The sequence below is a fragment of the Tessaracoccus terricola genome (assembly GCF_054776555.1).
On the sequence record NZ_BAAHBS010000005.1, the window covers coordinates 729,633 to 787,303 of the forward strand.

The 57,671-nt window shown below is 69.1% G+C and carries 46 protein-coding genes (2 of these 46 cut by a window edge); 24 read left to right on the forward strand and 22 right to left on the reverse strand.

What is annotated here, in order from left to right; all coding sequences use genetic code 11:
* Positions 1 to 154 carry the beginning of a LacI family DNA-binding transcriptional regulator gene (locus ACYU7G_RS13350; protein WP_461108607.1) on the reverse strand. The gene continues 872 nt to the left of window position 1, outside the view, so only the first 154 of its 1,026 coding nucleotides appear in the window; its start codon is at positions 152 to 154; its stop codon lies off the left edge, out of view.
* A 329-nt stretch (positions 155 to 483) separates the two neighbouring features.
* Here ACYU7G_RS13350 and arfA (ACYU7G_RS13355) point away from each other — a divergent pair, with 329 nt between their 5' ends.
* From arfA (ACYU7G_RS13355) to ACYU7G_RS13390, 8 genes are all read left to right on the forward strand, one after another.
* Positions 484 to 1,995 carry an arabinosylfuranosidase ArfA gene (gene arfA, locus ACYU7G_RS13355; RefSeq protein WP_461108609.1) on the forward strand — a complete coding sequence of 504 codons (1,512 nt, stop codon included), beginning with the start codon at positions 484 to 486 and terminating at the stop codon, positions 1,993 to 1,995.
* Between the two features lie 46 nt (positions 1,996 to 2,041).
* Positions 2,042 to 3,001, forward strand: coding sequence for a sugar phosphate isomerase/epimerase family protein (locus tag ACYU7G_RS13360; RefSeq protein WP_461108611.1), 960 nt, complete (start codon positions 2,042 to 2,044; stop codon positions 2,999 to 3,001).
* On the forward strand, positions 3,001 to 3,903 hold the full coding sequence (locus tag ACYU7G_RS13365) for an NAD(P)-dependent oxidoreductase (RefSeq protein ID WP_461108613.1): 903 nt from the start codon (positions 3,001 to 3,003) through the stop codon (positions 3,901 to 3,903). Before ACYU7G_RS13360 ends, ACYU7G_RS13365 begins: the two co-directional genes overlap by 1 nt.
* On the forward strand, positions 3,900 to 5,909 hold the full coding sequence (locus ACYU7G_RS13370) for a right-handed parallel beta-helix repeat-containing protein (protein WP_461108615.1): 2,010 nt from the start codon (positions 3,900 to 3,902) through the stop codon (positions 5,907 to 5,909). The genes ACYU7G_RS13365 and ACYU7G_RS13370 overlap by 4 nt, the downstream gene beginning before the upstream one ends.
* Complete coding sequence (locus tag ACYU7G_RS13375) at positions 5,906 to 7,654, forward strand: dihydroxyacetone kinase family protein (protein ID WP_461108617.1); 1,749 nt, start codon at positions 5,906 to 5,908, stop codon at positions 7,652 to 7,654. Before ACYU7G_RS13370 ends, ACYU7G_RS13375 begins: the two co-directional genes overlap by 4 nt.
* Positions 7,651 to 8,112 (forward strand): ribose-5-phosphate isomerase, encoded by a 462-nt coding sequence (locus tag ACYU7G_RS13380; RefSeq protein ID WP_461108619.1) that lies wholly within the window; start codon positions 7,651 to 7,653, stop codon positions 8,110 to 8,112. Before ACYU7G_RS13375 ends, ACYU7G_RS13380 begins: the two co-directional genes overlap by 4 nt.
* Before the next feature lie 366 nt (positions 8,113 to 8,478).
* A complete protein-coding gene (locus tag ACYU7G_RS13385) occupies positions 8,479 to 11,124 on the forward strand; it encodes an alpha/beta hydrolase-fold protein (protein ID WP_461108621.1) in 2,646 nt (881 codons plus the stop codon).
* Positions 11,125 to 11,223: 99 nt separating this feature from the next.
* The gene (locus ACYU7G_RS13390) at positions 11,224 to 12,360 is read left to right on the forward strand and encodes a COG1470 family protein (RefSeq protein WP_461108623.1); all 1,137 of its coding nucleotides are present in this window, start codon (positions 11,224 to 11,226) and stop codon (positions 12,358 to 12,360) included.
* 15 nt (positions 12,361 to 12,375) lie between these two features.
* Here the strand turns inward: ACYU7G_RS13390 and ACYU7G_RS13395 are convergent, their stop codons facing one another.
* The 9 genes from ACYU7G_RS13395 to ACYU7G_RS13435 all read right to left on the reverse strand — a co-directional run bounded on the left by ACYU7G_RS13395 (position 12,376) and on the right by ACYU7G_RS13435 (position 25,065).
* Positions 12,376 to 13,824 carry a vWA domain-containing protein gene (locus tag ACYU7G_RS13395; RefSeq protein WP_461108625.1) on the reverse strand — a complete coding sequence of 483 codons (1,449 nt, stop codon included), beginning with the start codon at positions 13,822 to 13,824 and terminating at the stop codon, positions 12,376 to 12,378.
* 98 nt (positions 13,825 to 13,922) lie between these two features.
* The gene (locus ACYU7G_RS13400) at positions 13,923 to 14,783 is read right to left on the reverse strand and encodes a DNA-formamidopyrimidine glycosylase family protein (RefSeq protein ID WP_461108627.1); all 861 of its coding nucleotides are present in this window, start codon (positions 14,781 to 14,783) and stop codon (positions 13,923 to 13,925) included.
* Complete coding sequence (locus ACYU7G_RS13405; RefSeq protein WP_461108629.1) at positions 14,776 to 19,368, reverse strand: ATP-dependent helicase; 4,593 nt, start codon at positions 19,366 to 19,368, stop codon at positions 14,776 to 14,778. The genes ACYU7G_RS13400 and ACYU7G_RS13405 overlap by 8 nt, the downstream gene beginning before the upstream one ends.
* A gap of 31 nt (positions 19,369 to 19,399) precedes the next feature.
* Positions 19,400 to 19,999, reverse strand: a complete 600-nt coding sequence (locus ACYU7G_RS13410; protein WP_461108631.1) for an anti-sigma factor — start codon at positions 19,997 to 19,999, stop codon at positions 19,400 to 19,402.
* Entirely contained in the window at positions 19,986 to 20,546 is a 561-nt protein-coding gene (locus tag ACYU7G_RS13415; protein WP_461108633.1) for an RNA polymerase sigma factor, read from the reverse strand. Before ACYU7G_RS13415 ends, ACYU7G_RS13410 begins: the two co-directional genes overlap by 14 nt.
* A gap of 25 nt (positions 20,547 to 20,571) precedes the next feature.
* On the reverse strand, positions 20,572 to 21,378 hold the full coding sequence (locus ACYU7G_RS13420) for a DUF4397 domain-containing protein (RefSeq protein WP_461108634.1): 807 nt from the start codon (positions 21,376 to 21,378) through the stop codon (positions 20,572 to 20,574).
* A 175-nt stretch (positions 21,379 to 21,553) separates the two neighbouring features.
* A complete protein-coding gene (gene gndA, locus ACYU7G_RS13425; RefSeq protein ID WP_461108636.1) occupies positions 21,554 to 23,002 on the reverse strand; it encodes an NADP-dependent phosphogluconate dehydrogenase in 1,449 nt (482 codons plus the stop codon).
* Positions 23,003 to 23,128: 126 nt separating this feature from the next.
* Positions 23,129 to 24,382: an MFS transporter gene (locus tag ACYU7G_RS13430; RefSeq protein WP_461108638.1), complete on the reverse strand. Its 1,254-nt coding sequence runs from the start codon at positions 24,380 to 24,382 to the stop codon at positions 23,129 to 23,131.
* Entirely contained in the window at positions 24,379 to 25,065 is a 687-nt protein-coding gene (locus ACYU7G_RS13435; protein WP_461108640.1) for an ArsR/SmtB family transcription factor, read from the reverse strand. Before ACYU7G_RS13435 ends, ACYU7G_RS13430 begins: the two co-directional genes overlap by 4 nt.
* A 196-nt stretch (positions 25,066 to 25,261) precedes the next feature.
* Between ACYU7G_RS13435 and ACYU7G_RS13440 the strand changes: the two genes are divergently transcribed.
* The 3 genes from ACYU7G_RS13440 (at position 25,262) to ACYU7G_RS13450 (ending at position 28,558) form a co-directional block, all read left to right on the forward strand.
* Positions 25,262 to 26,614, forward strand: coding sequence for an ABC transporter substrate-binding protein (locus ACYU7G_RS13440; RefSeq protein ID WP_461109593.1), 1,353 nt, complete (start codon positions 25,262 to 25,264; stop codon positions 26,612 to 26,614).
* Positions 26,615 to 26,685: 71 nt separating this feature from the next.
* Positions 26,686 to 27,645: a carbohydrate ABC transporter permease gene (locus tag ACYU7G_RS13445; RefSeq protein WP_461108642.1), complete on the forward strand. Its 960-nt coding sequence runs from the start codon at positions 26,686 to 26,688 to the stop codon at positions 27,643 to 27,645.
* Position 27,646: 1 nt separating this feature from the next.
* Positions 27,647 to 28,558 (forward strand): carbohydrate ABC transporter permease, encoded by a 912-nt coding sequence (locus ACYU7G_RS13450; RefSeq protein ID WP_461108644.1) that lies wholly within the window; start codon positions 27,647 to 27,649, stop codon positions 28,556 to 28,558.
* Between the two features lie 285 nt (positions 28,559 to 28,843).
* Here ACYU7G_RS13450 and ACYU7G_RS13455 read toward each other — a convergent pair whose 3' ends face one another.
* From ACYU7G_RS13455 to ACYU7G_RS13475, 5 genes are all read right to left on the reverse strand, one after another.
* Entirely contained in the window at positions 28,844 to 33,541 is a 4,698-nt protein-coding gene (locus ACYU7G_RS13455; RefSeq protein WP_461109595.1) for a beta-galactosidase, read from the reverse strand.
* A 174-nt stretch (positions 33,542 to 33,715) separates the two neighbouring features.
* Positions 33,716 to 34,975, reverse strand: coding sequence for a dihydroorotase (locus ACYU7G_RS13460; RefSeq protein ID WP_461108646.1), 1,260 nt, complete (start codon positions 34,973 to 34,975; stop codon positions 33,716 to 33,718).
* Between the two features lie 4 nt (positions 34,976 to 34,979).
* Entirely contained in the window at positions 34,980 to 35,915 is a 936-nt protein-coding gene (locus tag ACYU7G_RS13465; protein ID WP_461108648.1) for an aspartate carbamoyltransferase catalytic subunit, read from the reverse strand.
* Positions 35,912 to 36,457, reverse strand: coding sequence for a bifunctional pyr operon transcriptional regulator/uracil phosphoribosyltransferase PyrR (pyrR, locus tag ACYU7G_RS13470; protein WP_461108650.1), 546 nt, complete (start codon positions 36,455 to 36,457; stop codon positions 35,912 to 35,914). Before pyrR ends, ACYU7G_RS13465 begins: the two co-directional genes overlap by 4 nt.
* 10 nt (positions 36,458 to 36,467) lie before the next feature.
* The gene (locus ACYU7G_RS13475) at positions 36,468 to 36,698 is read right to left on the reverse strand and encodes a hypothetical protein (protein WP_461108652.1); all 231 of its coding nucleotides are present in this window, start codon (positions 36,696 to 36,698) and stop codon (positions 36,468 to 36,470) included.
* Positions 36,699 to 36,816: 118 nt separating this feature from the next.
* Between ACYU7G_RS13475 and ACYU7G_RS13480 the strand changes: the two genes are divergently transcribed.
* Positions 36,817 to 36,993, forward strand: a complete 177-nt coding sequence (locus tag ACYU7G_RS13480) for a hypothetical protein (RefSeq protein WP_461108654.1) — start codon at positions 36,817 to 36,819, stop codon at positions 36,991 to 36,993.
* A 25-nt stretch (positions 36,994 to 37,018) separates the two neighbouring features.
* Here the strand turns inward: ACYU7G_RS13480 and ACYU7G_RS13485 are convergent, their stop codons facing one another.
* The 3 genes from ACYU7G_RS13485 to ACYU7G_RS13495 are packed head-to-tail and all read right to left on the reverse strand — an operon-like array spanning position 37,019 to position 38,176.
* Positions 37,019 to 37,411 carry a type II toxin-antitoxin system VapC family toxin gene (locus tag ACYU7G_RS13485; RefSeq protein WP_461108656.1) on the reverse strand — a complete coding sequence of 131 codons (393 nt, stop codon included), beginning with the start codon at positions 37,409 to 37,411 and terminating at the stop codon, positions 37,019 to 37,021.
* Positions 37,408 to 37,635 carry a FitA-like ribbon-helix-helix domain-containing protein gene (locus ACYU7G_RS13490; RefSeq protein ID WP_461108658.1) on the reverse strand — a complete coding sequence of 76 codons (228 nt, stop codon included), beginning with the start codon at positions 37,633 to 37,635 and terminating at the stop codon, positions 37,408 to 37,410. Before ACYU7G_RS13490 ends, ACYU7G_RS13485 begins: the two co-directional genes overlap by 4 nt.
* A gap of 28 nt (positions 37,636 to 37,663) precedes the next feature.
* Positions 37,664 to 38,176, reverse strand: coding sequence for a mycothiol transferase (locus tag ACYU7G_RS13495; RefSeq protein ID WP_461108660.1), 513 nt, complete (start codon positions 38,174 to 38,176; stop codon positions 37,664 to 37,666).
* A 159-nt stretch (positions 38,177 to 38,335) separates the two neighbouring features.
* On the opposite strand from ACYU7G_RS13495, the gene ACYU7G_RS13500 reads away from it, so the two are divergent.
* The 3 genes from ACYU7G_RS13500 (at position 38,336) to ACYU7G_RS13510 (ending at position 41,398) form a co-directional block, all read left to right on the forward strand.
* On the forward strand, positions 38,336 to 38,884 hold the full coding sequence (locus tag ACYU7G_RS13500) for an RNA polymerase sigma factor (protein ID WP_461108662.1): 549 nt from the start codon (positions 38,336 to 38,338) through the stop codon (positions 38,882 to 38,884).
* Positions 38,877 to 40,889: a beta-propeller domain-containing protein gene (locus ACYU7G_RS13505; protein ID WP_461108664.1), complete on the forward strand. Its 2,013-nt coding sequence runs from the start codon at positions 38,877 to 38,879 to the stop codon at positions 40,887 to 40,889. Before ACYU7G_RS13500 ends, ACYU7G_RS13505 begins: the two co-directional genes overlap by 8 nt.
* Before the next feature lie 140 nt (positions 40,890 to 41,029).
* The gene (locus tag ACYU7G_RS13510) at positions 41,030 to 41,398 is read left to right on the forward strand and encodes a DUF5655 domain-containing protein (RefSeq protein ID WP_461108666.1); all 369 of its coding nucleotides are present in this window, start codon (positions 41,030 to 41,032) and stop codon (positions 41,396 to 41,398) included.
* 1,260 nt (positions 41,399 to 42,658) lie between these two features.
* Here the strand turns inward: ACYU7G_RS13510 and ACYU7G_RS13515 are convergent.
* Together ACYU7G_RS13515 and pepN are read right to left on the reverse strand one after the other, a co-directional pair.
* Positions 42,659 to 42,958 (reverse strand): ribbon-helix-helix protein, CopG family, encoded by a 300-nt coding sequence (locus ACYU7G_RS13515; RefSeq protein WP_461108668.1) that lies wholly within the window; start codon positions 42,956 to 42,958, stop codon positions 42,659 to 42,661.
* A 526-nt stretch (positions 42,959 to 43,484) separates the two neighbouring features.
* Positions 43,485 to 46,064, reverse strand: coding sequence for an aminopeptidase N (pepN, locus tag ACYU7G_RS13520; protein ID WP_461108670.1), 2,580 nt, complete (start codon positions 46,062 to 46,064; stop codon positions 43,485 to 43,487).
* 98 nt (positions 46,065 to 46,162) lie between these two features.
* Here pepN and ACYU7G_RS13525 point away from each other — a divergent pair, with 98 nt between their 5' ends.
* Both ACYU7G_RS13525 and ligA read left to right on the forward strand, forming a co-directional pair.
* Complete coding sequence (locus ACYU7G_RS13525) at positions 46,163 to 46,732, forward strand: hypothetical protein (protein WP_461108672.1); 570 nt, start codon at positions 46,163 to 46,165, stop codon at positions 46,730 to 46,732.
* Positions 46,733 to 46,771: 39 nt separating this feature from the next.
* A complete protein-coding gene (gene ligA, locus ACYU7G_RS13530) occupies positions 46,772 to 48,883 on the forward strand; it encodes an NAD-dependent DNA ligase LigA (protein WP_461108674.1) in 2,112 nt (703 codons plus the stop codon).
* 7 nt (positions 48,884 to 48,890) lie between these two features.
* Here ligA and ACYU7G_RS13535 read toward each other — a convergent pair whose 3' ends face one another.
* Positions 48,891 to 50,123 (reverse strand): GNAT family N-acetyltransferase, encoded by a 1,233-nt coding sequence (locus ACYU7G_RS13535; protein WP_461108676.1) that lies wholly within the window; start codon positions 50,121 to 50,123, stop codon positions 48,891 to 48,893.
* Positions 50,124 to 50,187: 64 nt separating this feature from the next.
* On the opposite strand from ACYU7G_RS13535, the gene ACYU7G_RS13540 reads away from it, so the two are divergent.
* Complete coding sequence (locus tag ACYU7G_RS13540) at positions 50,188 to 50,634, forward strand: ribose-5-phosphate isomerase (protein ID WP_461108678.1); 447 nt, start codon at positions 50,188 to 50,190, stop codon at positions 50,632 to 50,634.
* A 6-nt stretch (positions 50,635 to 50,640) separates the two neighbouring features.
* Here the strand turns inward: ACYU7G_RS13540 and ACYU7G_RS13545 are convergent, their stop codons facing one another.
* Entirely contained in the window at positions 50,641 to 51,645 is a 1,005-nt protein-coding gene (locus ACYU7G_RS13545) for a LacI family DNA-binding transcriptional regulator (RefSeq protein ID WP_461108680.1), read from the reverse strand.
* 154 nt (positions 51,646 to 51,799) lie between these two features.
* Here ACYU7G_RS13545 and arfA (ACYU7G_RS13550) point away from each other — a divergent pair, with 154 nt between their 5' ends.
* The 6 genes in view from arfA (ACYU7G_RS13550) to ACYU7G_RS13575 are tightly spaced (at most 26 nt apart) and all read left to right on the forward strand, a layout consistent with a single transcriptional unit that may run on beyond the window.
* The gene (arfA, locus tag ACYU7G_RS13550) at positions 51,800 to 53,314 is read left to right on the forward strand and encodes an arabinosylfuranosidase ArfA (protein WP_461108682.1); all 1,515 of its coding nucleotides are present in this window, start codon (positions 51,800 to 51,802) and stop codon (positions 53,312 to 53,314) included.
* The gene (locus tag ACYU7G_RS13555) at positions 53,307 to 54,650 is read left to right on the forward strand and encodes an extracellular solute-binding protein (RefSeq protein ID WP_461108684.1); all 1,344 of its coding nucleotides are present in this window, start codon (positions 53,307 to 53,309) and stop codon (positions 54,648 to 54,650) included. The genes arfA (ACYU7G_RS13550) and ACYU7G_RS13555 overlap by 8 nt, the downstream gene beginning before the upstream one ends.
* Positions 54,650 to 55,666: a carbohydrate ABC transporter permease gene (locus tag ACYU7G_RS13560; protein WP_461108686.1), complete on the forward strand. Its 1,017-nt coding sequence runs from the start codon at positions 54,650 to 54,652 to the stop codon at positions 55,664 to 55,666. Before ACYU7G_RS13555 ends, ACYU7G_RS13560 begins: the two co-directional genes overlap by 1 nt.
* On the forward strand, positions 55,663 to 56,493 hold the full coding sequence (locus tag ACYU7G_RS13565) for a carbohydrate ABC transporter permease (protein ID WP_461108688.1): 831 nt from the start codon (positions 55,663 to 55,665) through the stop codon (positions 56,491 to 56,493). Before ACYU7G_RS13560 ends, ACYU7G_RS13565 begins: the two co-directional genes overlap by 4 nt.
* 5 nt (positions 56,494 to 56,498) lie before the next feature.
* Positions 56,499 to 57,536, forward strand: coding sequence for a glycoside hydrolase family 43 protein (locus ACYU7G_RS13570; RefSeq protein WP_461108690.1), 1,038 nt, complete (start codon positions 56,499 to 56,501; stop codon positions 57,534 to 57,536).
* Positions 57,537 to 57,562: 26 nt separating this feature from the next.
* A protein-coding gene (locus ACYU7G_RS13575; RefSeq protein ID WP_461108692.1) for an Fpg/Nei family DNA glycosylase crosses the window boundary here: on the forward strand, positions 57,563 to 57,671 show its start. Its footprint extends 716 nt past the window's final position; only the first 109 of its 825 coding nucleotides appear in the window; its start codon is at positions 57,563 to 57,565; the stop codon falls past the right edge of the window.

Sequence of the window (57,671 nt, forward strand, 5' to 3'; positions counted from 1 at the left end):
CCGAGAGGTTCGGCCGGTAGTCGAGCTTCGTGATGGCGTCCAGCACGCGGTTGCGGGTGACGTCGCGAACGTGCGGGTAGTCATTGATCACGTTGGAAACGGTCTTGATGGAGACGCCGGCGAGCCGTGCCACGTCCTGCATGGTTGATCCCACTGGTCACCCCTTTCATAGGTATGGGCCCAGGCCTGCTCCGGTGCGGTGCTGTGAAACTAGCCCATCTGAACGTGCCACGCGAAGGGCCTCGCCGACGACAGAAACTCCCGCGATGGAACAAATCCATACTAGCCATGGCTCGAGGCAGTTCGGGTCAGGGGTGGGTGGTTGGGTCGAGACCGACGAAGGATTTCTCCCATGGCTTGACAAATAGGGGCACCGGGCCCAGAATTTATAACGTTGGAAATGCCGCCCCCGAGGTCGGGCCCCGCTGATTGCACTGATGCGATCTGACCCAGCCACGACTCCCGAAGCCCCGAAAGAGTTTGATGAACCAGGCACACCTCACCCTTGACCCCCACTTCACGATCGGGGCCGTCGACCGCCGACTCTTCGGCTCGTTCGTGGAACACCTCGGCCGCTGTGTGTACGACGGCATCTACGAGCCCGGCCACCCCTCGGCCGACGAGGACGGCTTCCGCGGCGACGTCGTCGAGCTCGTCCGGGAGCTCGGGGTCTCCACGATTCGTTACCCGGGAGGGAACTTCGTCTCCGGCTACAGGTGGGAGGACGGGGTGGGGCCGAAGGAGCAGCGCCCGCGTCGGCTGGACCTGGCCTGGCACTCCACGGAGACGAACCAGATCGGTCTCGACGAGTTCGCCAAGTGGTTGGAGCGCGTGGACAGCGAGATGATGTACGCGGTCAACCTCGGTACCCGAGGTGTCCTCGAGGCCCTGGATGTCCTGGAGTACGCCAACGTGCGCTCGGGGACGCACTGGTCCGACATGCGGGTGGCCAACGGGCATCCCGAGCCCCACAACGTCCGCATGTGGTGCCTCGGCAACGAGATGGACGGCCCGTGGCAGCTCGGTCACAGTACCGCCGAGGAGTACGCGTCCATGGTCACGAAGACGGCCCGCGCGATGCTCCAGGTGGACCCGAGCCTGGAACTCATCGCTTGCGGGAGCTCGAGTGCATCCATGCCCACCTTCGGGGAATGGGAGCGGGTGGTCCTTGAGCAGGCCTACGACGTCGTCGACTACATCTCGTGCCACGCCTACTACGAGCCGAAGGATGGCGACTACGACAGTTTCCTCGCATCGGCGGTGGGCATGGACCGATTCATCGAGGCGGTGGCGGCAACGGCCGACCACGTGCAGGCGGTCCGGGGCAGCGAGAAGAAGATGTTGATCTCCTTCGACGAGTGGAACGTCTGGTACCAGTCGCGGTACCGGAACGTGGACAAGATCACCGACGTCGAATCGTGGCCCGTCGCTCCCCGGCTCCTCGAGGACAGCTACACGGTGATGGACGCGGTGGTCTTCGGCAATCTCCTGATCTCACTGCTGCGCCACTGTGACCGGGTGAAGTCCGCGAGCCTCGCGCAACTGGTCAACGTCATCGCCCCGATCATGACCGAGCCCGGCGGACCGGCCTGGCGGCAGACCACCTTCTTCCCCTTCGCCATCACCTCGGAGCTCGCCACCGGTGAGGCGCTCGAACTCAAGCTCGAGAGCCCCAGCCAGGAGACCGCGGAGTACGGGGAGGTCCCGGTCGTCGACGCCGTCGCGACCCGCGACGCAGATGCTGGGCACACCGCTGTGTTCCTGGTGAACCGGAGCATGACCGAGGCAGTTGAACTGACCATCGACGCGGCGAGCCTGGGTGCGCGCTCCGTGGCCTCCGCGGTGACCTTGGCCGATGCCGACGTGCACGCGGCCAACACGCTGGCCGAGCCCGAACGTGTCTCCCCGGGGCCGAACGACAGTGTCTCGTTCGAGGACGGCGTGGTGCGGGTGACCCTGCCCCCGGTGTCCTGGACGGCGCTGAAGCTCCAGTAATAGGGCATCCCCAGCAGCCCCGCCACCGCCACCCCAGGAGACAAGAATGAACCAGCACCCGAAATACAACGTTGAAGAGTCCGGATTGTCGGCGCAGACATGGCCGATCGCAGCTGCCATGCTGCCGTTCCCGGAATCCCAGGAGAACCCGGCGGCGTGGCCCGGTCAACTGGCCGAGGTGGCAGCGGAGGGCTTCAGCGAGGTGGACCTGACCGACAACTGGGTGCGGATCGGAGACCTCCCGCAGCGTCGACTCGAGGAGCTCGTCGAGGCGCTGGAGGGGGCAGCCCTCCGTCCCGTCGCCGTGTCGGCCATCAGGCGCAGCGTCATCGACCCGACGGCCGGGGCCGAGAACCTCGCCTACTCGCACCGGGTGCTCGAGGCGTCCCGCGCGGTCGGGGCCGACGTCGTCTCCTTCGGACTGCACCGCCCACTCACGCCGGCCCAGCGCGACGCGTTCTGGTTCTGGACCGTGCCCGGTCCGGTGGACGAGACCGACAAGCGCACCCGGGCGACGGCCGTGGCCAGACTCCGTGAACTCGGAACTCACGCTGCCGAACTGGGACTCAAGATGTCGCTCGAGATGTACGAGGACACGCTGCTCGGGTCCTCGGAGTCCGCGGTACGCCTGGTCAACGACATCGGTCTGGACAACGTCGGACTCAACCCGGACCTCGGCAACCTGTTCCGGCTCCACCGCCCCGTCGAGGACTTCCTGGCCGCAGTCGAGCGCTGCCTGCCGCACTCGAACTACTGGCACGTGAAGAACTACTGGCGCAGCGAGGACGCGGCCGGAAACGTGGTGAGCATCCCCGCGCCGATGGTCTCGGGCAGCGCCAACTACCGACGCGCCATCCAGATCGCGATCGAGGCCGGGTTCACCGGGGCCTTCTGCGTCGAGCACTACGGCGGTGACGGTCTGAGCGTCTCCGCGGCCAACCGTGACTACATCCGACGGATGCTCGCCGTGGCGCTGGGCGAGACCGGGAAGCCGACGGTGGCGTGATGGGGACCGGGATTGCAGTGCTCGGGTTGGGAGCGATGGGCCTGCCCATGGCGGCCAGGCTCGCGGAGCGATGGGAGGTGCGGGGCTTCGACCCGGCCCCAGCTCGTCGAAAACTTGCGAAGGACGAACGGGTGATGGCTGCGGACTCCGTACGGGAGGCTGCCACCGCTGCCACCCACGTCGTCGTGGCGGTCCGGGACGGGGCGCAGCTGGAGCACGTCCTCTTCTCCGACGACGGCGCCGCCGCCCACCTCGAACCCGGCAGCGTGGTCATCGTCACCTCCACCGTCGGGGCCCGCTCGGTCACGACGGTGGACCAACGACTCAGGAGGCTCGGGGTGGGGTTGGTCGACGCCCCGGTCTCCGGAGGGACGCTGCGGGCGCGTGCCGGGGACCTGCTCATCACCGTCGGCGGCGAGTCGGAGCACCTGGAGGCGGCCCATGACCTGCTGGAACAGCTGGCCTCGAGCCTGGTGGTCGTCGGGGGAGTGGGGGACGGCCAGAACATGAAAACCGTCAACCAGCTGCTGTGCGGGATCCACACCGCCGCCGCGGCAGAGGCGCTGGCGCTGGCTGACGCGATGGGGCTGGACCTGGACCGCTGCGTGGAGGTCCTGGGACAGGGGGCAGCCGCCTCCTTCATGCTGGCCGACAGGGGACCGCGAATGGTCGACCAGCTCCGGGGGCGGGAGCCCGAGCTCCGGTCACGGACCGACGTCATCTCCAAGGACATGGGGATCGTGGGCGAACTGACCCGTACCCACCGCCTGCCGACGGGCGTCGCAACCGCCGCGGAGAACCTCTACCGAACGGCTCTGCGAGCCGGGCTGGACGCCCAGGACGACTCGGCCGTCGCAGCCCTGATCGCCGGCCGCACCCGAACCGAGGGGGAGGACACGTGAGGATCCACGTCGCCAAGCACGGCTCGGACACCGATGACGGCTCGGCCGACCATCCGGTGGCAACGGTGAACGAGGCCGCCCGCAGGGCACGGCCCGGTGACACCGTGGTGGTCCACGCCGGCAAGTACCGGGAGTGGGTCAGGCCGCCGCGCGGTGGCCTCGGGAACAACCGGCGCATCGTTTTCACCGCGGCGCAGGGGGAGCACGTCGTCTTGACCGGCTCCGAGGAAGTCCGCGACTGGGAGCACTTGGGGGCAGGCGTGTGGCGCGCCACCGTCGCCAACGAGGTGTTCGGTGACTTCAACCCGTACGTGGAGACCATCCAGGGCGATTGGTTGTTGCGCCCGAGCGCGGACGAAGCCCCGCTCCACCTGGGCGAGGTCTACCTCGACGGCGTGGCGCTCACGGAAGTCGAATCTGCCGAGGCGGTCTCCGAACCGGGAGTGCCTGCCGAACCGGTCGACGACTGGACCGGGCGGCCCCAGCCGAGCGGCCGGCCCGAGCAGCCGTTGCTCTGGCACGCCGAGGTCACGGCAGCCACCACCGTCCTCACGGCGAACTTCGGCGGCGCCGACCCCCGGTCGCGGCTGGTGGAGATCAACGTCAGGCGCTCGGTGTTCCAACCCGAGGCCAACCACGTCGACTACATCACGGTCCGGGGCTTCGAGATCTGTCACGCCGCCACGTCCTGGGCGCCGCCCACCGCGGACCAGCCCGGAATGGTGGGCCCGAACTGGGCCAAGGGCTGGATCATCGAGGACAACGTCCTGCATGACTCGAAATGCTCGGCCATCTCGCTCGGGAAGGAAGCTCGCACCGGCCACAACCTGGCCACGACGCGTAGGGACAAGCCCGGGTACCAGTACCAACTCGAGGCGGTGTTCACGGCCGAGGACATCGGGTGGACAAGGGACCGGGTGGGATCGCACGTCGTTCGTCGCAACACGATCCACGACTGCGGGCAGAACGGGATCGTGGGTCATCTCGGGTGCGTGTTCTCCACCATTTCGGACAACCACGTCTTCCGCATCGGGACCCGTCGACAGTTCTACGGACACGAGATCGCAGGCATAAAGCTGCACGCCCCGATCGACGTCGAGATCGTGGGCAACAACATCCACGACTGTTCCCTCGGGTTGTGGCTCGACTGGCAGACCCAAGGCACCCGCGTCACCCGGAACGTCCTCCACCGCAACAGCCGCGACGTCTTCATCGAGGTCAGCCATGGCCCGTACGTGGTGGACCACAACATCCTCGCCTCGGAGGTCTCGCTGGAGAACTTCTCCCAGGGTGGCGCCTACGTCAACAACCTCTTCCTCGGCTCGCTCCGCCTCGAAACGGTGCTCGACCGTGCGACCCCCTACCACCGGCCACACAGCACCAGAGTCTCCGGCTACGCGGTCATCGTCGGCGGGGACGACAGGATGATCGGCAACATCTTCGCCGGTGACCCGGGCAGCGAACCCTACCGCGTGGACCTGCCGGCCGAGGCCGTCGTCGGTCGGGGCACGGAGGTCTACGACGGGTACCCCGCCAGCTTCGAGGAGTACCTCCGGATCACCGGAGCCCGCCCCGGCGACCACCGACGCTTCGCCGGGGTCAAGCAGGGAGTCCACATCCGGGACAACACCTACCTCGGCGACGTCCGGGCCTTCGAAGCCGAGCCGGGCAGTACCCGAGTCGGGCACGGGAGCCTCAGTGTGGTCGCACGGCCCGACGGCAGCGTGCTGCTGGAAGCGGAACTTCCCGACGCCTTCGACCCCCGGGCACTCGGAGTGGTGACCGGCCGCCACCTGGGGAGGGTGCGCTTCGTCGACGCCGAGTTCGAGACGCCCGACGGCGCAGAACTGGTCCTGGACACCGACCTGACCGGCGCCCGCACCGCCGACGACGGGCGCCGTGCTGCCGGCCCCGTCGCGTCCCTGGCGCCCGGTCGGACGACGACCGTGGTCTGGCGGCCGGCAGGACCGATCCCGAACACCACCGAATCGAGGCCGAGGCCATGACCACCATCCACAATGATCCCGCCGACTTCACGGCCGAGGCCGTGGCCGGCTTCGTAGATCTCCACGCCGACCGCGTGCGACGGGTGCCGGGCGGGGTGGTGCGCACAGACATCTCCCCGACGCCCAAGGTCGCCGTGCTCGTCGGTGGAGGCTCGGGCCACTACCCGGCCTTCGCAGGGCTCGTCGGTCCGGGCTTCGCCGACGGCGCGGTCATCGGCAACCTGTTCACCTCGCCCTCCGCGGCTGACGCATCCTCGGTCGGCCGGGCGGCCGACACCGGCGCCGGCGTCATCTACACCTATGGCAACTACGCCGGTGACGTCATGAACTTCGGACTCGCGGGAGAACGCCTCCAGGCCGAGGGAATCGATGCGCGGCAGGTGGTGGTCACCGACGACGTCGCGAGCGCCGAACCGCACGAGAGGGACCAGCGTCGAGGCATCGCGGGAGACTTCATCGTGTTCAAGGTGATGGGGGCGGCCGCCGAGCGGGGCTGGGACATCGATGCGGTGCAGCGTGCGGGTGAGCGGGCCAACGCGAGGACGTTCACCATCGGCCTCGCCTTCAGCGGCTGCACGTTCCCGGGGGCTGAGGCCCCCCACTTCACCGTCCCCGACAAGATGATGGGACTCGGCCTGGGGATCCACGGCGAGCCCGGGCTCGAGGACGTCGCGTGGCTGCCCGCCGCGGAACTTGCGGAGGTCATGGTCGGCCGACTCCTCGCCGAGCGTCCCGAAGGTGCCGGCAGCCGGGTCGCCCCCATCCTCAACGGGCTCGGAGCCACCAAGTACGAGGAGTTGTTCCTGCTCTGGGGGATCGTGGCGCGTCGGCTCCGCGAGGAGGGGCTCGACCTCGTCGGCCCAGAGGTGGGCGAGCTCGTCACCAGCCTCGACATGGGAGGAGTGTCACTGACGCTGTGCTGGCTGGACGAGCAGCTGGAAGAACTGTGGCTGGACCCGGCCGACACTCCGGCCTGGCGGCGTGGACACCTGACGCGCCCCGTCGGCACGGGAGCCACGACGGTCTCCGGAACTGCTGCCGCCCCTGCCCAGACGTCTGCGGTAGGGAGCCCGGACTCCCGGCGGGACGCCGCCCGGGTCCTACGCGGCCTGGACGCCATGCGTTCGGCGCTGCGTGCGGCCGAGGACGAACTGGGCAGGATCGACGCCATCGCGGGCGACGGTGACCACGGGCGCGGCATGGTCCGTGGCATCGACTTCGCAACCGAAGCCGCCGGCAGGGCCCACGCTGACGGGTGGGGTGCCGAAGGAGTCCTTGCTGCGGCAGGCGACGCGTGGGCGGACAACGCGGGTGGGGCATCCGGCGTGCTCTGGGGTGCGGCCCTGAAGGCATTCGGCGCCCGACTCGGCAACCAACGAGCGGCCGACCGTCAGGACATCGTCGAGGCCGTGGCAGCCTACGTGGCAGCCATCGCCAGGCTGGGCAAGGCGGAGGTGGGGGACAAGACCATCATCGACGCGGCTGTGCCGTTCCGCGAAGCCCTGGCCCTCGCCGTGGGTGAGGGCAAGCCAATCCCACAGGCGTGGGCCTTGGCCAGCCAAGCGGCCAGGGATGCAGCGGACCAGACGTCGCAACTGCGCCCCAGGAGGGGCCGTGCCCGCCCTCTCGCAGAGCGCAGCATCGGCCACGCCGACCCGGGTGCGTACTCGTTCGCCCTCTGCGTGGCGGCAATCGTCGGAGCGCTCGCCCAGGAGACCGACGAACCGGGACAGGAGGATTCATGAAGGGCTTGAGGGTGGTGGTTGCCGCAGACCAGGCCGGCGTGGGGTACAAGGAAGCCATTGCTGCCATGCTGCGCTCGCACGAGAACGTGGTGGAGGTGATCGACGTGGGCGTCTCAGACGCGTCCGACGCGAACCCGTACCCAAACCTCGCAGTGGCCGGTGCCGATCTGATCGCAGATGCCCGGGCGGACCGGGGGATCTTCGTCTGCGGGACGGGGATGGGGGTGGCGATCGCCGCGAACAAGGTCCACGGGGTGCGGGCCAGCACGGCGCACGACTCCTACTCCGTGGAGCGGTTGGTCAAGTCCAACAACGCCCAGGTGCTGTGCCTCGGTGAACGGGTCATCGGGCTGCAGCTCGCGCTCCGCCTGGCTGAGGAGTTCCTCAACCATGAGTTCGACCCCGACTCGCCGTCAGCGAGCAAGGTCTCGGTCATCAGTTCGTACGAGGACCGCTAGCCGGCCGACCCCAACGTCACCGGAATGACAGCCACCCGCAGCGCGAATCATCGATCGGCGCGGGTGGCCGCAAGCCTGCCCGGATGCTTCGAGCCACACCCGAACGGTGGAAAAGTTGCTTGGCAAGACTATTGACACTGACCCCTGCGGCGACAAGGATGAAAGGGCGAGTTTACGACGTTGTAAATCTCTCTTGCGTCGTAGATCGTTGCAACTCACCGGTGTTGCTGCATGCCGCCGCCACTCAAGGTGGCGGGTCGGAACGCGAATGCGCAACCAGCGCATCCAGATACAAGGAGTTCAGAGTTGAACGCAACGATAATTCGGCGGCCAGGCCGCCATGCAACCAGTAGGAAATGGGCGGCGGTGACAGCCACCTCGGCGCTCGTCCTCGGCACGCTCTGGGTGGCGCCGACGGCGTCCGCGGCAGGTGAGGACTCGTGGATCTCCGAACCTTCGGAGAACGTGTTCCAGTTCCTGGTGCCGGGCAGTGCCGCCACAGACGCGGCCGGCGGTCCGGTGACGGGGGTGCACGTCCAGGGCAACTTCGGGGACTCGCACAACTGGATGCCCTACGGCGCCGGTGAGAACGACGGCGGCTGGAGGTCCACCATCGGTCCGCTGGACCCCGGCTTCTACTACTACGAGTACAGGGCATTCCCCGAGGACGGGGAAATGGTGGCATTCCGAAACCCTGCCAGCCCGCAGCAGGTGACCGGGAAGCCGGCGCTCAACACGCTCTTCGTCCCCGGTCCTGGAGCGGAGTGGCTGGCTGACGTTCCCGCGGGCGGCGAACTGGTGACCGTCGAGTACCAGAGCACGGTGGCCAAGGCCCCCCGCTCGGCATTGGTCTGGACGCCGCCGAGCTACGATCCCGACCGGGCCGAGCCGTACCCGGTGCTGTACCTGTTGCAGGACAAGGGCCAGAGTCACCAGGAGTGGTCTGAGCTGGGACGGCTCGGGCAGATCCTGGACAACCTCGCCGTCGAGGGTGCCATCGAGCCGATGGTGGTCGTGATGGGCGATGGCGCGTCGAAGGATGCACGTGCCGAGGTGCTGGACAACATCGTTCCGGCTGCGCGTGCGCAGTTCAACGTCTCCGATGATCCCGCGGATCAGGCGATCGCCGGCATCGGCCGGGGCGCGTCGCAGGCGCTCAACCTGCTGTTGACCGATCCGGGCGTGTTCACGAAGGTCGGGTCGTTCTCCGGCAGCCTGGTGAGCAGTGTGAACGCAGCCAAGGCGGCGCAGATCAACGACTCGACCGATCTCATCCGCCTCTACGTGGGCAACACCACTGATCCGGCCTACAACGCCACGGTCGCGCTGGCGGAGAAGCTGACCGCAGCGGGCGTTGAGTTCGAGTCCGACGGCTCCAACCCTGATGCGGGCGGCAGCTGGGACCTGTGGCAGATGAGCCTCCATGACTTCGCGTCCCGGTTGTTCCAGGACGTGGAGGACAACGGCCCGAGTGAGGGGCACCGCGATCTGGTTCCGCACTCGCTCCCTGCTCCCGGCACCACCCCGACCCCCTGGGTTGACAACGGGATCGTGACCTTCGAGACCGGCCCGGAGTTCTCCGACGCCAGCCGTGTCGAGCTGTGGGGCAACTGGGGCGTCTCCGGCAGCTGGCCGCAGATGCCCATGACCAAGCAGGACGACGGCCGGTGGCGGGTGACCTTCCCGCTGGACGGCGGCTCGTACTACTACAAGTTCATCGTCGACGGCGTGGACCACAAGGACGCCAACAACCCCTCCAGCGTCGTCTCGGAGCCCACGTGGAGCACCTTCCACGTCGCCGGCGACGGCGTTCGGGCCCGGTTCACCGCTGATGTCCCCGAAGCCGATCGTGGCGAAGTCACCATCATGGACTACCCGAGCACCGCCGGTGAGCAGGAGCGCGCCGCCTACGTGTGGACGCCTCCGGGCTATGACGCCGACCGCGAGGACCCCTACCCGGTGCTCTACCTCCAGCACGGTGGTGGACAGACCTGGGCCGACTGGATCGAGGTCGGTTTCGCCGCGCAGATCCTGGACAACCACTACCTGCAGGGCAACATCCAGCCGATGGTCGTCGTCATGGCCAACGGCAACGGGGTCAACTTCCCGGTTGAGCTCACCGATCGAATCGCAACCACGGTCGAGGCCGACTACAACGTCAGCTCCGATCCCGCACAGCGTGCGCTGGCAGGGCTGTCCATGGGGTCCGGGCACGCCCTGTCAACCCTCTGGGCGTTCCCCGGGGAGTTCGCCTACATCGGGCTGTTCTCCACCTTCGGGCAGGTTCCCGAGGACACCGACGTGGATGGGGTCAACGCAGGCACGAAGCTCCTGCGGATCTACACCGGTGACTTCCAGGACTTCACCTACGGCGCGACGATGTCCCTGCTGGACTCGCTCAATGATCGGGGTGTCAACCACGAGTTCGCACCGATCATCCCGGGTCCGCACAGCTGGGACGTCTGGCAGAAGTCGCTGATCGACTTCCTGCCGCGGCTCTTCACTGCGGACACCAGTGAAGGGATCCCGGTGGAGGCGGTCATCCCCGAAGGGGAGAACGGTGTGCTCGCCCTCACGGTGGCCGACTACGGCAGCGGGCTCGCGCTCTCGGAGCCCGAGAACGTCGGGGACCGGCTGCGGTTGACCGGCGAACTGCCGGAAGTGACCGTCTCCGACTCCCGGACTGCCCAGCAGGCGGGTCTTGGTGGGTGGGCGGTGACGGTCCAGGCCGACGCGTTCGCGTCGGAGGCCCGCACCATCACGGCCGACCACCTCGGATGGACTCCGGAAGTGCTCACCCCCGTTGCGGGTCTGGAAGCCGGCGCCCCAGTGGCTTCGGTCCTGGACGGCGGTCCCGGGCTCGGGACGCCGGCGGAGCTCGCCAGTGCGGACTCCGAGGGGCGCTTCGGTTCCGCGACGCTCGGTGCCGACCTCCAGTTGGAGGTCCCGGTGGGTACCCAGCCGGGCGCCTACCAGGGCCAGCTGACGGTGACCCTGTTCCCCGTCGACTGACGCAGTGAATCAGTGACCGTGGTCGGCCGGACTCCCCGGCCGACCACGGTCCAGGCTCCCCAACCGATCAACCGCAACGAAGAGCTCGAAGGGGCGAAGATGAAGTGGAGTGCTGCGCTTGCAGCGATTGTCATGGCCGTGGTGCTGGCCGCTGGAGGCGGTTGGATCGCGGCGGCCGATCCGGGACCCACCGACGGAGAGGCGACGCCGAATCCGGCCCAGCCGTCCCAGAAGCTCTCGTGGGCCCTCAGGCCTGCCACTGGCGAGGAGGCTGATGGGAGGGTGTCGCTCCGGCACACCCTCGCCGAAGGTGAGCAGGCGGCCGATGCGCTCGCGCTCACGAACTTCAGTGACCGACCGGTGAGCTTCGACGTCTATGCCAGCGACGGCACCGTCACGGCTTCCGGCAACTTCGACCTGATCCCGCGTGGGGAGGAGTCCACCGATGGTGGCCTCTGGATCACGCTCGAGTCGGTCTCCGGTGCCACCCCGCGCGCAGGGGGCGGCCTCACCATCCAGACCGCCCCGGGCGAGACCGTCGTGGTGCCGGTCACCATCCAGGTGCCCGAGAACGCCACTCCGGGGGACCACCCGGCCGGAATCGTGGCCGAACTCAATCCCGAGGACCCCTCCGGGGTGGCCTTCAGCACCCGCGTGGGGGTCCGTGCGCACCTGCGCGTGAGCGGCGACATCGTCGGCAAGCTCAGCGCCGAGGACCTCCAGGTCTCCTATGAACACTCCTGGAACCCGTTCGCCCCGGGCGTCCTGAAGGTCTCCTACGTCCAGTCCAACGCCGGCAACGTCCGGCTGGGCGGCGAGGCCACGACAACGGTCCAGGGTCCGTTCGGCGTGCTGGCGGAGAGCGTCTCCGTCGAGACCCGGGAGATCCTGCCCGGGCAGGGCGTCTCCGAAGAGGTCGAGCTGCCGGTCTGGCCCCTGTTCCGTGTCTCCGGCGAGGTGAGCGTCGTCCCGGCCGTGGTGGGGGAGGATGCCGTCGAGGCCGCCCTGTCGGCGGGATCCGCCGACTTCGGGGCCTGGGCGATCCCATGGGCACAGTTGGCGCTGCTGGTGGCCCTTGCGGGACTGGTCCTGGGGGCACGTGCCTACCGCCGCCGTTCGAACGCGGCCGTACAGGCACGGATCGATGCCGCCGTTGCGGCTGCCGCCGCAGGTGCGCAGGCTGGCGACGAGCACCGGGAGGCAAGGATGGAGGCGCGACAGTCTACGACGTTGTAAATCCGGACACTCTGGTCAGGCCTCACCTCGAGCCTTCTCGTAGTACTCCAACCACTTGCTGTTGCCCGTGTCGTACACCTCCGTCCAACGGTCCGCCAGGGCCGCCAGCGCCGCCGCCTCGTTGGCGTTGCCCGTGTCGAAGGCGTAGTTGGTCACCTCCTTGCGCTGGTCGTCGAGGAGCCAGCGCAGGTTGTCCAGGTCTCGCTTCGGAAGGGTCTCCCGCGAGCGCATCAGGTCCAGGACCTGGGAGGCCTGCTCGTGCTGGGCGTGGGCGAGCTCCTTGAGTGTGCCGGCGAGTTGCCCGGCACGTCGGGTGTTCTCGATGCCCTGCTGCCTGATGCGGCCCAGCTCCTCGTTGCGCCACTCCCGCCAGGCCGCGGCCATCCGTCGTTGCTCGTCCTCCCAATGTTTGCGCAGGTCCGCTTCGGAGCCGACGCGCGTGAACTCGCCACCACCGGCCTCGGCGATGGCCTGCAGCGCAGCCAGGTCAGCGTCCCCGACGTCGAACCCGATCACGTTGACGATGGGAGCCACCCCGGAAGCAGCCAGCTGGGAGGCGGCCGCCACCGGATCACCGTCGCAGGTCTCCAAACCATCGGTCACCACGTACACGATGGCGTCCGTGGTGCCCTCTGGGATGTCCCCGGCGGCGTCGGTGATCGCCTTCGCGAGCGGCGTCCAGCCCACCGGCTTGACGTCCGCGATGCCGGCGGCGACGGCGTCGGGATCCGTCCCCTGGTAGACCAGCTCCGAGGCCGCGCAGGAGACGGCCTTGTCCGCGTCGCGGTTGCTGCCCTCGTGGCCGTAGACACGGACGCTGACCGTGGACTCCGCCGGCAGCTCCTCGGTGAAGGACCCGAGTGCCGCCTTGGCGGCGGTCATCCTCGTCTCGCCGGCCGAGGCCGCCGCCATCGAGCCGCTGGCGTCGAGGACCAGCGCGAAGTGGTTGCGTCCCACCGGAGCATCCTCCGGGGCCGGGACCGCGGACTCCTCCGGGGTTGTTCGCGGGGCGCCGATGGCGGCACTGAAACCGATGGTCTCGCACACCGTCGGCGCGTACTCTGCCTGGATCTGGGAACGGATGTGGGCGGCCCAGCCCTCGAGGTCCGCAGGGTGTCTGGGTTCGATCGCCCCGAGGACTGCGTCGGCGTCGAAGGCCTCGCCGGAGAAGGGCGCGGGCTCCACGAGCAGCCTGCGCTCCACCTCGGAGAGCTCCCGGTCCACCTCCGGGCACTCCACGGCGGCGAGTTCCGCGACGGGCTCCGGCGTGGGGTTGGGATCGGATCCCGGTGGCTCCGTCGCAGGGACCGACGGGGTGGAGGCTGGGGTGGTCTGTTCAGGGGCGGAAGGTGGCGTCGGGTCAGGTGGCGCGGGGTCGGACGCGGGCGCGCAGGCGACGAGTAGGAGCAGGCAGACTGCAGCGGGGATGGTCCGCCGGGAGCGGGACCGAGGGTTGGTTGGCATGGGTGGCCTCCTTCTTGTCTGCCAGAGGCTAGGAGGCCACTAGCGCACTCCCGGAGGGGCCTGCGCTCAGCTGTGGATAACTATTTTCAGGAGTTTCGTCATGGCGTCGGCTGGCAGGTGGGGCACCACCAGGTGGCGCGCTGCTGGTCCACCTTCGGGTCCGCGACGCTGTTCGCGCCCCCGAGGAGGCCCTGACGGATCGTGGTGCCGCAGCGGTGGCAGGGGAGTCGGGTGCGGCTGTGCACCCACGTGTTGGCGCCGCGGCGTTCGTCGCCGGTGAAGACCCGCACCGGACGGTCGGCGTTGAACTTGAGCAGCCGGGCCGCCAGGTCCACCACCTCGCCGGGGTCCCGGGCGGCGACGTCCGCACCAGGGTGGACTCCCAGCAGGAAACAGGTCTCCGCCCGGTAGATGGTGCCGAGCCCGGCCAGCACGCGCTGGTCCAGCAGGGCCTCGCCGATGGTGGTGTCCCGCTGCGCCACCAGCCTGCGGACGGCCTCGTCGCGTCCGGAGGTGGACCAGCGTCCGGGGGAGTCCCAGTCCGGTCCCAGGGGGTCTGGGCCGAGGTGGGAGGTGCGGGCGGCGTACTGCTCGGCGGGCCACAGTTCCACCAGACCCAGCTGGTGGCCCACGAGCTCCACCTCGCGGGCCGGGTCCGGGGAGCCCTCCACGCGCACCACCAGCCTGGCGGTGTGCGCCGGCTGACCCCAGCGTGTCCCCACCGGGTGGACGCGCCAGTTGCCCTCCATCTTCAGGTGGGTGTGCAGGATGTCGCTGCCGGCGGGGGTGGCCAGCTCCCAGAACAAGTGCTTGCCCCACGGCCACACCCTTCGGATTACGGCGCCGGTGGCGTCTGTGGTGGCCAGTGCCGGGGTGCGCGCGTCCCAGGCGGTGACCCGTCGCCCGGTCAGCGGCGCGAGGCGTCGGGACAGTTGGTGGACCGAATCGCCCTCAGGCACGGTGAGCCTCGAACGAGACCCCGCGCGGTGTGATCCTCGCCCCGGCCCGGAGGAGGGCCTCGACGTCTGCGCCCACGCCGGCCCGCTCGCCGTCGATCTCCTCCACCCGGATGCGCGCCATCCGACGTTCGTCCACGGCCTGCTGCAGCGCCTGCCCCACCAGGGACACGCGGGTGGCGCGGTCCGGGCCACCGTCAGTCCCGTCGAAGATGGTCAGGTTGCGGCCACCGCGGGTCAGGTGCGCCAGGCAGAGCCCGTCGGCCAGCACCACCACTGCCCCCACCGCGCGGGAGGGGCGTGCCGTGGGATGCGCCGGCCACGCGACGACGCTGCCGTACGGGTTGGCGGGGTCCAGGGCGGACATCACCACGGGCGACGGACTGGTGGCGCCCGACGGCCACTGGGTCTCGTCCGGGCTGTCGGCGAACCCGCGGACGTGGTCGATGGTGGCCGACGTAGCGAACTGTGACCCGCCCAGCCCTTCCACTACGTAGCCGCGCACCACCTTCCCGGCCCGCTCCAGCTCGGCCAGCACCCGGTAGGCCGCGGCGAAACCGCCCTCGTTGTCCTCGGCGACGACCGCGCCGCGAGTGATCACGCCGTGGCGCTCCAGCCAGGCCGAGACGCGCGCGATGGCCTGCTGGGCGGCCGCGGGCTCCGGGTCGGTCACCCGGTACCAGCGCCCCGCCACCGCCGGTGGCGCTCCGTCGGCGCTGGGGCGGCCCAGCAGTGCCCGGCCGGGCCGGGGGAGTCGGGCCCGGGAACGTGGATTGGCCCGCGGGCTCTTGTGGCCAGCCCGGCCGGGCCCGCCTATCCGGGCCCGGACCGGAGCCATCGAAGTCGGCGCCACCAGCCCGGCCTCGGCGGCGCGCCACCAGGTCTCCACCAGTTCGGGCGTGCTGACGAGGGAGTCGCTGCCGTCGCGGCCCGAACGGACCTGTGTGAACAGTCCGCCCGCGGCGGCGACCTCGTCCGCCAACTCCTGCAGCGCCGGGTCGGTTGGCGGTGCCGGGGCGAGGAGGTCCAGGTCTGCGGTCGGGACCAGGGCCACCAGCGGGTCCTCCGGGCCGAGGCTGCCGCGCACCCGGACCAGCACCTCGCCCTCGGCCACCAGGGTGTCCAGGTGGGCCGGTGAGTAGTCGCGGAGCCGGGCCGGGAGCACCTGGGTCTCCCACGCGCTGGCCGGCAGGGCTGCCGCCCCCAGGCGTTGCAGCGCCACGAGCACCTCGTCGGGGCTGGAGAGGGGGCGTTCGTCGATCCCGTGCCACGACGAGAGGAAGCGCGCCAGCCCGGTGGTGGAGACCGGCTGGATCTGCGCCCTGGCCGCGTTCAGGCAGCGGCTGCGGATCCGGCGCAGCACGTCCGGGTCGGAGTACTCGGGCTCGCTGCGGCCCGGGGTGAAGTGGCCCTTGACCAGGCGCTTCGCGGCCAGCTCGCGCTCGAGCACGAGTTCCGCCGTCGCGTTGCCGAGCTGGAACGCCGCCGCCACCTGCGCCGTCGTGAACGGGGCATGGGTGCGGGCGTATCGCAGCACCAGTTGGGTGAGGGGGTCGCGGCCCGGATCCGTGCCCGATTCGGGCGCGCCCGGGGGCAGGGGGATCCCGAGGGCGTCCCGCAGCAGTGTCAGGTCCGCGGCGGCGGCAAGGTGTGGCTGCCCGGCCAGCTGGACCTGGAACACGCGTCCCGTCAGGGCGGCGAGGGCGTCGTCCAGGCCTTCGGCGAGTTCGGCGGTGAGGCGTGTCCGCAGCCCCGCGAGCGGGACGGGCCCCAGGAGGCGGGGCAGGTCTGCCAACTCCTCCGGGTTGCGCGCGTGGCGCTGGGGCGAGGTGTGCTGGAGTTCGGCCTCCACCTCCTCGATGACGTCCAGGTCCAGCAGTTCCCGCAGGTCCACGGTGCCGAGCACGGCGGCCAGGAGTGCGGGGTCAATGGAGAGGGTGGCCGCGCGCCGCTCGGCCAGCGGGGTGTCGCCGGCGTACATGAACTCGCCGGTGTAGCGGAACAGCATGGTGGCGGCGAAGGGGCTGGGGGTGGAGGTGGTGACCTCCACGACGCGGACGGCGCCGCGCTGCAGGCCGCGCAGCAACTCTGTCAGGCCGGGCAGGTCGTAGACGTCCTGCAGCACCTCCCGGACCGTCTCGATGATGATGGGGAACCTGGGGTGGTGCCTGGCCACCTCCAGCAGCTGGCTGGCGCGCTGTCGCTGCTGCCACAGGGGGCTGCGGCGGCCGGGGTTGCGCTGCGGCAGCAGGAGGGCGCGGGCCGCGCACTCGCGGAACCGGGCGGCGAACAGGGCGGTGCTGCCCACCTCGGTGGTGACCACGTCGGCGATCTCGTCGGGGTCCACCAGCAGGTGGTCGATTACGTTCTCCGCCGCCTCGCTGTCCGGCAGGCGCCAGATGATGGCGTCGTCGGAGGCGGTGGGGACCACCTCGATCCCGGTGGCCGCCTGCAGGGACGCGCCGATGGCCAGCGCCCAGGGCGCCAGCACCGCCCGGCCCAGTGGGCTGTGCAGGACGAAGCGCCAGTCGCCCACCTCGTCGCGGAACCTCTCCACCAGCACCGTGGTGTCGTCGGGGACCTGGCCGGTGGCCTCCCGCTGTTCGGCCAGGTAACTGCGGATGTTATCCCGGACGTTAGGTTCCAGTTCGGGACGCTCGAGCCGATCGGGGCGCCGCAGCACCTCGCGATGGAACCTTCCGATCTGGCGTCCCAGCTCGGCGGGCCGCGACTCCTGCTCCCCGTGCCAGAACGGCAGCCGACCGGTGTGCCCCGGGGCGGGTACCACCAGCACCTGGTCCCGCGTGATCTCCACGATGCGCCACGACGAGGCGCCGAGGGCGAACACGTCGCCCACCCGGGACTCGTAGACCATCTCCTCGTCCAGCTCACCGACCCGTCGGCCGGGCCCCTCCTCGCCGGCGAGGAACACCCCGAACAGGCCGCGGTCCGGGATGGTGCCGCCGGAGGTGACGGCCAGGCGCAACGCCCCCGGGCGGGCGTGCAGGAACCCGGCGTCCTGCACCAGGCGGGCCCGCAGGTCCCCGAAGTCTGCGCTGGGGTAGGCCCCGGTGAGCAGCTCCACCACCGACTCGTACAGGGACCGGTCCAGACCCGCGTACGGCATGGCGCGGCGGACGGCGTCGTACCAGGCGTCCACCTCCAGGCCCGCCTCGCCCGCGGCGACGGCGGCGGCCACCGTCTGCTGCGCCAGCACGTCCAGCGGCGAGCGCGGGATGTGGACCTCCTCGATCTCGCCCCGCAGCATCCGCTCCGTGACCACCGCGGCCGGCACCAGGTCCCCGCGGAACAGGGGATGGACCGTCCCGCGCGAGACGGCGCCGACGTCGTGGCCGGCCCGCCCGATCCGCTGCAGGGCGCTGGCCACCGACGGCGCGGCCGAGACCTGGATCACCCGGTCCACCGCGCCCATGTCGATGCCCAGTTCCAGCGACGAGGTGGCCACCACACACTTCAGCTCGCCCGACTTCAGCGCCGCCTCGATCTCCGCACGCGCCTCCTTGCTGACCGATCCGTGGTGCGCTCGGGCGATCACGGCGGGGGCCGCGCCCACCTCGTCGGAGGCGGCCATCACCTGCGCCGGAGGGCGGCGGGCCGGGGCGGCGAGGGAGTCCGGGTCGTGCTGCTCGGCCCAGATCTCGTTCAGCCGGGCGGTGAGCCGCTCGGCGGTGCGCCGCGAGTTCGTGAAGACCAGCGTGGAGCGTCCCGCCATGACGGCCTCGTAGACGTCGGCCTCGACGTGCGGCCACAGTGACTCGGTGGTCTCCGGCGGGGCGTCCAGCAGCGGGTCGAGGGGTTCGGGCACCGTGCCCGGGGGTGGGCCGGGCTGCGTGATGTCCTCGACGCTCAACCGCACGGAGACGTCCCAGCGCTTCTCCGCCGGGGGAGCCACCACCTCCACCGGGCGGTCCCCACCCAGGAAGGCCGCGACCGCGTCGATCGGACGGACGGTTGCCGACAGCGCAATCCGCTGGACGTCGCGGCCCGTCAGCGCGTCCAGACGCTCCAGGGTGAGTGCCAGGTGGGAACCCCGCTTGGTGCCTGCCATGGCGTGGATCTCGTCGATGATGACCGTCCGGACGTCGGTCAGGGTGGAGCGGGCGCTGGAGGTGAGCATCAGGTACAGGGACTCGGGTGTGGTGATCAGGATGTCGGGCGGGCGCCGAACCAGCGCGGCCCGTTCCCGCGGCGTCGTGTCCCCGGAGCGCACCCCCACGGTGACCTGCGGCACCTCCAGCGACAGACGCTCCGCCGTGCGCCCGATTCCCACGAGTGGGGCTCGCAGGTTGCGCTCCACGTCCACCCCGAGTGCCTTCAGGGGAGAGAGGTAGACCACGCGGGTGCCGGTGCCCGGTGGCTTCGGACTGCTGGACAACTGGTCCAGCGCATGGAAGAAGGCGGCCAGCGTCTTGCCGGAGCCGGTGGGGGCCACGACCAGGGCGTTGCGGCCCTGCGCGATGGCTTCCCAGGCTGCTGCCTGCACCGGGGTGGGGGAGCTGAAGACGTCGGCGAACCAGGCGCGTGCCGGCGCGGAGAACCGGGTCAGCGCAGCTTCGGTGCCTGTCATGTGGACATTGTGCCAGTGCCGGCGGACAGTCCTAGGTGAGTTGGCCGCGGACGATCGTGTCCCCGGAATGGCGTGGCTCATCGTCGAACTGCTCCCGCGAGAGGTCGACGACCAGGTAGCCGGCTTCCACCAGCGCGGAGTCGACCAAGAAGCTGCCACTGGTCCCGGGAGCGAACACGCCGACTGAAATCATGCGTGCCCCGTCGACGTTGATCAGCCAGGCCTCGACGTATCCGCCGGGGTTCTCCAGTCCCTCGGGAACCTCGACTCGCAGGACGTGGCGGGCGCCGTCGCGGAGGAGCTCGGCGGTTCCCCACTGGTCGTCGGGGTCCTCCAAGGGGGTGAGGACGGCGCTGCGGACGAACTCGTCGTCCTGGTCTGGCCGGTCCGGGATGAGCCCGACGGTGACTCCGCCCAGAACTGCACCGGCAAGCAGCCCGCCGGCCCCCAGCAACCATGCCCTGCGTCCCAGGCCGGGGGCAGCGGGAGCAGCAGCGGATCCGATGCCGGTGGCGGCCACGATCGCCTCCCAGGTTCCGGGGGATGGAACCGATCGCACCGGCTCGGCGGCAGCGGCGCGGCGCAACCGCTCCGCCACGGCTTCCAGGGGCAACTCCTCATCGGGGGTCATGGTCCACCTCCTCGAAGATCGCACGGAGCCTCTCGAGACCGCGACGGACGTGGCTCTTCACCGTGCCAAGGGGGAGCGAGAGCGCGCGGGCGATCTCGTCGTGGGTGCGGTCCTCCAGGTAGGCCATCCGCAGGATCTGTCCCCTGGGGTCACCCAGCGCGGCCAGGGCGTCCCGCACGACCACCGCATCGATCACGGCGTCGAGTCCGGTGGCGGGAGCCTCCAGGATCTCCGCCGCGGCGGTGGCTTTGCGCTGGCCCCGGCTGCGTGCCCGCAGCGCATCGATGACCTTCAGACGACAGATGCCGATGAGCCACGCAGGCAGGGCCTCGTCGCTGGCCCGCAGGGATGCGCGGGAGTTCCAGGCCGAGATGAAGACCTGCTGCGTGACGTCATCGGCGTCCGTGGTCGAGTTGAGGGAGGCCCGGGCGATGGTGTGGACCAGCCCGGACCACCTCTGGAACGCCTCGCGCAGGGCCGCCGCGTCGCCGGCGGCGAGGCGGGAGGCCAGCACACCTATCGGTGTGGCGGGGGCGTCAAGGGTCACAGGGTCAAGTGTGTCAGACCAACCCTCAGATGTTCGAGTGCTGACGTGCCGTCCGACCGAGGGCGATGCCGACGGTGGCGGTGGCGAGCACGACACTGCCGAGTGCGATCGCGATGGGGAGGCTGGAGGACGGCCCCTGCGCCCCCGTGCTGGGCAGGCCGGCGTGGGCCTGCAGGGACACCTGCTGGACTGCCAGGGCGAGGCTCTCGTCCTCGAGCGAGCCCCATGCGTAGACGATGGAGTTCGTGTTGTCTGCGAGGGTGAGGTCCGCCGGGCCGAGGACCACCGTGTCGGTGCCGGCGGCCACGACGTCGGCGGAGACTGTCGCCGGTGCCAGGTCCAGGGACGCCTCGTCGGGGTTCGCGAGGCCGGGAACCACAACGGCACCGCCGGCCCGGACGTCCACCGCCGGTGCGGCTGCGACGTGGCGGACGGTGAGCCGGGCCCCTTCCTGGGAGGCATCGGTGTCGTTGACGAACGGCGTCAGGACCGGGTTCCCCTCGGTGTCGAGATGGGCCACCACGGTGAGGTTCGCGTCGGCGGGGACGTTCACGTCGTTCGCCTCGATCACCGCCTCGCCGTCGGCTCCGGCCCCGGCAGCCACCACCTTGAGGTCGTAGGTGCCTGCGGGCAGCTGCTGCGGGTCGGTCAGGGTGCCGGGCTCGAAGTTGGTGAGCAGGGCAGCACCGTTGGCGTACACGTCGACGGTGGCACCGGGCACCCCGTGCAGGATGGAAACGGTGGCGGTGTCGTCGGCGTGCGCCGGGGAGATCGAACCCGCGGTGGCCACGAGGGCGAGGGATCCGGCGACGAGGATGCGGCTGAGCTTCATGGTCTTGCCTTTCGGTCTTCCGGGGGCTGGTTTGCCCCACACCCAGTACTTCGTCGGTTGGGATGGGTTCGGATGCACCTTAGACAAACTTTCGACAAACTTTCTCCGCCGACGATGCAACAGCCCGCTGACAAGGTCCTTCGTCAGCGGGCTGGTGCTTGGTGGATCGTGTTGGTCAGTGCGTGTCCTCTGCGGCGACCTCGGCGCCGTCGGTGCTCCAGTTGGTGTGGAAGGTGCCCTCCGCGTCGACGCGACGGTAGGTGTGGGCGCCGAAGTAGTCACGCAGGCCCTGGGTCAGGGAGGCGTTCAGGCGCGGTGCGCGCGCCTGGTCGTAGTGCGCCAGCGCGGCGCTGAACCCGGGGACCGGCACGCCTGCTCGCACGGCGGTGGCGACAACCTCGCGCCAACCGTCCTGCGCCGCGGCGAGGTCGGCTGCCACGGAGGGGGCCTCGAGCAGGGTCACCAGGTTGCCCGCGGCGTACTCGGAGCGGATGCGCTCGAGCAGCTTGGCGCGGATGATGCAGCCGGCGCGCCAGATCTTGGCGACCTCGGCGACGTTGATGTCCCAGCCGTACTCGACGCCGGCCTGGCGGATCTCGTCCAGGCCCTGGGCGTAGGCGACCACCTTGCTGGCCCACAGCGCCTGGCGGATGGCCTCGATGAAGGCGTCACGGTCCTCCACCTGGAAGGTGCCGTCGGGGCCGGAGAGGGCCTTCTGTGAAGCGGCGCGGAGGTCGGGGTGCGAGGACACGGCGCGGGCGAAGACGGACTCGGCGATGGTGTTGACCGGGGTGCCCAGGTCCAGGGCGGACTGCACGGTCCAGGTGCCGGTGCCCTTCATGCCCGCGGCGTCGACGATGACGTCGACCAGCGGCTTGCCCGTCTTCTCGTCCACCTTGCGCAGCACCTCGGAGGTGATCTCGATCAGGTAGGAGTCCAGATCACCGGTGTTCCAGGTGGCGAAGACGTCGGCCATCTCGGTGTGGGACAGGCCGAGGGCCTTGAGGAGGACGTAGGCCTCGCCGATGAACTGCATGTCGGCGTACTCGATGCCGTTGTGCACCATCTTCACGAAGTGGCCGGCGCCGTCGGTGCCGATGTAGGTGGCGCAGGGCTCGCCGTCGACCTTGGCGGAGATCTTCTCCAGGATGGGGCCGAGGGCCTCGTAGGACTCGGGGGAGCCGCCGGGCATGATGGACGGACCCTCGAGGGCGCCCACCTCGCCGCCGGAGATGCCGGCGCCGACGAAGTGGAGGCCGATGCCGCGGAGCTTCTCCTCGCGGCGGCGGGTGTCCTGGAACTGGGCGTTGCCGCCGTCGACGACGATGTCGCCCTCCTCCAGCAGCGGGATGAGGGAGTCGATGGTGGCGTCGGTGCCGCGGCCGGCCTTCACCATGATGATGATGCGGCGCGGGCGCTCGAGGGACGCGACGAAGTCGGCGAGCTCGGCGGACGGGCGGAAGTCACCCTCGTGGCCGTGCTCCGCGATGACGGCGTCGGTCTTGCTCGTGGTGCGGTTGTAGACGGCGACCGCGTAACCGTTGCGGGCCAGGTTGCGTGCGAGGTTGGACCCCATCACCGCCATCCCGATGACTCCGACGTTCGCGAGGGACTGGTTGCTCATGTTCGCCTTTCGACAATGAAGAATTCCTGGGCAGCAGCCTATCCCGGCGGCGGTGTCCCCGACCCGTACGTGCACTGAGTTGCACGCCGGCCTCAGGCAGGCCGAACTGGTGTATGGCAGGGGTGCTCAGGGCGTGCCCTCCTGCCCCTCACCGAGGCGGAGGTTGCGGAGGCGTCGCTGTGCCAGCGGCCAGAGCATGAGCAGCGCCATCGTGGACCCGAACACCACCAGCGCCAGGCCCACCGACGTCGCGCCGGCGAACGCGCCGAAGCCCACCATCGCCACCGGCATCAGCACGTCGTCGCCGAGCCGCTGGATGGAGACCATGCGGCCGAAGTAGGCGCCGTCGACGGTGGCGGCGAAGACCGAGCCCAGCAGCGTCGAGGCCACCCCGGCGGTGACACCGACGACGAAGCACGCCGTCTCCGCAGCCCAGAAGCTCCCGACGCCCAGCACGGGGATGGCTGCTCCCTGGACCACCAGGAAGCAGAACCCGATGCGGGCGGGGAAGCGGGCCCGCCACTTGAGCATCGAGAGGGCGCCGACGGCGGCACCCAGACCCACCGTCGCCTCCAGGATGCCGACGGCCTGGGCGCCCCAACCCCGCTCCAGCGCGAGCAGGGGCAGGCCGAGGCCGAGGGCGGGTCCGACGAACAGGTTGAGGCCCAGCAGGGACAGCACGAGGGTGCGGGTGTGCGGGGTGCGGCGCAGGTGCCCGAAGCCACGGGCGACGCTGCGGAGCACGGGCTCGCGCTCGGCCCGCGCCAAGGGGAACCGAGGCTTGAGTGCCAGTGCGATGAAGGCGATCACCACCACGAAGGTGATGGCGTCGACCGTGGCCGCGCCCTGGAGTCCCCAGTGGGCCACGAGGAATCCACCCACGGCGGCGCCGCCCATGGTTCCGAGCCGGGTGGCGGTCTGGGACAGGCCGCTGTAGGCGGGCAGGTCCTCGGGCCGGACCAGTTGGCGTCCGATCGTGGAACCGGCGGGCTCGTGGATCGCATCGGTGATCCCGAAGGCGATCGCAGCCACCAGCAGCAGCGGGATGGAGGGACCCGAGCTGAACACCCAGACGGCCGTGGTGACTAGTGCGACGACGCGGGCCAGATTGGCCGCCACCATGATCCGGCGTGCGTCGTAGCGGTCAGCGACCACGCCGCCCAGGAGCAGGATGACCGCCCTCGGAATGGTCCCGGCCGCGACGATGACGCCGGCGGTGGCGGGTTCGGCCAACTGCACGGCGGTCCAGGCGAGCGCGATGGTCCAGATTGCGTCCCCGGCGTCGGAGAGCGCCTTCAGGACCACCCAGGCGTGGGCCAGGCGGTCGCGTCGGAACGGTGGGGGAGCAGTGCGCCCCAGCGGCTTGGTGGGTGCGGTCACGGGCGGGTCGGGAAGCCGTGGACGAACACGAACACCGGGCGGCGCTCCTGGCCGTCGGTGCGGTCGATGCCGACGAGCCACTCGCGCGTCGTGGCCAGCAGTCGCTCCTGCAGGTCCGCCAGCTCGGCAGGCGTGGCGACGGCGGTGGAGTCCGAGCTGAACGCGGCCCGGCGCCATTCGGCCGGGGTGCTCTCGGACTCGCGCTTCCAGGCGGTCAGCTTGCGGAGTTGGTGCTCCACGTTGAGCTTCTCGATGGCCTTCGCCTCGAGGCGTTCGGCGGGTCGGTCTGCGAAGTCGTCGACGGACCACGAGATACGGGTGTCACGGTTGCGCCACCAACTGGTGCGGCCGTCGGTGGCCAGTTCGGGGACCCGCTCGACGACGCCCGACTTCTCGAGCATGCGCAGGTGGTGGCTGATGCTGCCCACCTGCGCCCCGAGCTCGCGCGCAAGGGTGGTCACGCGGCTGGGGCCCCGGAGGTCCAGGAACTCGATGATGCGCCGGCGGGTGGGGTGGTGCACCGCACGGAGGGTCTCGATGGCGGTCATGGAAGCGACGGTAGGCGAGCACGGGAAGGTCCACAAGGGCTCTTGTACATCTTCCTCTGGGGGCCGGTGGCGGGGGAGTTCGCGCGCCGGCGAGCTTCTGCGGGCGAGCTGGGAGCCGCCCAAATGTGTTACCAATGGGCAGTACGGCTGCGGGAACGCACCTAGTCACAGCTCATTGCGATTACACTTTGGTAACAACTTCGCTGAAAGTGAACAAAATGGGCGCTCAGTCCCAGAAACATCGGACGTCAGACGTTAGGCTCGCACCCAGAACGGCTCCGTTCCAACGTAGACACCGGAGGATTTAATGTCTGTTAACCCCAAGCGCATCGTGTCGCTGGTCGGCCTGCTCTCGGCCGCAGCGCTCGGTCTGACCGCATGTGGTGGCACCACCACGCCCGAGACCACCGCCGACTCCACCGCCGACGCCGGGGAGACCACCGCCGCCGAGACCACCGGTGCCGAGGAGACCGCCGGCTCGGGCGAGGTCGTCGAGCTCGAGTACATCCACCGCCTGCCCGACGGTGAGGGCATGACCCTCGTCGCCGACATCGCAGCCCGCTGGAACGCCGAGAACCCGAACATCCAGGTCAGCACCACCAAGTTCGACGGCCAGGCACAGGACCTGATCGTCAAGCTGGAGACCGACATCAAGGCCAACAACGCCGCCTGCCTCGCTCAGGTCGGCTACGCCGAGGTGCCGGAGCTGTTCGTCAAGGGCATGCTCGAGGACGTCACCGAGATCGCAGCGCAGTACGAGGGCAACTTCGGTGGTGCCTTCGGCCAGATGAGCGTCGGTGGCGTCACCGTCGGCCTCCCGCAGGACTCCGGACCGCTGATCTACATCTACAACGAGGCCGCCTTCGCCGAGCTCGGGATCGAGGTGCCCACCAACCTCGACGAGTTCACCAGCGCTGCCGCCACCGCTGCCGCCGCCGGCAAGTACATCGCCTCCTTCACCCCCGACGAGGCCCAGTACTGGTTGTCCGCCCAGGCCGCCTCCGCCGGCGCCATCTGGTTCTCCGCCGAGAACGACCAGTGGGCCGTCAACGCTGATTCCCCCGAGTCCGCCGTCGTCGCCGACTTCTGGCAGAACCTGCTCGACAACGGGTCCGTGGCCACCTACGACCGCTGGGCCGAGTCCTTCAACAAGGCACTCGTCGACGGTGAGCTCGTCGGCCACATCGCCGCTGCCTGGGAGGTCGGCTTCGTGCTCGACCCGCTGGACGGCACCGACGCCGAGGGCCAGTGGCGCGTCGCCCAGCTGCCCGACTTCGGTGCAGGTGAGGTGACCGGGCCCGACGGTGGCTCCGGTGTCGCGGTGATGAAGGGTTGTGAGCACCCGGCCGAGGCCATGGAGTTCAACAACTGGTTCAACACCCAGGTTGACGACCTCGCCTCCCAGGGGCTCGTGCCGACCGCTCTGGAGCAGGCCGAGAACCCCGAGAAGTGGACCCGCCAGTTCGGCGGACAGGACGTCATGGCCGAGCTCGTCGAGGCCAACTCCCGCCTGAACGCCGACTTCAACTACATCCCGGGCTTCTCCACGCTCGGCCCGGTCATGTCCGGCAAGGCCGCTGAGGTGGTCGCCGGCTCCGCGAAGGTGGCTGACATCTTCACCGCCGCGCAGGAGACCGCCGTCGCCACGCTGAAGGACGCCGGGCTGCCCGTCGCCGAAGGCTGATGAGTCCACGCCGGGCCCGAGACCACTCCACCGTCTCGGGCCCGGCTTCCCTTCGTAGTTGAGGAGTTCCCATGTCGGCTGCCGCTGACGCCAAACCCGCCACCCAGCCCGCGAAGCGCCGACGCTTCAGCCCACAGGCCAAGCACCAGGCCTTGACCGGGTGGGCGTTCGCCCTCCCGTTCTTCCTGTTGTTCTGCCTGGTCTTTATCGGCCCGATCGTCGTCTCCATCCGCAACGGCTTCTTCAAGATGCAGGCCGGCGGTGGCGGGCTCTACGGCGGCGGCGAACAGGTCGAGGTGTTCGCGGGGTTCGAGAACTTCATCGTTGCGGGTTCCAACCCAGCCTTCTGGTCGGGCATGGGACGCGTCGTCGTCTTCGGGCTCTTCCAGATCCCGGTGATGATCCTCGCGGCGCTGTTCCTGGCATTGCTGCTGGACTCGTTCCTGGTCCGCCGCCCCGGCACCTGGAGGCTGACGTTCTTCCTCCCATACGCCATTCCCGGCCTGATCGCAGCCATCATGTGGGGCTACCTCTACATTCCCGAGGTCTCGCCGTTCGCTGACTACCTGCCCAACATCGGGCCCTTCCCGTTCTTCCTCTCGCCCGAGGTGATGCTGGCGTCCATGGCCAACATGACCACGTGGACGTTCACCGGCTACAACATGCTGATCTTCCTCGCCGCGCTGCAGGCCATCCCCGGCGAGCTGTACGAGGCCGCCCGCATCGACGGCGCCACCGGTTGGAAGATCACCACCAAGATCAAGATCCCGATGGTGCGCGGCGCGGCGCTGCTGGCGGTGCTGCTGTCCATCATCGGCACCATCCAGCTGTTCAACGAGCCCACCGTGATGCGCAGCATCGCGTCGTGGATGGGCGCCGACTACACGCCGATGATGATGGCCTACAACACGATGATGGGCTCGATCTCGCCAAGTGGCGCAGGTCCGGCGTCGGCCATCTCCATCCTGATGGCGCTGATCGCAGGCGTGCTAGCCGTGATCTACGCCCTCCTGCAGAAGAAGGCGGACTGAAATGGCAAAGCCCCGCACCTTGGTCACACCCGACGGCATCGAGTACCGTCCCTCCATCGAGGGCCAGCCGCCGCGTTCCATCGCCCCCAGCCGCACCGCTCGGGGCTTCACCATCCTGCTGCTCGTGCTGGTGGCCGCCTACTTCATCCTTCCGATCGTGTGGATGGTGTTCGCCTCCTCGAAGTCCAACTCGGACCTGCTGAACACCTTCGGCTTCTGGTTCGGCGACATCGACTGGTCCACCAACTGGGGTTCGCTGATGAGCTGGACCCAGAACCTGTTCCCGCGCTGGGTGCTCAACTCGCTGTTCTACTCGACGGTTGCCGCAACCGTAGGCACCCTCGTGTCCGTGGCGTGCGGGTACGCAATGGCGAAGTTCAACTTCCCGGGGCGACGCCTCATGTTCGGCATGATCATGGGCGGTCTGCTGATGCCGATCGCGCTGCTGACGGTGCCCCTCTACGTGCTGTTCCACTCCATGGGGCTGGTGGACACCGTCTGGGCCATCCTGATCCCGTCGATGGTCAGCCCCTTCGGTGTCTTCCTCGGCAACGTCTACGCCCACTCCTCGGTGCCCACCGAACTGCTCGAGGCCGCCCGCATCGACGGCGCCGGCGAGTTCCGGATCTTCTTCACCATGGTGGCCCGTCTGCTGGCACCCGCGATGGTGACGATCTTCCTGTTCATCTTCGTCGCCACCTGGAACAACTTCCTGCTGCCGCTGATGATGATCTCCTCCGCCGAGTTGAAGCCCGTCACGCTCGGGTTGTACGGGATGATGAGCTACTTCGCGCCTGACAAGGGCGCCGTCATGCTCGGTGCTCTCCTGGGCGTCATCCCGCTGATCCTGATGTTCCTGTTCCTGCAGCGTTACTGGCAGTCCGGTCTCGCCGCCGGCGCTGTCAAGGGCTGAGCGCCCCGCGCCAACCACGACGAGGCCCCACGTCCACGCCGGACGTGGGGCCTCGTCGTCGTTCCTACTGCAACAGTGTCGCGTCGGCGGCCGGGGGTAGCCGGCTTGCGCAACAGCGTCGCGCCGGGGGCGGGCGGGGCGTCCCGTTCGCAAGGGTCTTGCGTTGGGGTTGGTAGACCGCCCCGTTCGTAAGTGGCTTGCGTTGGGGTTGGCGACAGGGCCCGGAATGCGAGTGGCGCCGGGCCCCGGAACGGGACCCGGCGCCACTCGCCGGTCAGGGTGCGCTCAGCGGAACAGCACCATGTTGTTGAACACGAAGTCCTGCGTCACCGCGTAGCTCCAGGAGCCGTTCGCGTTCTGCGTCGACTTCACGAAGCTCGTGAGGATGTAGGAGCGGCAGCCGTTCTTGCCGGTGGTGGCCGTGTCGCACTCGGTGTACCACTTGCGGCCGTCCTCGGCCGTCCAGGCCCCCGTGTAGCCCAGCGGGTTGTTGGCCCACGCGGCGCGGGGGGAGGGCAGGTAGGTGAGGTTGTTGAACACCCAGCCGGTGGTCTTGACGAACTGCCCGTCCTCATAGGTCACCTGGGTGGCCCAGATGTCCGTGGTGCAGCGCTGGGTGATCGAGTACGGCTCGCACTCGGTGTACCAGGACCGCCCGTTGACCCGGTGGAAGCCGGGCGTGGTGTACAGGTTCACCGGCTCGGCTGTCACCGTGACGGTGGGCTGCGGGGCGGGCGGCGTCGTCGTCGGGGTGCCCGTGGGCTCCTCGGTCGGCTCACCGGTGGGTCCCTCGGTGGGCTCCTCCGTGGGTTCGCCCGTGGGCTCCTCGGTGGGTTCGCCCGTGGGCTCCTCCGTCGGCTCCGAGGTGGAGCCCTCCCCGACGACCACCTCGGCCGCGGCGCTGGTGGCCAGCGCCTGCCCGCTCACGACGTCGACCAGCACGGCCTGCACGGTGTGGGTGCCCTCGCTGGAGAGTTCCCGGGAGGCCTCGCCGAACTCGGGCTCGCCGCCCGGTGCGGACCAGAGGTAGCGCAGTTCGACGTCGGCGCCCTCGGCGATCACCGGAAGCGCGCCGGCGCTGCCGCTGGCGGTGACGACGTCACCCTCGGAGGCCTCGGTGACGTCCACCTCGACCGAGACCGACGGCGCCACGAACCCGGGCGCCTCGGTGGCGGCGAAGTCCGCGGGGGTGCCGGTGGTGCTGTGCACGGGCACCAGGCGGATGTCCTGCGGGCCCATGCCGGTGGACTTGGCGGCCACGGACACGGCGATCTCGTTGTGGCCCCGCGGGTCCAGGAACCCGGCCGGGATGGTGAACGCCTTCTGCGGGCCGATGTCACCGATGTGGGTACCGATCAGCCAGCCGTTGACGTACAGGTCCACCTGCGAGCCGTCGGTGCGGCCCGCGTCGAACCTGCTCGATTCGATCTCCAAGTGCCAGACGGTGTCCTGGCCCTCGGGGACGTCGAGGTCCGCGCTGGCGCGGTACCAGGTCACGCCGGGCTCGGAGGCCTCGAGGGTGGCTGCCTCGGCCCAGTCGCTGTCCGGGTAGCCGGGCAGGTACCAGCCGGCACGCTCGCCGTAGAGGCCACCGCGGTTGTAGAGGCCACGCACCGGGTCGGCGGCGTCGGCCTCGGTGTACTGGGCGCCCTGGATCTTCCAGGAGACCGGCCCTGAGGCGGCCAGGTTGGCCTCGTAGAGGCCGCGGTTCTGGCGGGAGAGACCGTCGTCGCTCCAGTCCAGGTTGTGGCCGAGGTTGTGCACCAGCACGGCCACCACGACGTCCTCACCCGCGGTCACGGCGCCGGCGGGTGCCGGCACGGAGACGGTGCCGCCCGAGGCGGGACGGGCGCCGGCGTAGAGGCCGTTGACCCAGACCTGCAGGAACGCGGGGTTCTTCCCGTGGCCGGGGACACCGGAACCGCCGTTGCCGCGGAACGTGAGGGTGGGGTTGGAGGTGGCGGCCGTGTAGGACGCGCGGTACCAGACCGAGCCCTCGAAGAAGCCGTACCGGTTGGAGTCCAGCACGACGCCGTTGCTGCCCGGACCCTGGTAGCGGTTCAGGGCGTTGGTGGCGTTGGCGACGGTCCAGTCGGAGTCGTCGTAGTCCACTGCGGACTCGGGGTTCTCCGAGGCCATCACCCACTGCAGTTCCGGCTCGGCGACGGCCTCGGGGCCGGGTGCCGCACCGGTGAGGGTCTCGCCGTTCCACGTCCACGACGTGATGCCGGCGGGGAGCGTGACGGCCAGTTCGCCGCCCTCGGCCATGGAGCCGGTGATGTGGGCGGTGGTGCCCTCGAAGGTCACGGTGCGGGCCAGGTAGGCGCCGTCGACCACCACCGAGAGGTTGCCGGTACCGGCCTCGTCGACGCCCTCGATCTGCCACACGTCGGCGGCGTGGTCGCGGTCCAGCAGGCGCAGCACGGTGGTCTGGTCGCCGTCGGTGACGGTGACGTCGACGGGCTCACCGTGGGTGTAGTTGAGGCGCAGCTGGCCGGTCTCGGCGTCGTAGCTGGAGGTCACGCCGTCGGGGGTGCCGACGTTGTGCTCGGCATCGACCGCGAGGACCGTCTCGCCGGGGTCACCGGGGTGGCCCACCAGGGTCTGGAGCACGCCGTCGGCGGTGGTCAGCGGGGCCCCGAACAGCTGCGAGGTGGTGTAGTAGACGCCCTGGGTGCCGATGTTGAAATCGGCGGCCAGTGCGATGGCGTCGCGGCCGTGCAGGTGGAGCTTGGTGCCCTCCTGCTGCGGGATGCGGGCCCAGGCGACGGCGTCGCTGGGGACCTCCGGCTCCTCCGCCTCGGGTGCGGTGGGGTAGACCTTGACCGCGTCGAGGGACAGGAAAGCGCCGCGGCTGTCCTGGGCGCCGGGGAAGAAGTCCCCGGTGCGCTCCACGCGGACGGTGTGGGTGCCGGGCTCGAGGTCCATCTTCTCGAAGATCACCTGCTGGGGCACCGCGTTGCTGGTGACCTCTTCCTCGGTGAGGCCCACCTCGACGTCGTCGACGAACACGCGGCCGGGGCCGTGGTTGCTGGAGTGGGCGGCGATCAGCTGGAAGCCGACCCCTTCGAAGGTGAACTCGAACCAGGCGCCGGACTGGTTGGAGAACGTCTCGTCGCCGTTGATGTCACCGGCGGTCCAGTTCTGGCCGGTGGCGTACTCCCAGTGGCCGTCGCTGTAGGTGATGAACTCCGTGTCGTCGTCGTTGACCAGGATGCCGCCGTCGCCGGTGCCGCCCAGCACGTTGAGGGCGTCGATGGCGACGGTGGTGCCGCCGGAGGTGCTCTCCGGGGCGGCCTCGCCCGCGACGGTGATGGTGACGGTGTGCTGGCCGGGGGCCAGGCCCGTGACGGAGCGGACCACCGACTGGGTGGGGGCGTTCTGGTCCGTGTAGTACCAGGAGGTGAACTCCTCGGCCTCGCCGCCGTCGACGGAGATCGTCGCCATACCGTAGCTGGTGCCCTGCGGGGCGATCACCTCGAGGCCGGTGCCGTTGAAGGAGTAGGTCACCGAGTCACCCGCGGTGCTGCTGCTGGTGAGGCTGCCCTCGTGGGCGCTCACGTCGTCGGTCTGCGTCCAGTCTCCGGTGAAGGTGAGCGCGGGGGAGCGGTCGTCGTCGGAGAACTGGGAGCCCTGTGAGGCCTCGCCCGCATCCAGCACCAGCGGGATGGTGAAGCTGGTCTCGGTGGTGTTGTTCGAGTCCGCCAGGCGGGCGCCGATGAAGCGGGCGCCGTTGCCGGTCACGGAGTTCTCGAGGTCCTCGATGGCTTGGCGCTGGTAGACCTTCACCGGGGCACCGGTGTGCTCGTTGACGGCGGGCTCGGCGACCGGATCCATCGTCAGCAGCTCGGGCAGGGCGTCCTGGAAGTAGCCGAGTTCCTTCTGGGTGGCGAGCTTCGGGGTGATCACCCGGTCCTCGTCGAGGGCCGCGCCGTAGTCGTAGGAGGTGAAGCCCGAGGCGGGGGCGCCGGAGTAGCCCCAGTTCGTGCCGCCGATGATCATGTAGTAGTTGAACGCGGTGACGCCGTTGCCGAAGTTGCCGACGCCCCACTGGCGGGTGAAGGCCGGGTCCGTGAACTCGGCGCAGCGCTCGGGGGTGAAGTTGGCGCCCCACGGGGTGAAGGCGCCGCCCTGGGCCTCGGTGACGAAGTTCGGGCTGTCCGGTGCGATGTTGCGGAACGCGGCCTCCGACTCCTGGATCTGGTTGCGGCCGGCGCTGCAGTTGAAGCCGAGCGGGTAGCGGTCGTAGGCGTAGTAGTCGAGGCCGAGGTTCTCTGAGTCGCTGAAGCGGCCGCCCATGCCGTAGTCGTTGTGGAACAGCGGCACGGTGATGCCGTCAGCCTTGACCTGTTCCGCGAGCTCCTTCAGGAAGGCGCGACGGTTGGCGTCGTCGGTGATCAGCTCGTTCTCCACCTGGTACATGATGATCGAGCCGCCGCCGTCGGTGAGCTGGTGCTCCTTGGCGATCTGGTTGAAGGCGTGCAGCCACTCCTTCGACGGTTCCAGCACCGACGGGTCGGTGGAGCGCAGCGACCATGCGCTCTTGTTCACCATGTAGCCGGGCAGTCCGCCCATTGAGACCTCGGCGTTGATGTAGGGGCCGGGGCGGGCGATGACGTAGAGGCCCTCCTCGGCGGCCATCGTCAGCAGCCGGTCGAGGTCGTGCGGGGCGCTGAAGTCGAACTCGCCGCCCTCCTCGCTCTGGTGCATGCCCCAGAAGAAGTACAGCGAGACGGCGTTGTAGCCGGAGGCGCGCAGCTTCTGCAGCACGTCGCGCCAGCCGTCCTCGGACGGGACGCGCCAGTGGTGGAGCTCACCGGACCAGATCTGCAGCCGCTCGCCGTCGACCATGAAGGAGTTCTTGTCCCAGGTGACCTCGTGTGGCTGGCCGTCGTTGCCGGGGAAGGTGACCTTGTTGCCTTGGTGCGCCTCGGGGTCCACCGCGCGGGCGGTGGGGGAGGCGACGAATCCGACGACGGCCATGGCCAGGACGGTGACCAGCACCGCCAGTCTGGACAGGAGTGACTTGTGCACGCTGGGAGCCCTTTCCTCGCGTCTTTGCAGAGTTGTGGAAGTGAGTCTCGCAAGGGGCGGGGAGCCTCGGCAAGCAGTGCGGCAGGTTCGCTCACTGCCAGTGGTCAGACCTCGTGGACTGCCTCAGCGACGGTGCGTGACGGCCCCGCGGAACAGCGTCAGTTCCACCGGGTCCGGCAGGGTGCGGCCGTGGTAGGGGTTGTTGCGGCTGCGCGAGGCGGAGGCCGCGCGGTCCACCGTCGCGCGGCGCTCCGGGTCCACCAGTACCAGGTTGGCGGGCTCACCGATGGCGAGGGGGCGGCCCTGCCCGGTGACGCCGCCGATGCGGGCGGGGGCGACGCTCATGCGGTCTGCGATCCCGGCCCAGTCGAGGCGCTCGCCCATGGTCTCTATGACCACGCCGAGTGCCTGCTCGAGGCCGAGCATTCCCGGCCGGGCGTCGACGAAGGCGTGGTCCTTGTCCTGGGCGGCGTGCGGCGCGTGGTCCGTGCCGACGGCGTCGATGGTGCCGTCGGCGAGCCCGGCGCGCAGGGCCTCGACGTGCTCGTCGGTACGCAGCGGCGGGTTCACCTTGTAGGTGGTGTCGTAGCCGGCCAGCTCCGACGTCGTGAGCAGCAGGTGGTGCGGCGTGACCTCGGCGGTGACCTGGATGCCGCGGGCCTTGGCCCAGCGGATGACCTCGACGCCCTCGGCGGTGGAGACGTGGCACACGTGGAGCCGCGAGCCGGTGGCCTCGGCAAGTTGGACGTCGCGGGCGATGATCACGGACTCGGCCACCGGCGGCCAGCCGGGCAGGCCCAGGCGGCCCGAGAGGTCGCCCTCGTGGCAGCAGGCCCCGGGGCCCGCGAGGTTGGAGTCCTGGGCGTGCTGGGCCAGGACGCCGCCGAAGCGGCTGACCCACTCGAACGCGCGGCGCATGATGCCGGCGTCCATGACGCACAGCCCGTCGTCGGAGAAGACGTTCACGCCGGCGCGGGAATCGTGCATCAGGCCGAGCTCGGCGAGTTCGGTGCCGCCCAGGCCCTTGGTGATGGCGCCCACCGGGACCACCTGGACCAGGCCGGCGGCCGCGCCGAGGTCCGCGATGTGCTCGGCCTTCTCCGCGGTGTCGGTGACCGGCTGGGTGTTGGCCATGGCGTGCACGCACGTGAACCCGCCGCGGGCGGCGGCGCGGGAGCCGGTCTCGACCGTCTCGGTGTCCTCGCGGCCCGGCTCGCGAAGGTGGGTGTGCAGGTCCACCAGGCCGGGCAGTGCAACCAGGCCGTCGGCGTCGATCCGTTCCGCGTCCGACGGCGCGTCGGTGACGAAGCGGCCGTCGGCGACGTGCAGGTCGGTGCGGGTGCCGTCGGCCAGGGTGACGCCGGTGAGGGTGAGGTTGGTCATCGGTTCAGCTTTCTGGGGTGTTGCCTGCGAGCAGGTGGTAGAGGATGCTCATGCGCACCGCGACCCCTGCCGAGACCTGGTCCAGCACGAGGGAGCCGGCGCTGTCAGCGGCGTCGGAGGAGATCTCCAGGCCACGGTTCATGGGGCCGGGGTGCGCGATCACGGCACCCTCCTTGAGTTTGGCGAGCCGGGCGGCGGTGAGCCCGTAGCCGGCGATGTACTCGCGCTCCGAGGGGAAGAAGCCGCCGTGCATGCGTTCGCGCTGGACGCGCAGCATCATGGCGACGTCGACGTCCGCCAGCACCTCGTCGAAGTCGTGGGTGACCTCGACGCCCCAGTCGCGGACGCCTGAGGGCAGCAGGGTGGGCGGTGCGACGAGGGTGACGTGGGCGCCCAGCCGGGGGAGCAGGAGCACGTTGGAGCGCACCACGCGCGAGTGCAGCAGGTCTCCGGTGATGGCAACCCGCTTGCCCTCGAGCGACCCCATGTCGTTGGCGCGGAAGTGGCGCAGCATCGCGTGCGCATCGAGCAGCGCCTGGGTGGGGTGCTCGTGCATGCCGTCGCCGGCGTTGACCATGCTGGCCCGGACCCAACCGGCGGCCTGTGCGACGGAGCCGGAGCCGGCGTGGCGCATGATGATGGCATCGACCCCCATGGCATCGAGGGTGAGGAGGGTGTCCTTCATGGACTCGCCCTTGGACACCGACGAGCCCTTCGCGGACACGTTGATGGCGTCGGCGGACAGCCACTTCGCGGCCAGCTCGAACGAGGAGCGGGTGCGGGTGGAGTCCTCGAAGAAGAGGTTGACGACGGTGCGGCCGCGCAGGGCGGGCAGCTTCTTGACCGAGCGGGACTGCACGTCGTGCATCTCCTCGGCCGTGTCCAGGATCATCGCCAGTTCGGCGTCGGTCAGGTCCGAGATACTGAGGAGGTGCTTCACGCGCGGCCTTCTGTTCGTTCGATGAGCACGCCGTCGGAGCCGTCGAGTTCCTGGACGTGGACGCGGACCCGCTCCGAGCGGGCGGTGGGGAGGTCCTTGCCGACCACGTCAGCCTGGATGGGCAGTTCGCGGTGGCCGCGGTCCACCAGCACCATCAGCTGGATGCGGCGGGGGCGGCCCAGGTCCGCGATGGCGTGCAGCGCGGCCTGGACGGTGCGGCCGGAGTTCAGCACGTCGTCGACGAGCACCACGACGGCGTCGTCCAGGCTGCGAGGGATAACCGTGCGGCCGACGGGGCGGGTGGGGTTGTCACGCAGGTCGTCGCGGTACATCGTGATGTCCAGCTCGCCCACCGGGACCTGGGTGCCCTCGGCGTCGGAGACGGCCGCTGCGACGCGGTGGGCCAGCGGGACGCCGCGGGTGATGACGCCGAGCAGCACCACGTCGTCGGCGCCGGCGTTGAGCTCGAGCAGTTCGTGCGACATGCGCCGGATGGCGCGGGACATCTCCTCCGCGGAGAGAACGGTGGTGGGCTCGCTCATCCCGCCGGGCTCAGGCGGCGTGCTCGGGAGTGGGGGCCTGCTCGCGGCGGGCCACCTCGGTGCCGGTGGCGGGCTCCTCACCGCGGAACCGGGCCGCCCACGTCGGCGTCCAGGCCAGGACGGCGACGATGGCGGAGACCACCAGCGGCGCTATCAGGATCAGGAAGAGCAGGTGGGAGTACGAGACTTCAGCGGCCTCGGGCCAACCCGGGAGCGTTTCGAGGGGGACCATCCAGTTCATGGTCAGCACCTTACTCGAACCGCGTCGCCGCAGCAGTTCGCTCGGACCCGGCGGACGGCGCGGACGAAGCGACGAATCCGGCTGCGGCAGGTCGGTTGCGGTGGGTAACGTCAGGGAGATGACGCAGAGTCCCGATGAGCATGACGTGAACACCCGCGCACACCTGCTGCCCGAGGAGCGTGACGCCGGCAGCGACGACGCCCGCGAGCAGGCGGAGGCCATCCTGGAGGAGTCGCTCGAACGCACCGAGGATCCCGAGGGCACCCGCCGGTCCTCCACCCAGACGCCGGGCTGATCCGAACTGGCCCGCCGGAGAGGGGTCAGGGAGTTGTGCCGACGAGGCGGACCTCGGCGCGGTGGCCGTCGGTTGCGAGCTTGGCGTCGCAGGTCCAGAGCGGCGCCCCCAACGCCTCGGCCAGGGCGATGTAGCTGGCGTCGTAGGTGGTGAACTGGTGGCGCAGGTTCCAGACGCGTTCGGCGAGCGGCTCCGTTTCGTGGCGGTTGATGGTGAAGGCGAAGTGGTCGGTCCGGGCGAGGACCGCGTCAGCCTGGGTGAGCTTGCCTCCGAGAGACAGCCCCCGGAGAACGGAAAGCACCTCCACGTCCAACAGGTGCGGGGCATGCACGTCGCCGCTCAACTCTCGGATCAGGGCCTCGTCGCCGCCGTTGCCCACAAGCGCCTCGACCATTGCCGAGGCGTCGATCACGATCACCGGCGGCCAGCCTCGAGGGCGGCCACGATCTCTGCGGGCGAGGGGCCGCTCGAACGATCCCTCGCACGCAGCCTCGCGGCGACCTCCTCATTGGTCGGGCGTGCGGCGATCTTGGCCAGCTCTCCACCTACATAGGCCGACAGTGACTTGCCCTGGGCGGCGGCGCGCTCCTTGAGCGTCTCCGCAACCTGCTCGGGCACTTCGCGGATGTAGAGGGTGGTCATGCCTCAATGCTAGCACTCTGCAAGCAAGTCACTCGCGCGCAGCCAAGGTCTGCTCGCGCAGGATCTCGGCGTGGCCTACGTGCTGTGCCGTCTCCCGGATGCAGTGCAGCAACAACCAGCGGATGCTCATCGGCCCGAAGCGGTGGCCGCTGACCACCTCCTCCAGGTCGCGGCCCGCGATGGCGTCGCGCGAGCGTCGGCATGCCTCCACGTAGCCCAGCCGGATGGACTCCACCGAGTCCTGCACGTCCAGATGGAAGCTCTCGGCCGGGGTCGCTGGGAGTCCCAGTTCTGCGCGCGAGACTCCTGTGAGGAGTTCGGTGAACCAGATCGTCTCCACCAGCGTCAGGTGCTTCACGAGGCCGAGGGCTGTGGTGGCGGACGGGACGAGGGACTGGCGGGCCTCCGCTTCCGTGAGGTCGTCCAGGGTCGCGGCTGCGGCTGCCCTGTGCTCGTCGAGGAAGGCGAGCAGCATCGTGCGTTCGTCGGCTTGGAGTACACCGAACGATGGGGACAGGGCGTGATGTGCGTGGCCGGTCATGTCGGCAGCCTACGGAACGAGGTGTCAGGCGACGGGCCCGGGAGGACAGGGGAGGGTCACTCCATCGCGGACACTCGGCGGTAACCTTTTGGGCACTTCGGTGCAGTTAAGGGGCAAGGGCGCCCCGGGGCGCCGTCGCAACGCGGGGAAGGGGAGGCGGTGGACGCTGAAGCGAGCGACGCGTCGTCGAGCGATGTCCTGCTTCCCGGCGACACGCATGCGGTGGTCGAGCGGTACGAGTCCATGGTCTACGGCATCGCAGTGACGCACACGAACTGTCGCGGCGACGCCGATGACGTGTACCAGGAAGTGTTCCTGACCTATCACCGCCGCCGCCCGGAGTTCAACGGTGAGGAGCACCGCAAGGCCTGGTTGATCACCACCGCGCTGCACTGCGCGCGACGCGTTCGGCTCAGTTCGTGGCGGACCAGAGTCGTGCCCCTCTCCAGGGATCAACTCGACGCCGGTGCGGGCAGCGTCGCGGACGACTTCACACTGGCCACCGACGAGCAGAACGTGCTCTTCCGTGCGCTGCGCTCGCTGCCCGAGAACCAGCGCAGCGTGTTGTACCTGTTCTACTTCGAGGACCTCCCGGTCGCGCGGATCGCGGATCTGCTCGACCTGGAACCCGGAACCGTCAGGGTGCGCCTGTCCAGGGGCCGCGCCCAAATGCGAGACAAGCTCACGGGAGGACTGTGGGATGAATGACGACATCTTCTCCGAGATCTCGGAGCAGCTGAGGCCCGCCCCGAGCGTCAGGGCCAGCCTGTTCGCCGCTCTCGACGCCGAGCCCGCGGCACCAGCACCCGCCCCCCGGCCCCGCCGCAGGTTGGCCTGGGCGGCCGGAGCCGTGGCCGTTGCTCTGGCGGGACTGGTGGCACTGCCGACGCTGATCCCGCACACGCGGGATCTCTCGGCCCCTCCCGCACTGCCGGCGCCTGCCTCGCGTGCGGCGATCGACCCCGGCGACTATGCCAAGGCCCACTCCGCGGTGCAGCAGGCATTCGCGGCCTTCCCGGGATCCTTGTACGCGACCAACTTCGTCACCATGGCCGATGCTGGGTTCGCGGTCCTCCAGTCCGCCGCCGAGACCGCCACGGCGGACGGAGGCACCTGGGGCACGAACACGCAGGTTTCCGGCATCGACGAGGGCGACGTCGTCAAGAGCGACGGCCGCACCATCTTCACCGCCTCAGGGGCCGAGGTGGTCCTCGTCTCCGCCGACGGTGCCGACGCCCGTGAGGTGGCGCGGATCGACACCATGGCCGAGGAGACCGGACCCACGCCGGGCACCGTCCAGGGGCCGGTGATCGACCTGATGCTGCACGGCAGCACGCTCGTGGCGCTGGTGACCGAGTACACCCCGAGGCTGTCCGAGCTGCCCGCGAGCGAGTCCGTGACCCATGTGCCCTACGACGCATCCCAGACCAGGGCGCTCCTCTACGACGTGACCGACCCGTCGTCGCCGCAGTTCGTGACCAGCCTCGGCCAGAGCGGCGCCTACGCCACCTCGCGACTCAAGGATGGCCTGCTCTACCTGGTGACGCAGTACGACGTAGCCGACCGTGACGCGGTGGACCCCGATGATCCGACGACGTTTGTCCCGTCCCTCGCCGACCCGCGCCAGGCAACACTCGTCCCGGCCGCCGATCTCACGCTCCCGACGGACCCCACCATGCCGACGTTCCAGGTGGTGAGCAGCATCGATGTCTCCAAGGCTGAGCGCATCGACCAGGCCGCGGTGATGGGGCGCGCGGACGTCACCTACATGAGCGAGGACAGCCTCTTCTGGGCCGCCACCGGCTACCAGCCCAGCGCCATGGCCGAGTTCACCCTCGACCAGGACAGTGGTCTGCGAGAGGTCTCCCAGACCACGGACCTGACCCGCGTCGAGCTCGTCGACGGGGAGATCACCGTCGCAGCGAGCACCACCCTCCCCGGTGTGCCGCTGAACCAGTTCGCGCTCGACCAGTTCGAAGGACATCTCAGGGTGGCGGTCACCATGGACGGCGCCACCACCGCGGGGGGCTGGGCCACGTACCCCACCGTGTTCGTGCTCGACGACTCATTGCGCGTCGTGGCGTCGCTGCCGCAGTTGGCCGTCAACGAGCAGATCAAGTCGGTGCGTTTCCAAGGGGCGCGCGCCTACGTCGTCACCTACCGCCAGATCGACCCGCTCTTCGCGCTTGACCTGAGCAACCCCACCGAACCCAAGGTGATGAGCGAACTGAAGATCCCCGGCTTCAGCACCTACCTCCACCCCTGGGCGGAGGGTCGCCTGCTGGGGCTCGGTGTCGACGCCTCCGAGATGGGTGAGGTCCTCGGGATGAAGCTGTCCATGTACGACACCTCCGACCCGTTCGACGTCACGGAGGCCACGACGATCAAGGTGCCGTTCCACCACGCCGAGGCACTCCAGAACCACAAGGCCGTCTTTGTGGATCCCGACCGCGGTCTCGTCGGGTTCGCCGTCGAGACCCCCGACGGCACGGGCCGGGTGGACACGGACTACCTGCTCTACCGCTACGACGAGGCGACGGGCTTCAGCCTGCTCGGCGAACTTCCCGTCCAGCAGCAGGCCACGAGCCAGGCGACAGCCGCGAGGGCTTTGACCATCGGTGGCGACCTGTACGTGGTGGCTGCCACCGGCGTCGACGTGTACGAAACCGGCTCCCTGACCCGGATCGCCGCGCAGGACTTCCGCGACCGCTGACGGAGGCGAGGCTCGGCGGGATGCGCCCAGTCGTTCGGGATCGAGAATCAACCACACCGCGGAGCGGCGGACGCCGTGGGGCACTTGGTAGTTCTGCGCCCTGGGCGAGCTTATGTGTTCGACGCAACTATGCTCAGCCGATGGCTGATGACGAAGCGAGCATCGAATCCTTCTTTCAGGGATTCCCCGAGGGTCTCGAGATCTGTCGCGTCGTTCGAGAGGGCATCTCCGCAATGGGTGAAGCGAGCATGACCGTCACCAAGAGCCAGATCGCTTTTCGGCACCGTCGGGGTTTTGCCTACCTCTGGCGCCCTGGGCAGTACGTCAAGAGTGATGTTCCAGCAGTGCTCTCCATCGCGTTGCCGCGTGCGGTGGCATCCGATCGCTTCAAGGAAGTCGTCCACCCCTCGCCGAAGGTATGGATGCACCACATCGAGCTCCGTGAGCCCTCGGAAGTGGACGACCAAATTCTCGAGTGGCTCACCGAGGCTCACACCAGCGCTCGCTGACTGCGGTATGTTCGCGATTTCCGTGAAACGGGGTGCGTCGACTTCTGGCAGGCGTGACCCCTTACCTCTTGACGGCTGCCCCGGACGGCTACACCCATGGACAGATCGGGGAACAGAGATGCTCCATCGGGTCGAACGTCTTCATCGTCATAAACCCCAAACTGACCGACAGCGTGAGACTCACGGGTGAGGACATGGAAGATGCGGTGTTTGAAGGGCAAGCGGTCGAGGCCTCCCGCGGAGGGTCGGGGTTCTGAAGTCAATGAGTGTTTCGATCCTGAGGACCAGTAGCGGGGTTGGCTTCAGAGATTGGATCCAACAGGCGATTCAGGGGAGGGGCCTTCAGCAAGCGGCCCCAAACAACTGCGACCACAGCGCTGGTCCCCATGGCGAGAGGCGCGAGCAGCGCAAGCCATCCGGGACTCCCGAGGACCCAGGCGCCGAGCAGTGGCAACGCAGCCGCTGCGGCTAGAAGACCAACGGCCAGCCTCGAGGGTGAACCACGTCGCACACACGCACCCAGCAGCAGGACTCCCGCCATACCTGCCAGTAGCGCCAGGGGCGCATCAAGGTGGCCGTAGCCGGGAAGAATCGGTTCGAACCAGGAGTGCTTCGTCACCGGCGGATCCACTCCCAGAGCAGGGTCAACACCCCAGTGCATTTCCATCGTCGGGAGCAGCATCACGCCGAGACCAGCTGCTGCCACGACTAGGGCAACCATGCCCGGCCAGCGCTTCATTGTTCTATCCTGCCACGACGGCACACCAGCCGGTGCGGCCCCGGATTTTCCTAGCCGGATGGTCCAGGCTCAGAATGCGGCAGATCCGGATGTTCCCTGCCACACTGAGCGTGTGTCTTGGAAGCCGGGTCGAAGCACCATGGTGGTTCCCGACCACCGGTTGGACCCATATCGAGATCTGGGCGCCGTGGTGAGATTCGGAGACCACGAGATCATGCAGATCTACGTCCAGGTTGATGCTGTCTCGAGGCAGACTTCGGGCCACCTCTGGTGGCGGCAATGGAGCCGCCCGCGAGAGTTCGTGATCTTGCACATGTTGATGGAGGACGGCTTCCAAACCGACAGTTGGCTGATGGAGGACCAACTCGACGATGAACTCAGGTCTTGGGCAGAAGGGCGCTTCGACTGGCTCGGCCAACAGCACACACTCACTTGGTTCGACACACAGAGATCGGCTGCGTTACGGGAAACCCTCCGGCTCGACGCTACGTGATACCCACTGCGGCAACTGAGGATGTTCGTCAGGCTACTCGCGAAGCGAGATCGTCGAGCTCTGCACGGATCCTGGCAATCAACGCCCCGGCGGATTCGTCGGAGGCCGCCAGTTGGGTCAACAGAATGTCGCGAGCCAGTGTGGACACGGGAAGGCCGCGTCGTTCCGCCAGCTGTGTCAACGCTTCGAGTTCCTCGGCGTTCAGGCGAACTTGAAGCGTCTTGGCGCGCTGGTGCCCGCGGGTCACCTTGCTTCCTGGCTTGAGGCCGGCATCTGGGTTTCGTTCGGCCGCTTCGGCTTCGGTCGCGATGAGATCACTGATCGACATCCAACTGTTCCTCTCGGTATCGGCGCTGGTCTGTACTGTTCGACGGCCACGCGTTGACTCCCCAGGTGATCCCCTCCTCCGGGAGCACGATGACCGTGATCAGCATGCTGGTCGTGGATGACCAGCCGATGATCCGGATTGTTCTGCCTGACTCAGACGAAGGATCTGGGTCGATGGCCAGCCTGTTCGGATCGGCGAAGGCCTCGTCGGCGACGTCGGGCGTCAGGCCGTGCTTGGATATGTAGTCGCCCGGTGTCGCCAGTCGATGCCGTCACCCACGACCGCAGCGTACTACGTGCGCACTGCATTAGCCAGTGGTTCCTGACCGCAGCGACATTCCTCAACTAGGCAGGATCGACCGTGCTGACCGCGGCATGAGAGTGCGTCAGGGATCGCGCCGGCTGCGGGCCTGCTGCTCGACGGCGATCCGCTGACCGACCTCGACCTAATCGCCGACCCCGCGAACAACCTCAAGGTGATCGTCAGGGACGGGACCGTGGTCAAGAACACGCTCTGAACCCAGCGGTCAGCGGCGGCTGGTCTCCTGGACGCGCAGGGTGCGGCGGGCCTCGTCCAGGCGCTCGGTGACGGAACGGCGCACCTGGTCGTGCTCCACGGTGGCCAGCCACGCGTCGAAGTCCGCGACCAACTGCTCGTCCGCGATGGTGTCCGGGAAACCGAAGCGCAGCACGTTGCCGATGGTGGCGTAGCCGCGTTCTGCCCAGATGCCCTCGCGGCGGGCGATCTGGTTTGCCACCTCCTTGTACTTCTCCGCGTACGGGGCCAGCACGTCGTCCTGCCCGTAGCGGTGGAAGCCCATCACGATGGAGCGGTGGGTCTCGTTGGCGACGTCGCCGTCGGCCGTGGCCAGGCGCCAGGCCTCGGCCTTCGACTCGGCGTCGGGCATCCCCGCACGTGCCCCGGCCGCGCGCTCTGCGCCCGCGTTGGTGTTGTCCCGGGCGAGCTCGGCGTCGATCTCGGCGTTGCCGAAGACACCGCGCGCGGCGAGGGTGGACACGATCGCCCAGCGCACGGCAGTGTCGATGGCCAGGCCCGACGGGACCTCCTCGTCGTCGAGCCAGCCACGGATCAGCTCCAGTGCGGTCTCGGACTTGGACACCGCGATCAGTGTCTTGGCGAAGATCAGTTGCTCGTCGGATCCGGCCGCCGCGTCCTTCAGCAGGCGGGCGAGCCCGGTCACGAGACGCTGGTTGGCCTCGTCGCGGAGCTCGGGTGCCATGAACCTGGTGGAGCAGACCGCGGCCTGGTTGGCGACGGTGGTGACGGCTGCCATGTCACGCTCGCTAGCCAGTCCGGCCAGCGCGAGGGAGACGAACTCCTGCGGTGCCAGCTCGGCGTCGCGCACGGAGTCCCAGAAGGAGCTCCACGTGACGGCGCGGGCGAGGGGGTCGCTGAGGCCACCGATGCCGGCCACCAGCGCGGCGACGGAGGCGTCGTCGAACCGGACCTTCGCGTAGGTGAGGTCGCCGTCGTTGAGGAGCACGACGTCGCCACGCTCCACCCCCACCATCTCCGGAACGTCGGTGCTCTCGCCCTTCACGTCGGTCTCGACGTAGTTGACGCGCGTGAGCTCGCCGTCGACGGAGGCATAGATGCCGATGCCGAGGCGGTGGGTGCGCAGGGTGGGCCAGTCCGGGTGCGCCGACTGCTGGACGGCGAACCGGGTGAAGCGGCCGTCGGCGTCGACGTCGAAGTCCGCCCGCAGCGTGTTGACCCCGGCGGTCTCAAGCCACTCACCGGAGAACCAGGACAGGTCGCGCCCGGAGGTGGCCTCGAGCTCGACCAGGAGGTCGCGCAGTTCGGTGTTTCCCCAGGAGTGCTTCGCGAAGTACGCGGCGACGCCCTTGAGGAAGTCCTCGCGGCCGACGAAGGACACCAGCAGCTTCAGCACCGAGGCGCCCTTGGCGTAGGTGATGCCGTCGAAGTTCTGCTCCACCTTGTCCAGGTCGCTCATGTCCGCGGCGATGGGGTGGGTGGTGCTGAGTTGGTCCTGCAGGTAGGCCCAGGCCTTGCGCTCGTTGCTGAACGACGCCCACGGGTTGGCCTCGCCGTCCCAGCGGCGCGAGATCTCGTCGGCGGCGAAGTGGGAGGCCCACTCGGCGAAGGATTCGTTGAGCCACAGGTCGTCCCACCAGCGCATGGTCACCAAGTCGCCGAACCACATGTGGGCCAGTTCGTGGAGGATGGTGTTGTCGCGCGACTCCATCTCGCGGGCGGTGACGCGGGAGCGGAACAGGTACTCGTCGCGGAAGGTGACGCAGCCCGCGTTCTCCATGGCGCCGGCGTTGAACTCGGGCACGAAGATCTGGTCGTAGGAGTCGAACGCGTAGGGGGTCTGGAAGGCCTCCTCGAACACCTCGAACCCGCGCTGGGTGGTGGTGTGGATGCGCTCGACGTCCAAGTGCTGGGCCAGCGACTGGCGGCACGCGATCCGCGCCGGGATGCTGTGCCCGTTCGTGGTGATCTCGGTGTCGACGAAGTGGTACTCACCGGCCACCAGGGCGGTGATGTAGGTGGAGACCCTCGGGGTGGGGGCGTGCTCCCAGCGGCCGACGCCGTCGCCCAGGTCCTCGGGCGCGATGCCCGCGGCGTTGGTGAACACGGTCCAGTGGACCGGTGCCAGCACGGTGAGCTGGAAGGTGGCCTTCTGGTCCGGCTGCTCGAAGTTGGCGAACATGCGCCGGGCGTCGGCGGTCTCGAACTGCGAGTACAGGTACACGCGGCCGTCGGCGGGATCGACGAAGCGGTGCAGGCCCTCGCCGGTGCGGGAGTAGCGGCACACCGCCTCCACCACGACGGTGTGGTCGCCGGGGGAGAGCTCGGGCAGCGGGAGGCGGAAGCCGTCGAAGCCGCTGACGTCGAACGCTTCGCCGTCGACGCTGGCGGAGCGGACCTCGGCCGCGATCAGGTCCAGGTGGCTGGCGCCGCCGGTGGCGGTCAGGTCCAGCTCCGTGGTGGAGGTGAACAGGCGCTCGGCGTCGTCCACGCCGGCTCCCGTCACGTCGACGGTGACCCGGTAGGCCTTTGCAGTCACCAGTTCCGAGCGCCTTGCTGCGTCCTCACGGGTGATGTTCGCGGTTGGCATCCAAACCCCAATCTCAATGTTGTGCAGTGCGGTCAACCCTCCGATGTTATCCAAGAGCCGAAGCGCCCGCGCGATACTGCCCCTGCTAGCTTCAGGGCATGACCACGGGACCGAAGCGCACCTTCCGTGTGACGCTGTTCGGGCCGGGCACCCTGACGGGCATGCGCATCGTGGTGGGGGTGCTGGGCCTGTTGTTCATCATCCCGCTGCTGGCCTTCCCCGTGACCTTCATGCAGGCGGGGGAGGAAGAGCGCCTCGGGCTGGTCATCATGATGGTGCTGGCCGCCCTCGTGTTCGGGCTCCCCGCCTGGGCCGCCATGCGAATCCTGCGCAACCCGCCCCGCGATGCCTTCGAACTGGACGACGCCGGGCTGCGGCGCGTCGATGGGAATCTGGACTGGGACCTGTCTTGGTGGCAGGTGAGCGGCATCGGTCTGCGCATCGTCCGACGTGGGAGGTGGCGAACGTCCCGCAGGATCTCGCTCGAGATCGAGCCGGCCGTCGGCGCTACGGTCAAACTGCCCGGTGCGCTGCAGGATGGGTGCGTGGCCCGGGTGCGGCTGCCTGACGACTTGTTCTCCAAGACGGATCCGCAGGTGGTCCAGGACCTCGACGAGGCCCTGCGCGTCGTCGTCCCGCACCTGTACCAGGGAATCCGACGCGACTGAGCCCGGCGCAGTGTCTGCCCGCTGTGTCAGCATTGGCACATGATGATGGCCACGCCGAACGCCCCCGAGCCCACTGACGAGCTGCGCCAGCAGTGGACCGAGCTCAACGGCCTGCTCGAGGCGGCCCAGGAGGCCTACTACGGCGCCGACGCCCCCACCATGGCCGATGAGGCCTACGACGAGGCGATGCGCACGCTGCAACAGCTCGAGGCCGAGCATCCCGAACTGGTGGCGCCCGACTCGGTCACCCAGAAGGTGGGGGCCGCCCGGATCACCGACTTCAAGCCCGTCGAGCACCGGCGGCGGATGCTCAGCCTGGACAACGTCTTCAGCGACGAGGAACTCACCGCCTGGCTGACCCGAACCAACGCGGCGCGCTTCCTGTGCGAACTCAAGATCGACGGGCTGGCCGTCAACCTCCTCTACGTCGACGGCCGCCTGCGGATCGGCGCCACCCGCGGCGACGGCCGCGTGGGTGAGGACGTGACCCCCAACGTGGAGACCGTGCGCGGCATCCCGCACCGCCTCTCCGGCGACGACTGGCCCGCCGAGCTGGAGGTCCGCGGGGAGATCTTCTTCCCAGTCGCAGACTTCGAGGAACTCAACGCCTCCCTGGTGGAGGCGGGCAAGGCCCCGTTCGCGAACCCCCGCAACACGGCCGCGGGATCCCTGCGCCAGAAGGACCCCAGCGTCACGGCCAGCCGCAAGCTCCGCATGATCGTCCACGGCGTGGGGGAGCGCTCCGGACTGGACGTCGGATCGCAGAGCGAGACCTACGCCAAGCTCGCCGAGTGGGGGCTGCCCGTCAGCGAGCGCTACAAGGTGGTCACCTCGGTGGCCGAGGTGGAGGAGTTCGTCGCGTACTACGGCGAGCACCGCCACGACGTGGAGCACGAGATCGACGGCATCGTGGTGAAGGTGGACGACTTCGCCGAGCAGGCGAGGATGGGCACCACCTCCCGCGCCCCGCGATGGGCGATCGCGTTCAAGTACCCGCCCGAGGAGGTCAACACCAAGCTCCTCGACATCCGGGTCAACGTCGGCCGCACCGGCCGCGTGACGCCGTACGGGGTGATGGAACCGGTCGTGGTCTCAGGATCCACGGTGGAGATGGCCACGCTGCACAACGCCTTCGAGGTGGAGCGCAAGGGCGTCCTGATCGGGGACACCGTCGTGCTGCGCAAGGCGGGTGACGTCATCCCGGAGATCGTGGCCCCCGTCGTCGCCCTGCGCGATGGCACCGAGCGCGCCTTCGTGATGCCCACCACCTGCCCGGCCTGCGGCACCGAACTGCGCCCGGAGAAGGAGGGCGACAAGGACATCCGCTGCCCCAACTCCCGGACCTGCCCCAGCCAGCTGCGGGAACGGATGTTCGCGCTCGCCTCCCGCTCCGGCCTGGACATCGAGGCCCTGGGGTGGGAGGGCGCGTCGGCGCTGCTCGGCTCCGGCCTGCTCACCGACGAGTCCGGGCTGTTCGACCTCACCGCCGACGACCTGGTCCGCACCGACTTCTACACCCGCGCCGCAAAGAAGTCCGAGCTGGAGCGTCCCGACGAACTGCCCGGCGGGATCCGCGACGGGCGGGTGCTCTCCAGCGTGGGGGAGAAGCTGCTGGCGAACCTGCAGGAGGCCAAGTCGCAGCCGCTCTGGCGGGTGCTCGTCGCGCTGTCCATCCGCCACGTCGGGCCCACCGCCGCCCGCTCGCTGGCCACCCGATTCGTCTCGATGGACGCCATCCGCGCCGCGTCGGTGGACGAACTCGCCTCCGCCGACGGAGTGGGCCGCGTCATCGCCGAGTCCGTGGTCGAGTGGTTCAAGGTGGACTGGCACGCCGACATCGTCGCCGAGTGGGCCGAGTCCGGGGTGCGGATGGCCGACGAGGTGGACGAGTCCGCGCCACGGACCCTGGAAGGCCTGACCATCGTGGTCACCGGCAGCCTCGAGGGGTTCAGCCGGGACGAGGCGAAGGAGGCCATCCTGTCCCGCGGCGGCAAGGCCTCCGGCTCGGTCAGCAAGAAGACCGACTTCGTCGTGGTGGGCGAGAACGCCGGCAGCAAGGCGGACAAAGCCGAGCAGCTCGGCCGGCCCATCCTCGACGAGGACGGTTTCCGCCGCCTGCTCGCCGAGGGGCCTGCCGCGTTCGTCGGGTAAGGGCAGGCTAGAAGATCGACGCGGCCACCGGGGGATGGGACTTGCCGAACAGTCGGCTCACCTTGGCCAGTCCCTCGGCAGAGCCCTCCGCCAGGCCCGCGGCAGCGAGGCCGACGGCGTCCTGGATGCCCGAGTAGAGCGGGGACAGGCCCTCCATGGTGAGCGTCGCGTCGGGTGCGTCGTCGGTGCGGGTGACCTCGGCCCGGCCGTCGGTGACACGGACCCGGTAGGTGCCGGTGCACCACTCCATCCGGTCGGTGAGGGCCAGCACGGCCTCTCCGTCGGTGTCGTAGGCGCGGCTGGCGAGGGCACGCTCGACGTCGAGGATGCGGATCCAGACCGTGTCGAACTCCTTTATGGTCTGCACGACGCGTGAGTCCACCATGGCCCACGGCAGCGGGTGGCGGGGGTCGTGGCAACGCGGCCAGACCACCTTCTCGTGCCCCTCCGCCTGGCCGATCAGGCGCAGCAGCTCGATCTCCGCGCGGGGTGTGAGGCCCAGCAGGTCGATGATCCGGATGTGGTCGTCCATGATCTCGAAGACCATCGTCGCGTCGGGGTTGCCGTCCTCGTCGTAGTGGACGGCGGCCCGCTCGTTGCGCGGTTTCTGGGTGGACCAGTCGAACTTCGAACCCCAGTAGTGGGCAGCGCGCCCCACGGACAGGAACTGTGAGCCGTGGAACTTCTCGAACAGTTCACGACGCAGTGACGTGATGCTGGTGGCGTCGGCGAACACGGCACGGCCGGTGGGCTCGGTGCGCAGCTGGAACCGGGATCCGGTGTTGATCTCGATCCGACGGGCGGTGGCGGTCACGCCGAACCCGAAGCGGCCGTAGATGCGGGCGTCGGTGGCGGTCAGGACCGCGAACACGTCACCGCGCTCGCGGGCCTCGGTCAGGTCTGTGGTCATCAGGCGGTTCATCAGGCCCCGGCGGCGGTGGCTCGCCTGGACGGTCACGTCGGTGATGAAGTTCGTGGGGGCCAGCTCGGTGCCGGTGTTGATGGTGCCGTCCCAGGAGGCGAAGGTGGCCACGGGATGGTCCTGGAGGCCGAAGGGGCGTTGCTCGTCGGCCATGATCCGGCGCAGGCGCGTTCTGTCCTCGCGGAGGTAGGAGTGCCACACCTCGAGACCCTGCTCGGTTGGAGGGGACTCGAAGAAGCCGTCGCGCATCGACGCGGCGTAGGTGCGCAGCTCCTGGGTTAGTTCAGCGGTAACGGGAATTGTCTGGACCTCAGGCATGCCAAAGACCCTAACGGTGGCCGAGACGTCCGTCGCGGAGTGTTCAGTGGAATAGATTGGGCCCATGCGAGTTCACATTGCCACCGACCATGCAGCCTTCGAGCTGAAGAACTACCTCGTCGCACGGCTCACCGAGGCGGGCCACGAGGTGGTCGACCATGGTGCCGAGACCTACGAGGCCCTCGACGACTACCCCGAACTGGTGATCCCCGCGGCAGAGGCCGTTTCAGCGGAGAGCGGAATCGGCATCGTGCTGGGCGGCTCCGGCAACGGCGAGCAGATCGCCGCCAACAAGGTGAAGGGCATCCGGGCCGCGCTGGCCTACAACCCCGAACTCGCACGTCTGGCGCGCGAGCACAACAACGCCAACATCGTCTCCCTCGGCGGGCGGATGCAGTCCCACGAGGAGGCCTGGGAGATCGTCGACACGTTCCTCAACACGCCCTTCTCCGGCGAGGAGCGCCACCAACGCCGCATCGACCAGATGCTCGCCTACGAGAACAAGGCCTGACGGGGCTCAGCCCCGGCCGACGGTGGACTCCCGGACCTCCAGGCGCCAGTCCACCACGACGTCCTCGACGTCGTCGGCGGTGCGCTCGATCAGCCCCTTGAGCAGCCGCAACACCTCTGAGACCAGCTGCTCCATGTCCGGGCGGACCGTGGTCAGCCGGGGGGTCGAGTAGCGGCCCTCGGCGATGTCGTCGAAGCCGGCGACGGCAAGGTCGTCGGGCACCCGCACCCCGGCGTCCGCGCAGGCGCGCATGGCCCCGATGGCCAGCAGGTCGTTGAAGCAGAAGACGGCGTCCGGGGGCTCCGACAGCGCCAGCAACTGCTCCATCGCCACGTAGCCGGCCTCGCGCTCGTAGTTCGGGACCCCGACGATCAGCGACTCGACGCGCGGCAGCCCCGCCTCGTCGAGCGCGGCGAGGTAGCCGTCGAGGCGCACCGACGCGGTGCCCTGCGCGGACTCGCGCCCGATCGCGGCGATCCGCCGCCTGCCCAGGCCGACGAGGTGCTCGGTCACCGCCCGGGCGGCCGCCACCGAGTCCACCGCGACGTGGTTGTAGCCGGTGGGGATCGCCCGCTCGCCCAGCAGCACCATCGGCACGGAGTCCTGCCGGGCCGCGATCTCCTCGGCGGTGAGGGTCAGCGGCGAGAACACCACGGCGTCGATCATGTGGGACTGCACCCCGGACAGCACCAGCCGCTCGGCCTCGATGTCCGCGTTCGTGATGTCCAGCAGCGGGATGAACCCTTTGGACACCGCGGCGCTGGAGAACAGGCTCGCGAGCTCGGAGAAGTACGGCGAGTCGAGGTGGGGCAGTGCCAGGGCGAGGAAGCCGCTGCGGCCGTACTTGAGCTGGCGGGCAGACAGGTTGGGCCGGTAGCCGAGTTCCGCGATGGCTCGGGCCACCTTCTCACGCGTCGACGGCTTGACGTGCTGGTAGTTGTTCACGACGTTCGAAGCCGTCTTCAGGGACACCCCCGCGTGCTCCGCCACGTCCCGCAGTCTGACAGCCATGCGGCTGATCGTATCGAAGTGGTAACGATCCGCCACTGATTTCGCGAACCCTCTGGACATGGAATGTCTCCCGTTGTAGAAATGGTCACAGACAGGTTTTACGTCCGTTGTAAATCGGGTGGCAAGGTCGCCGCCCGAAACCCGAGGAGCCCCAGTGACGCAAGCTTCCATCCGTCTGGACCCCGCCTTCGTGGTGGGCGAGGTCAACCGCCGCCTGTTCGGCACGTTCGTTGAACACATGGGCAGGTGCGTCTACACGGGCATCTACGAGCCCGACCACCCGACGGCCGATGAGCACGGCTTCCGCGGGGACGTGGCCGAGCTGGTGCGCGAGCTCGGGGCGACGGTGGCGCGCTACCCGGGCGGAAACTTCGTGTCCGGCTACAACTGGGAGGACGGCGTCGGACCGGCGGACGAACGTCCGCGCCGCCTGGACATGGCCTGGCGCTCCATCGAGACCAACCAGGTGGGGACCCACGAGTTCCTCGGCTGGTGCGAACGGCTAGGGATCGAGCCGATGCTGGCTGTCAACCTCGGCACCCGTGGCCTGGCCGAGGCCATCGAGTACCTCCAGTACGTCACGGGCGACGCCGACGTGGAACTCACCCGACGCCGCGTCGCCAACGGCCGCGCCGAGCCCTGGGACGTGCGGCTGTGGTGCCTCGGCAACGAGATGGATGGCCCCTGGCAGATGGGCCACAAGGAACCGCAGGAGTACGCCCGCGTGGCCCAGGAGGTGGCCAACGCCTTCCGGCGGATGGACCCCGGGCTCGAACTCGTCGCCTGCGGCTCCTCCAACCGGCAGATGGAGACCTTCGGCACCTGGGAGCGGGTCACGCTCGAGGCGTCGTTCGACATGGTGGACCACATCTCCGCCCACGCCTACTACGAGCCCGTCGACGGCGACGTCGCCTCCTTCCTGGCCTGCGCGGAGGACATGGACCGGTTCATCAAGGAGGTGGTGGCCACGGCGGACCACGTCGCCGCGGTGAAGGGCTCCGACAAGCGCATCGGCGTCAGCTTCGACGAGTGGAACGTGTGGTACCAGTCGCGCTTCGGCGGCGAGACCTCGCTGCCGCACCAGGAGGCGCCCCGGATCATCGAGGACGTCTACTCCACGCTCGACGCCGTCGTCGTCGGGTCCCTGCTGATCACGTTGCTGCGCAACACGGACCGGGTGGCCGTGGCCTGCCAGGCGCAACTCGCCAACGTGATCGGTCCGATCATGACCGAGCCGGGCGGCCGGGCCTGGCGCCAGAGCATCTTCCACCCGTTCGCCCTCACAGCGAAGCACGCCACCGGCAGGGTGCTGCAACTGGCCGTCGACTCACCCCGGATCCAGACCGAGCAGCACGGGCCCGTGGAGCAGGTCTGGGCGACGGCAACCCATGACGAGGCGAACGGGGCCGTGACGGTCTTGCTCGCCAACCGGTCCCTGACGGACGACATCGAGGTTACGGTCGACCTGTCCGCCCTCGGGGACCCGAGCCTGGTGGAACACCTCCAGGTCCACACCGACAACGCGGCCGAGGTCAACACCGCTGATGACCCCGAACGCGTCCGTCCCCACGCGGGAACCTCCCGCGTCGCGGACGGGATCCTCACCATCGCAGCGCCGGCAGTTTCCTGGCACTGCGTCCGACTCACCGAAGGGAAGCACAATGCGTAACATCTCCCGCCGCGGATTCCTCGGCAGCTCACTCGCAGTCGGTACCGCCGCCGGCCTCACGGCCTGCGGAGGCCAGAGCATGCAGCAGGACCCGGACGACACCACCGACCCCCAGCCCACTTCCACCGGCGACGGCGGCTCGGCCGGCTACGACGGACCAGCCGTCGAGCTCCAGTTCTGGAACGGCTTCACCGGCGGCGACGGGGCGTTCATGAAGACCCTCGTGGACCAGTTCAACGAGGAGAACGCCAACATCGCCGTGTCCGTGCGCACGCTGCAGTGGGCCGACTACTACGAGACCCTCCCAACCGCGGTGCAGGCCGGCCGCGGGCCGGACATCGGCGTCATGCACGTCGACTCGGTCGCCACCAACGCCGCCCGCGAGATCATCCAGCCGCTCGACGACGTGGCCTCGGCCCTCGAACTGACCGCCGACGACTTCGCACCCGTGCCCTGGGAGGCCGGCCTGTACAAGGACGTCCGCTACGCGATCCCGCTCGACGTGCACCCGCTCGGCTTCTTCTACAACAAGACCGTGATGGACCAGGCCGGGCTGGACCCGGACAACCCGCCGATGGACCTCGACTCCTACATGGATGCGCTGGACAAGCTGAAGACGGCAGGCATCCAGGGCCACTGGACCTCGCCGTTCCCGTTCACCGGCGGACTGACGATGCAGTCCCTGCTGTGGCAGTTCGGCGGCGACCTGTTCAACGCCGACGCCACCGAGGCCACCTGGGCCGAAGCCCCCGCGGTGGAGGCCTACACCTGGTGGCAGAACCTCGCCAAGGACGGGCACTCCCCGCAGGAGGTGGCCCAGGATGCCGACTTCATCGCGCTGCAGAACGGCCAGACCGCGTTCAACTGGAACGGCATCTGGTCCATCAACACCCTGAAGGAGAAGACCGACCTCGAGTGGGGCGTCAAGCGTCTGCCCAACATCGGCGGCACCCCCGCCGCCTGGGCCGGATCCCACCAGTTCGTGCTGCCCGTCCGGCAGAGCGCCGACGAGAACAAGGACCAGGCCTCCCGTGTGTTCCTGAACTGGATCTCCGAGCAGTCCCTCGAATGGGCAAAGGGCGGTCAGGTGCCTGCCAGGAACTCGGTCCGCGAGTCCGAGGAGTTCCAGGCCCTTCCCGAGCAGGCCGAACTGGCAGCGCAGATCGACGACCTCCACTTCCTGCCGGCCGTGCCCGGCATCGGCGACGCCATGGTGGAGTGGGACAAGGCGCTCAACGAGATCACCCTGGCCGGCCAGGACATCGCCGCCTCCCTCGACCAGTCGGTGGAACGCGCCAACAAGATTCTCGAGGACAACGCCAAGCGGTACGGCTGATGACCACCACCGCCACCACTGGAGCGGGCGGCGGGGGAGCGGCACCGGAAGCCGGGCGGGGGCCGGAGGGCCCCCGCCGTCGCGGCAGGGGGATCCGGGGCTCCGTCTGGACGCCCCTGGCGTTCCTCGCGCCCTACCTCGTCCTGTTCGCCATGTTCATCGTCATCCCCGCCTTCTACGGCATCTGGATGAGCCTGCACGCCTGGGACTTCGTCATGCCCGACAAGCCCTGGGTCGGGCTGCAGAACTACGCCCAGCTGTTCGACCAGGCCTCGCTGCAGTTCGAGCCCTTCTGGAACGGCATGCTCGCCACCGGCACGTTCACCCTGTGGAGCGTCCCCCTGCTGATCGTCGCGCCGCTCGGGCTCGCGCTGCTGCTGCACCGCCAGTTCCCGGGGCGCACGTTCTTCCGGGCCGTGTTCTTCGCCCCCTACGTGCTGGGCGTCGCCGTCATCGGCCTGATGTGGAAGTACCTCCTCAACGGCAACTTCGGACTGGTCAACCACCTGTTGGGCACCAACATCCAGTGGACCACCACGCAGCCCTGGGCCTGGATCGGGCTGGTGGGGGTGACGGTGTGGTGGACCCTCGGGTTCAACGCCATCATCTACCTCGCCGGCCTCGGTGACATCCCCCAGGAGCAGTACGAGGCGGCCTCGCTCGACGGCGCCTCCGCCTGGCAGAAGTTCTGGTACGTGACGCTGCCCGGCTTGCGACCCGTGCTGATCTTCATCATCATCACCACCACACTGGCCAGCGCCAACATGTTCGGCCAGTCCTACCTGATCACCGACGGCGGCCCGACCGAGACCACGCGGACGGCGATCATGGTGATCACGGCAACGGGCTTCTCGCAGAACCGCCCCGGCGAGGCGGCCGCCATGAGCTACATCCTGGCGCTGTTCCTGGCCGTGGTCTCCGTCATCAACTTCTGGCTGATGCGTGACAAGGACGCCGCCCGCGAGGAGAAGCTGCGCCGCCGGGAGCGCAGGAACCAGGAAGGAGCCGGCTCATGAGCAGGGCTACGCGCAACCCGCTGTTCTGGATCCTGCTGGTGGTCCTGTCCCTGGTGTTCATCGGACCCATCACCTTCATCCTGCTCACTTCGCTGAAGCCGATGATCGAGGCCCAGTCCGTGCCGCCGACGATCATCCCGGAGACCTGGACCCTGCGTGCCTACGAACAGCTGTTCTTCATCGACGACGCCTCTCCCGTGCTGCGGTGGTTCCTCAACTCGATGGTGGCCGCCACCCTGCACGCGCTGCTCGTCGTCACGGTCTGCTCGCTGGCGGGCTACGCCCTGGCCAGGATGCAGTTCCGCGGCAAGAACGTCGTGTTCGGCATCATCATCTCCACGCTGCTCGTGCCAGGGTTCGTGTTCCTGATCCCGAACTTCGAGATGCTGAACCGACTCGCCTGGCTCGACAGCCTCGCGGCCATCGTCGTGCCCGGTGCCGCCGGCGCGTTCGGGGTGTTCTTCATGCGGCAGTTCTTCCTGCGGCTCCCCATCGAGTTCGAGGAGAGCGCCCGCATCGACGGGGCCGGCCCGTTGCGCACCTTCGTCTCCGTGGTGCTGCCCAACACCAGGGCCGCGCTGGTGACGCTGTTCATCATCAGCTTCCTCGCCAACTGGAACGACTTCATCTGGCCGATCTACGTGCTCTTCAGCGACTCCAACCTCACCCTCCCGGTGGGCCTGAGCCGGCTGCAGGGCGCCTACACCATCGACTATCCGGTGGTGATGGCCGGAGCCATGGTGGCGGCCATCCCGGTGCTGGTCATCTACGCCTTCGTCCAGCGCTACATCATCGCCGGCGTCGCGAGCTCCGGACTGAAGGGATGAGGCCGGTGCGAGCAACCGCAGCCGCAGTGGCGCTGCTGGCGGCAGGACTCCTGACCGCCGGGTGCGCGCCGCAGGAAACAGCAACCGAGGAGACCCCAGTGACCACCACCAGCGAACCGTCCACACCCGAGGAGGGCGAGGGGTTCACCAACCCGGTCTACCCCTACAACTTCCCGGACCCCCAGATCATCGCCGACGAATCGGGTGGCTACCTGGCCATCGCCACCAACGGCAACGGCTTCAACGTCCAGACCCTGCACAGCGACGACATGGTCACCTGGACCGAGGGTGACGACGCCCTGCCGAGCCTGGCGTCGTGGTCCTACCCCGGCAAGGTGTGGGCGCCGGAGATCATCCGCTGGGGCGACGGCACCTACCGCCTCTACTACACCACCCGCTCCCCGGACCCGGAGTGGCAGTGCATCTCCGTGGCCGTCTCCGACACGCTCGCCGGGCCCTACGTGGACTCCAGCACCGAACCGTTGGTCTGCGAACTGGAGGAGGGCGGCTCCATCGACCAGTCGCCGTTCATCGCCTCCGACGGGACGGCCTGGCTCTACTGGAAGAACGACGGCAACGCCAAGGGAGTGGACACCTGGATCCGGACCCAGCGGCTCACAGAGGACGGTCTCGGCGTCACCGGCGAGGTGACGGACCTGCTGCAACAGGACCTGCCGTGGGAGGGGGAACTGGTGGAGGGCCCCGTCGTGGTGGAACTGGAGGGGACGTTCCACATGTTCTACTCGGGCAACGGTTTCTGGACGGACAAGTACGCCGTCGGCCACGCCACCGCGCCCAGCCCCACGGGCCCGTTCACCAAGTCGGGTGATCCCATCCTGGTCAGCAACGACGTCGCCGCCGGCCCCGGCCACAACCACATGATCGAGGTGGACGGGCAGTGGTGGATGGTCTACCACGCCTGGGAACCGGGCTTCATCGGCAACGATGCCATCGGCCGGCAGATGTGGCTGTCCGCCGTGGAGTTCGACGGTGACTCGGTTTCGGTGCAGGAGCCGATGGTGGACAACCCGCTCATGCCCTGAGGTTTGGCCACGGATAGGATCCGGACATGCCTGAAGGTCACGTCATCCACCGCCTCGCGTCCGCGCTCACCGACTCCTTCGGTGGGAAACCGGTGGAGGTGACCTCGCCCCAGGGCCGCTTCGCCGTCGAGGCCG

Bases quoted from the DNA above. Each gene is read 5' to 3' on its own strand.
- arfA (WP_461108609.1), top strand. From the start codon at position 484: ATGAACCAGGCACACCTCACCCTTGACCCCCACTTCACGATCGGGGCC.
- ACYU7G_RS13360 (WP_461108611.1), top strand. From the start codon at position 2,042: ATGAACCAGCACCCGAAATACAACGTTGAAGAGTCCGGATTGTCGGCG.
- ACYU7G_RS13365 (WP_461108613.1), top strand. From the start codon at position 3,001: ATGGGGACCGGGATTGCAGTGCTCGGGTTGGGAGCGATGGGCCTGCCC.
- ACYU7G_RS13375 (WP_461108617.1), top strand. From the start codon at position 5,906: ATGACCACCATCCACAATGATCCCGCCGACTTCACGGCCGAGGCCGTG.
- ACYU7G_RS13380 (WP_461108619.1), top strand. From the start codon at position 7,651: ATGAAGGGCTTGAGGGTGGTGGTTGCCGCAGACCAGGCCGGCGTGGGG.
- ACYU7G_RS13390 (WP_461108623.1), top strand. From the start codon at position 11,224: ATGAAGTGGAGTGCTGCGCTTGCAGCGATTGTCATGGCCGTGGTGCTG.
- ACYU7G_RS13395 (WP_461108625.1), bottom strand. From the start codon at position 13,824: ATGCCAACCAACCCTCGGTCCCGCTCCCGGCGGACCATCCCCGCTGCA.
- ACYU7G_RS13405 (WP_461108629.1), bottom strand. From the start codon at position 19,368: ATGACAGGCACCGAAGCTGCGCTGACCCGGTTCTCCGCGCCGGCACGC.
- ACYU7G_RS13410 (WP_461108631.1), bottom strand. From the start codon at position 19,999: ATGACCCCCGATGAGGAGTTGCCCCTGGAAGCCGTGGCGGAGCGGTTG.
- ACYU7G_RS13420 (WP_461108634.1), bottom strand. From the start codon at position 21,378: ATGAAGCTCAGCCGCATCCTCGTCGCCGGATCCCTCGCCCTCGTGGCC.
- gndA (WP_461108636.1), bottom strand. From the start codon at position 23,002: ATGAGCAACCAGTCCCTCGCGAACGTCGGAGTCATCGGGATGGCGGTG.
- ACYU7G_RS13445 (WP_461108642.1), top strand. From the start codon at position 26,686: ATGTCGGCTGCCGCTGACGCCAAACCCGCCACCCAGCCCGCGAAGCGC.
- ACYU7G_RS13450 (WP_461108644.1), top strand. From the start codon at position 27,647: ATGGCAAAGCCCCGCACCTTGGTCACACCCGACGGCATCGAGTACCGT.
- ACYU7G_RS13455 (WP_461109595.1), bottom strand. From the start codon at position 33,541: ATGGCCGTCGTCGGATTCGTCGCCTCCCCCACCGCCCGCGCGGTGGAC.
- ACYU7G_RS13460 (WP_461108646.1), bottom strand. From the start codon at position 34,975: ATGACCAACCTCACCCTCACCGGCGTCACCCTGGCCGACGGCACCCGC.
- pyrR (WP_461108650.1), bottom strand. From the start codon at position 36,457: ATGAGCGAGCCCACCACCGTTCTCTCCGCGGAGGAGATGTCCCGCGCC.
- ACYU7G_RS13475 (WP_461108652.1), bottom strand. From the start codon at position 36,698: ATGAACTGGATGGTCCCCCTCGAAACGCTCCCGGGTTGGCCCGAGGCC.
- ACYU7G_RS13480 (WP_461108654.1), top strand. From the start codon at position 36,817: ATGACGCAGAGTCCCGATGAGCATGACGTGAACACCCGCGCACACCTG.
- ACYU7G_RS13490 (WP_461108658.1), bottom strand. From the start codon at position 37,635: ATGACCACCCTCTACATCCGCGAAGTGCCCGAGCAGGTTGCGGAGACG.
- ACYU7G_RS13495 (WP_461108660.1), bottom strand. From the start codon at position 38,176: ATGACCGGCCACGCACATCACGCCCTGTCCCCATCGTTCGGTGTACTC.
- ACYU7G_RS13505 (WP_461108664.1), top strand. From the start codon at position 38,877: ATGAATGACGACATCTTCTCCGAGATCTCGGAGCAGCTGAGGCCCGCC.
- ACYU7G_RS13510 (WP_461108666.1), top strand. From the start codon at position 41,030: ATGGCTGATGACGAAGCGAGCATCGAATCCTTCTTTCAGGGATTCCCC.
- ACYU7G_RS13515 (WP_461108668.1), bottom strand. From the start codon at position 42,958: ATGTCGATCAGTGATCTCATCGCGACCGAAGCCGAAGCGGCCGAACGA.
- pepN (WP_461108670.1), bottom strand. From the start codon at position 46,064: ATGCCAACCGCGAACATCACCCGTGAGGACGCAGCAAGGCGCTCGGAA.
- ACYU7G_RS13525 (WP_461108672.1), top strand. From the start codon at position 46,163: ATGACCACGGGACCGAAGCGCACCTTCCGTGTGACGCTGTTCGGGCCG.
- ligA (WP_461108674.1), top strand. From the start codon at position 46,772: ATGATGATGGCCACGCCGAACGCCCCCGAGCCCACTGACGAGCTGCGC.
- ACYU7G_RS13535 (WP_461108676.1), bottom strand. From the start codon at position 50,123: ATGCCTGAGGTCCAGACAATTCCCGTTACCGCTGAACTAACCCAGGAG.
- ACYU7G_RS13540 (WP_461108678.1), top strand. From the start codon at position 50,188: ATGCGAGTTCACATTGCCACCGACCATGCAGCCTTCGAGCTGAAGAAC.
- ACYU7G_RS13545 (WP_461108680.1), bottom strand. From the start codon at position 51,645: ATGGCTGTCAGACTGCGGGACGTGGCGGAGCACGCGGGGGTGTCCCTG.
- ACYU7G_RS13555 (WP_461108684.1), top strand. From the start codon at position 53,307: ATGCGTAACATCTCCCGCCGCGGATTCCTCGGCAGCTCACTCGCAGTC.
- ACYU7G_RS13560 (WP_461108686.1), top strand. From the start codon at position 54,650: ATGACCACCACCGCCACCACTGGAGCGGGCGGCGGGGGAGCGGCACCG.
- ACYU7G_RS13565 (WP_461108688.1), top strand. From the start codon at position 55,663: ATGAGCAGGGCTACGCGCAACCCGCTGTTCTGGATCCTGCTGGTGGTC.